At 72.8% G+C, this 56,790-nt stretch carries 50 protein-coding genes and 1 other RNA gene (2 of these 51 only partly in view); 37 read left to right on the plus strand and 14 right to left on the minus strand.

Annotated elements, in window-relative coordinates; translation table 11 throughout:
- Window positions 1–2,129, plus strand: partial view of a glycosyltransferase family 8 protein gene (locus ACH45N_RS07570; RefSeq protein WP_397392664.1) — the 3' portion only. 616 nt of this gene lie to the left of the window's left edge; only the last 2,129 of its 2,745 coding nucleotides appear in the window; its start codon lies beyond the left edge, outside the window; it ends in the stop codon at window positions 2,127–2,129.
- Between the two features lie 1,920 nt (window positions 2,130–4,049).
- On the opposite strand, the gene ACH45N_RS07575 is transcribed toward ACH45N_RS07570, so the two are convergent.
- The 4 genes from ACH45N_RS07575 to ACH45N_RS07590 are packed head-to-tail and all read right to left on the minus strand — an operon-like array spanning window position 4,050 to window position 8,003.
- Window positions 4,050–5,609 (minus strand): glycosyltransferase, encoded by a 1,560-nt coding sequence (locus ACH45N_RS07575; protein ID WP_397392666.1) that lies wholly within the window; start codon window positions 5,607–5,609, stop codon window positions 4,050–4,052.
- Window positions 5,606–5,845 carry an acyl-CoA carboxylase epsilon subunit gene (locus ACH45N_RS07580; protein ID WP_397392668.1) on the minus strand — a complete coding sequence of 80 codons (240 nt, stop codon included), beginning with the start codon at window positions 5,843–5,845 and terminating at the stop codon, window positions 5,606–5,608. Before ACH45N_RS07580 ends, ACH45N_RS07575 begins: the two co-directional genes overlap by 4 nt.
- Window positions 5,842–6,366 carry a hypothetical protein gene (locus tag ACH45N_RS07585; RefSeq protein ID WP_397392670.1) on the minus strand — a complete coding sequence of 175 codons (525 nt, stop codon included), beginning with the start codon at window positions 6,364–6,366 and terminating at the stop codon, window positions 5,842–5,844. The genes ACH45N_RS07580 and ACH45N_RS07585 overlap by 4 nt, the downstream gene beginning before the upstream one ends.
- Before the next feature lie 38 nt (window positions 6,367–6,404).
- Window positions 6,405–8,003, minus strand: coding sequence for an acyl-CoA carboxylase subunit beta (locus tag ACH45N_RS07590; protein ID WP_397392672.1), 1,599 nt, complete (start codon window positions 8,001–8,003; stop codon window positions 6,405–6,407).
- A 120-nt stretch (window positions 8,004–8,123) separates the two neighbouring features.
- On the opposite strand from ACH45N_RS07590, the gene ACH45N_RS07595 reads away from it, so the two are divergent.
- The 3 genes from ACH45N_RS07595 to ACH45N_RS07605 all read left to right on the plus strand — a co-directional run bounded on the left by ACH45N_RS07595 (window position 8,124) and on the right by ACH45N_RS07605 (window position 10,550).
- On the plus strand, window positions 8,124–8,972 hold the full coding sequence (locus ACH45N_RS07595; protein ID WP_397392674.1) for a biotin--[acetyl-CoA-carboxylase] ligase: 849 nt from the start codon (window positions 8,124–8,126) through the stop codon (window positions 8,970–8,972).
- Between the two features lie 162 nt (window positions 8,973–9,134).
- Window positions 9,135–9,431, plus strand: coding sequence for a hypothetical protein (locus ACH45N_RS07600; protein WP_397392676.1), 297 nt, complete (start codon window positions 9,135–9,137; stop codon window positions 9,429–9,431).
- A 51-nt stretch (window positions 9,432–9,482) separates the two neighbouring features.
- Window positions 9,483–10,550, plus strand: a complete 1,068-nt coding sequence (locus ACH45N_RS07605; protein WP_397392678.1) for an adenylate/guanylate cyclase domain-containing protein — start codon at window positions 9,483–9,485, stop codon at window positions 10,548–10,550.
- A gap of 41 nt (window positions 10,551–10,591) precedes the next feature.
- Here ACH45N_RS07605 and ACH45N_RS07610 read toward each other — a convergent pair whose 3' ends face one another.
- Complete coding sequence (locus tag ACH45N_RS07610; RefSeq protein ID WP_397392680.1) at window positions 10,592–11,389, minus strand: crotonase/enoyl-CoA hydratase family protein; 798 nt, start codon at window positions 11,387–11,389, stop codon at window positions 10,592–10,594.
- Window positions 11,390–11,463: 74 nt separating this feature from the next.
- A complete protein-coding gene (locus ACH45N_RS07615) occupies window positions 11,464–13,161 on the minus strand; it encodes a lysyl oxidase family protein (protein WP_397392682.1) in 1,698 nt (565 codons plus the stop codon).
- Window positions 13,162–13,380: 219 nt separating this feature from the next.
- On the opposite strand from ACH45N_RS07615, the gene ACH45N_RS07620 reads away from it, so the two are divergent.
- From ACH45N_RS07620 to ACH45N_RS07630, 3 genes are all read left to right on the plus strand, one after another.
- The gene (locus ACH45N_RS07620; protein WP_397392684.1) at window positions 13,381–14,052 is read left to right on the plus strand and encodes an HAD family hydrolase; all 672 of its coding nucleotides are present in this window, start codon (window positions 13,381–13,383) and stop codon (window positions 14,050–14,052) included.
- Between the two features lie 76 nt (window positions 14,053–14,128).
- Window positions 14,129–14,776 carry an RNA polymerase sigma factor gene (locus ACH45N_RS07625; RefSeq protein ID WP_397392686.1) on the plus strand — a complete coding sequence of 216 codons (648 nt, stop codon included), beginning with the start codon at window positions 14,129–14,131 and terminating at the stop codon, window positions 14,774–14,776.
- A complete protein-coding gene (locus ACH45N_RS07630; protein ID WP_397392688.1) occupies window positions 14,773–15,771 on the plus strand; it encodes a hypothetical protein in 999 nt (332 codons plus the stop codon). The genes ACH45N_RS07625 and ACH45N_RS07630 overlap by 4 nt, the downstream gene beginning before the upstream one ends.
- A gap of 150 nt (window positions 15,772–15,921) precedes the next feature.
- On the opposite strand, the gene ACH45N_RS07635 is transcribed toward ACH45N_RS07630, so the two are convergent.
- Entirely contained in the window at window positions 15,922–16,677 is a 756-nt protein-coding gene (locus ACH45N_RS07635; RefSeq protein WP_397392690.1) for an SOS response-associated peptidase, read from the minus strand.
- A gap of 130 nt (window positions 16,678–16,807) precedes the next feature.
- Between ACH45N_RS07635 and ACH45N_RS07640 the strand changes: the two genes are divergently transcribed.
- The 4 genes from ACH45N_RS07640 (at window position 16,808) to ACH45N_RS07655 (ending at window position 23,231) form a co-directional block, all read left to right on the plus strand.
- Window positions 16,808–18,064: a multidrug effflux MFS transporter gene (locus tag ACH45N_RS07640; RefSeq protein WP_397392692.1), complete on the plus strand. Its 1,257-nt coding sequence runs from the start codon at window positions 16,808–16,810 to the stop codon at window positions 18,062–18,064.
- Between the two features lie 111 nt (window positions 18,065–18,175).
- Window positions 18,176–20,422: an esterase-like activity of phytase family protein gene (locus tag ACH45N_RS07645; RefSeq protein WP_397392694.1), complete on the plus strand. Its 2,247-nt coding sequence runs from the start codon at window positions 18,176–18,178 to the stop codon at window positions 20,420–20,422.
- 53 nt (window positions 20,423–20,475) lie between these two features.
- The gene (locus tag ACH45N_RS07650) at window positions 20,476–21,723 is read left to right on the plus strand and encodes an LCP family protein (RefSeq protein WP_397392696.1); all 1,248 of its coding nucleotides are present in this window, start codon (window positions 20,476–20,478) and stop codon (window positions 21,721–21,723) included.
- Between the two features lie 191 nt (window positions 21,724–21,914).
- Window positions 21,915–23,231 carry an LCP family protein gene (locus ACH45N_RS07655; RefSeq protein ID WP_397392698.1) on the plus strand — a complete coding sequence of 439 codons (1,317 nt, stop codon included), beginning with the start codon at window positions 21,915–21,917 and terminating at the stop codon, window positions 23,229–23,231.
- A gap of 40 nt (window positions 23,232–23,271) precedes the next feature.
- Here the strand turns inward: ACH45N_RS07655 and ACH45N_RS07660 are convergent, their stop codons facing one another.
- On the minus strand, window positions 23,272–23,877 hold the full coding sequence (locus tag ACH45N_RS07660) for a LysE/ArgO family amino acid transporter (RefSeq protein WP_397392700.1): 606 nt from the start codon (window positions 23,875–23,877) through the stop codon (window positions 23,272–23,274).
- 97 nt (window positions 23,878–23,974) lie between these two features.
- The gene (locus ACH45N_RS07665; RefSeq protein ID WP_397392702.1) at window positions 23,975–24,901 is read right to left on the minus strand and encodes a LysR family transcriptional regulator ArgP; all 927 of its coding nucleotides are present in this window, start codon (window positions 24,899–24,901) and stop codon (window positions 23,975–23,977) included.
- 90 nt (window positions 24,902–24,991) lie between these two features.
- Between ACH45N_RS07665 and ACH45N_RS07670 the strand changes: the two genes are divergently transcribed.
- Window positions 24,992–25,609, plus strand: a complete 618-nt coding sequence (locus ACH45N_RS07670) for a LysE/ArgO family amino acid transporter (RefSeq protein WP_397392704.1) — start codon at window positions 24,992–24,994, stop codon at window positions 25,607–25,609.
- On the opposite strand, the gene ACH45N_RS07675 is transcribed toward ACH45N_RS07670, so the two are convergent.
- Window positions 25,606–26,889, minus strand: coding sequence for an aminotransferase class I/II-fold pyridoxal phosphate-dependent enzyme (locus tag ACH45N_RS07675; RefSeq protein ID WP_397392706.1), 1,284 nt, complete (start codon window positions 26,887–26,889; stop codon window positions 25,606–25,608). The two genes, ACH45N_RS07670 and ACH45N_RS07675, sit on opposite strands and share 4 nt — an antisense overlap.
- A 180-nt stretch (window positions 26,890–27,069) precedes the next feature.
- Between ACH45N_RS07675 and ACH45N_RS07680 the strand changes: the two genes are divergently transcribed.
- The 6 genes from ACH45N_RS07680 (at window position 27,070) to ACH45N_RS07705 (ending at window position 31,431) form a co-directional block, all read left to right on the plus strand.
- Complete coding sequence (locus ACH45N_RS07680; RefSeq protein ID WP_397392708.1) at window positions 27,070–28,464, plus strand: CpaF family protein; 1,395 nt, start codon at window positions 27,070–27,072, stop codon at window positions 28,462–28,464.
- The gene (locus ACH45N_RS07685) at window positions 28,464–29,321 is read left to right on the plus strand and encodes a type II secretion system F family protein (RefSeq protein WP_397392710.1); all 858 of its coding nucleotides are present in this window, start codon (window positions 28,464–28,466) and stop codon (window positions 29,319–29,321) included. Before ACH45N_RS07680 ends, ACH45N_RS07685 begins: the two co-directional genes overlap by 1 nt.
- Complete coding sequence (locus ACH45N_RS07690) at window positions 29,318–30,235, plus strand: type II secretion system F family protein (protein ID WP_397392712.1); 918 nt, start codon at window positions 29,318–29,320, stop codon at window positions 30,233–30,235. Before ACH45N_RS07685 ends, ACH45N_RS07690 begins: the two co-directional genes overlap by 4 nt.
- Window positions 30,236–30,275: 40 nt before the next feature.
- Window positions 30,276–30,482, plus strand: a complete 207-nt coding sequence (locus ACH45N_RS07695; protein ID WP_397392714.1) for a hypothetical protein — start codon at window positions 30,276–30,278, stop codon at window positions 30,480–30,482.
- Window positions 30,479–30,859, plus strand: coding sequence for a TadE/TadG family type IV pilus assembly protein (locus ACH45N_RS07700; protein WP_397392716.1), 381 nt, complete (start codon window positions 30,479–30,481; stop codon window positions 30,857–30,859). Before ACH45N_RS07695 ends, ACH45N_RS07700 begins: the two co-directional genes overlap by 4 nt.
- A 164-nt stretch (window positions 30,860–31,023) precedes the next feature.
- Window positions 31,024–31,431: a pilus assembly protein gene (locus ACH45N_RS07705; protein ID WP_397392718.1), complete on the plus strand. Its 408-nt coding sequence runs from the start codon at window positions 31,024–31,026 to the stop codon at window positions 31,429–31,431.
- Between the two features lie 118 nt (window positions 31,432–31,549).
- Here ACH45N_RS07705 and ACH45N_RS07710 read toward each other — a convergent pair whose 3' ends face one another.
- On the minus strand, window positions 31,550–32,872 hold the full coding sequence (locus ACH45N_RS07710; protein ID WP_397392720.1) for an endo-1,4-beta-xylanase: 1,323 nt from the start codon (window positions 32,870–32,872) through the stop codon (window positions 31,550–31,552).
- A 359-nt stretch (window positions 32,873–33,231) separates the two neighbouring features.
- Between ACH45N_RS07710 and ACH45N_RS07715 the strand changes: the two genes are divergently transcribed.
- The 3 genes from ACH45N_RS07715 (at window position 33,232) to prfB (ending at window position 35,296) form a co-directional block, all read left to right on the plus strand.
- Window positions 33,232–33,642, plus strand: coding sequence for a hypothetical protein (locus ACH45N_RS07715; RefSeq protein ID WP_397392722.1), 411 nt, complete (start codon window positions 33,232–33,234; stop codon window positions 33,640–33,642).
- 38 nt (window positions 33,643–33,680) lie between these two features.
- Window positions 33,681–34,118: an ankyrin repeat domain-containing protein gene (locus ACH45N_RS07720; protein ID WP_397392724.1), complete on the plus strand. Its 438-nt coding sequence runs from the start codon at window positions 33,681–33,683 to the stop codon at window positions 34,116–34,118.
- A 68-nt stretch (window positions 34,119–34,186) separates the two neighbouring features.
- On the plus strand, window positions 34,187–35,296 hold the full coding sequence (gene prfB / locus ACH45N_RS07725) for a peptide chain release factor 2 (RefSeq protein ID WP_285102872.1): 1,110 nt from the start codon (window positions 34,187–34,189) through the stop codon (window positions 35,294–35,296).
- 40 nt (window positions 35,297–35,336) lie between these two features.
- On the opposite strand, the gene ACH45N_RS07730 is transcribed toward prfB, so the two are convergent.
- The gene (locus ACH45N_RS07730; RefSeq protein WP_397392726.1) at window positions 35,337–36,380 is read right to left on the minus strand and encodes an NAD(P)-dependent alcohol dehydrogenase; all 1,044 of its coding nucleotides are present in this window, start codon (window positions 36,378–36,380) and stop codon (window positions 35,337–35,339) included.
- Window positions 36,381–36,578: 198 nt separating this feature from the next.
- Between ACH45N_RS07730 and ftsE the strand changes: the two genes are divergently transcribed.
- From ftsE to ssrA, 5 genes are all read left to right on the plus strand, one after another.
- Entirely contained in the window at window positions 36,579–37,355 is a 777-nt protein-coding gene (gene ftsE / locus ACH45N_RS07735; RefSeq protein WP_397392728.1) for a cell division ATP-binding protein FtsE, read from the plus strand.
- Between the two features lie 2 nt (window positions 37,356–37,357).
- Window positions 37,358–38,269 (plus strand): permease-like cell division protein FtsX, encoded by a 912-nt coding sequence (ftsX, locus tag ACH45N_RS07740; RefSeq protein WP_397392730.1) that lies wholly within the window; start codon window positions 37,358–37,360, stop codon window positions 38,267–38,269.
- Window positions 38,269–39,627 (plus strand): peptidoglycan DD-metalloendopeptidase family protein, encoded by a 1,359-nt coding sequence (locus ACH45N_RS07745; RefSeq protein ID WP_397392732.1) that lies wholly within the window; start codon window positions 38,269–38,271, stop codon window positions 39,625–39,627. Before ftsX ends, ACH45N_RS07745 begins: the two co-directional genes overlap by 1 nt.
- Window positions 39,628–39,716: 89 nt before the next feature.
- On the plus strand, window positions 39,717–40,199 hold the full coding sequence (gene smpB, locus ACH45N_RS07750; protein WP_377227948.1) for an SsrA-binding protein SmpB: 483 nt from the start codon (window positions 39,717–39,719) through the stop codon (window positions 40,197–40,199).
- A gap of 89 nt (window positions 40,200–40,288) precedes the next feature.
- Window positions 40,289–40,657, plus strand: a transfer-messenger RNA (tmRNA) gene (gene ssrA, locus ACH45N_RS07755).
- A gap of 113 nt (window positions 40,658–40,770) precedes the next feature.
- On the opposite strand, the gene ACH45N_RS07760 is transcribed toward ssrA, so the two are convergent.
- Complete coding sequence (locus tag ACH45N_RS07760) at window positions 40,771–41,253, minus strand: hypothetical protein (protein ID WP_397392734.1); 483 nt, start codon at window positions 41,251–41,253, stop codon at window positions 40,771–40,773.
- A 533-nt stretch (window positions 41,254–41,786) separates the two neighbouring features.
- Here ACH45N_RS07760 and ACH45N_RS07765 point away from each other — a divergent pair.
- The 5 genes from ACH45N_RS07765 (at window position 41,787) to ACH45N_RS07785 (ending at window position 49,129) form a co-directional block, all read left to right on the plus strand.
- Window positions 41,787–43,667, plus strand: a complete 1,881-nt coding sequence (locus ACH45N_RS07765) for a propionyl-CoA synthetase (RefSeq protein WP_397392736.1) — start codon at window positions 41,787–41,789, stop codon at window positions 43,665–43,667.
- A gap of 133 nt (window positions 43,668–43,800) precedes the next feature.
- Window positions 43,801–45,747 (plus strand): beta-N-acetylhexosaminidase, encoded by a 1,947-nt coding sequence (locus tag ACH45N_RS07770; RefSeq protein WP_397392738.1) that lies wholly within the window; start codon window positions 43,801–43,803, stop codon window positions 45,745–45,747.
- A complete protein-coding gene (locus ACH45N_RS07775) occupies window positions 45,744–47,306 on the plus strand; it encodes an amidohydrolase family protein (RefSeq protein ID WP_397392740.1) in 1,563 nt (520 codons plus the stop codon). Before ACH45N_RS07770 ends, ACH45N_RS07775 begins: the two co-directional genes overlap by 4 nt.
- 141 nt (window positions 47,307–47,447) lie before the next feature.
- A complete protein-coding gene (locus ACH45N_RS07780; RefSeq protein ID WP_397392742.1) occupies window positions 47,448–48,695 on the plus strand; it encodes an alanine racemase in 1,248 nt (415 codons plus the stop codon).
- Window positions 48,696–48,724: 29 nt separating this feature from the next.
- A complete protein-coding gene (locus ACH45N_RS07785) occupies window positions 48,725–49,129 on the plus strand; it encodes a RidA family protein (RefSeq protein WP_397392744.1) in 405 nt (134 codons plus the stop codon).
- A gap of 101 nt (window positions 49,130–49,230) precedes the next feature.
- On the opposite strand, the gene ACH45N_RS07790 is transcribed toward ACH45N_RS07785, so the two are convergent.
- On the minus strand, window positions 49,231–50,205 hold the full coding sequence (locus ACH45N_RS07790) for a DUF4349 domain-containing protein (protein WP_397392746.1): 975 nt from the start codon (window positions 50,203–50,205) through the stop codon (window positions 49,231–49,233).
- 308 nt (window positions 50,206–50,513) lie between these two features.
- Between ACH45N_RS07790 and ACH45N_RS07795 the strand changes: the two genes are divergently transcribed.
- The 6 genes from ACH45N_RS07795 to nagB all read left to right on the plus strand — a co-directional run.
- Window positions 50,514–51,668 carry an ROK family protein gene (locus ACH45N_RS07795; RefSeq protein WP_397392748.1) on the plus strand — a complete coding sequence of 385 codons (1,155 nt, stop codon included), beginning with the start codon at window positions 50,514–50,516 and terminating at the stop codon, window positions 51,666–51,668.
- Window positions 51,669–51,758: 90 nt separating this feature from the next.
- Window positions 51,759–53,051 carry an extracellular solute-binding protein gene (locus ACH45N_RS07800; RefSeq protein ID WP_397392750.1) on the plus strand — a complete coding sequence of 431 codons (1,293 nt, stop codon included), beginning with the start codon at window positions 51,759–51,761 and terminating at the stop codon, window positions 53,049–53,051.
- Window positions 53,052–53,187: 136 nt separating this feature from the next.
- Window positions 53,188–54,138: a carbohydrate ABC transporter permease gene (locus ACH45N_RS07805; protein WP_397392752.1), complete on the plus strand. Its 951-nt coding sequence runs from the start codon at window positions 53,188–53,190 to the stop codon at window positions 54,136–54,138.
- On the plus strand, window positions 54,135–54,989 hold the full coding sequence (locus ACH45N_RS07810) for a carbohydrate ABC transporter permease (RefSeq protein WP_397392754.1): 855 nt from the start codon (window positions 54,135–54,137) through the stop codon (window positions 54,987–54,989). Before ACH45N_RS07805 ends, ACH45N_RS07810 begins: the two co-directional genes overlap by 4 nt.
- A 65-nt stretch (window positions 54,990–55,054) precedes the next feature.
- A complete protein-coding gene (locus ACH45N_RS07815) occupies window positions 55,055–56,056 on the plus strand; it encodes an ROK family protein (protein ID WP_397392756.1) in 1,002 nt (333 codons plus the stop codon).
- Window positions 56,056–56,790, plus strand: the 5' portion of a protein-coding gene (gene nagB / locus ACH45N_RS07820) for a glucosamine-6-phosphate deaminase (RefSeq protein ID WP_397392758.1). 45 nt of this gene lie beyond the right edge of the window; 735 of the gene's 780 nt are visible here — the first part of the coding sequence; its start codon is at window positions 56,056–56,058; its stop codon lies off the right edge, out of view. Before ACH45N_RS07815 ends, nagB begins: the two co-directional genes overlap by 1 nt.

The following is a 56,790-nucleotide window of genomic DNA, read 5'->3' on the forward strand; positions in this document are numbered from 1 at the left end:
AGGTCGTCAAGTGGATCGACCAGGGCGTGGTGCAGGGCGCCAAGCCCCTGTACAACATGGCGTCCATCTTCTTCGCCGTGAAGGAGTACACGGCCGCCTCCCGTGCGATCGACGCGGCCCGCGAGGCCGGCGACGCCGACGAGGCGCTGACCCGCCGCATCGAGCTGCTGGCCGACTTCACGTCGCGCGCGATCACGCCGCAGACCGCCACGGTCCCGGAGGGGCGCGTGTCGTTCGGCGTCATCGACTACAAGCAGCCGGACGAGGGCACGACGTCGTCCAACGTGGGCGACTACGTCCAGACCATCGCGAGCCTCGGCCACCTGGTCCGCCACGCGAACCTGCGCCTGCACGGCGACGACGAGCTCGTCGGCGTGGTCTCCGAGCTCCAGGGCCGGGTGCGCCCCGAGCTGCAGATCGACGGCCCGGGCGCCGACGTCCAGCTCATGGCCCTCAACCGTGACTCGTCGAGCTACGACGCCGTCCCGGAGAACACCTGGGCCATCGCCTTCGGCTGGTACATGCAGGACATCTTCGGGCTGGCCTACGACTTCCCGTTCAACCCGAACGTGAACCCGCTGTTCATCTCGTTCCACGTGAACCGCCCGAACATGCTCACGCCCGAGGCGATCGAGTACCTCAAGGCGCACGGCCCGATCGGCTGCCGTGACTGGAACACGGTCTACCTGCTGCTCGCCCGTGGCGTGCCGGCCTTCTTCTCGGGCTGCCTCACCACGACGATCAGCACGGTGTTCCCGGACGCCGCCACGCCGGTCCCGGTCGGCGGCCCCACCGCCTACGTGGACACCCCGGCGCCGACGGACGACGCCATCCAGATCACGCAGGTGCACGAGGACGTCCGCTGGACCTCGATGGGCCCGAACGTCCGCGAGGCGCTGGGGCTCCTGGAGAGCTACCGCACGGAGTTCGGCCAGGTCGTCACCTCGCGCCTGCACTGCTACCTGCCGTCCTGGTCGATCGGCGCGAACGTGCAGTTCACCCCGAAGAACCGCGCCGACGTGCGGTTCGCCGGCCTGCTCGACGCCGACGAGAACGACCTGAACGAGATGCGTGAGCGCATCCGTCGCCTGCTCGCGCCGGCGATGGCCCTCGTGCTCCAGGGTGCGTCGCGCGAGGAGGTCTACGCCGAGTGGCGCAAGACCGTCGCGCCCGAGGTCGCCCTGGCCGAGGAGCGGTTCGCCGCCCCGATCATGAAGCTGACCGCGTCCTTCGACGTCGACGAGGCGTGCCGGACGGCGCGCGCGTCGCGCGTGCTGACGCCGGCCACCGCGCCGCGCACCGGTGAGGTCGTCAACGTGGCGGTCGCGCTGGACGGCAACCTCAAGCAGGAGATGGAGATCGTCATCGGCGGTCTGGTCCAGCACTCGGACCGCCCCCTGCACGTCGTCGCCCTCACGCGCGACCACACCACGGAGGACCACGACCGGCTCGCCGGCCTGTTCCCCGAGGTCAGCTTCGAGTGGATCGCGTGCGACGACATCGACTACGGGCCGGTGCTCGGCATGCTCAAGCACATCACGGTCTCCACGATGGACCGCCTGCTGCTGCCGGAGCTGCTCCCGGACCTCGACCGCGTGGTCTACCACGACATCGACGCGCTGACCGTCAAGGACATCGCGACGCTGCACGACATCGAGCTCGACGGTTCCCCGCTCGCCGCCCGCCCGTCCGTCGGGCACGGCGTGCGCAGCGGCCTCGGCAACATCCTGAAGCAGGGCCGCCGCCTGACGGAGGAGCCCGTGGTCGCCAACGAGTTCTTCCGCGCGATGTACCAGCGGCACCCGAACGACTTCGACGGCTTCAACGCGGGCATCCTGCTCATGGACCTCGCGCAGATGCGGTCGGAGGGCTTCACCGCCGACTACGTGGCGTACGTGGAGACCTACGGTCTCAACGACCAGGAGATCCTGAACTGCTACGCCGGTTCCCGGTACCGCAAGATCGCGCCGGCCTGGAACAACTGGCCGACGCAGGAGACGGTGACCGACCCGAGCATCGTCCACTGGGCGGGCTGGCTCAAGCCCTGGAACCAGGAGCTGTACGTCAAGTACCGCGAGCTCTGGGACAAGGGCAGCGCGTTCGTCGAGGCGCGGCGCGCGGCGGCCTGACCTGATGACCAGGAGCCCGGACGGGGTACCGCACCGCGAGGTGCGGCACCCCGTCCGGGCTCCTCGCGTCCCCGGGGGCGACGCCGACCTGCGGGCGGCGAAGCGCCGGGCACGCGACCTCGTGGCGGCGGGGGCGCCCGCGTCCGAGGTGGACGACGCCTACGGCCAGGTGCTGCTCCTCGACCCGACGAGCGCCCAGGCCTGGGCCGAGTGGCGCGACGCCCCCCGCGGGGCCGACGACGTGCCGCTCCCGGAACGGCTCTCCGCGCTCCAGGCGCGCACGTCGCGGCCGCTCCCCGTGGTGCTCCTCGCCCTGCTCGGCGGGCCGACGGCGGACGAGGCGCGCCGCGAGCACGCCGCGCACCTCGCGACGTTCCTCGAGTCCGACGACGCCGTGGCGTGCGCCCGCGTCTGGGCGGCCTACTCGGGCCTCCGTCCGCTGCCCGAGGCCGACGCCGCACGCGTCGGGGCGTTGCAGCCCGCGGTGATCAAGCTGTACTTCGCGGCCACGCGGCCCCGGGTGCTGACCTTCGAGGAGGCGGCCGAGGCGGGGGAGCAGCTGTCCGCCGACGCGGTCGCGTGGTGGCAGGACGAGTTCCTCAGCCCGGACGTCCCGCGGGCGCACGACCGGGAGTTCGTCACGCCGGCGCAGCGGCGGATTCACGAGGCGGCCGACCCGTACCTGGGCCACCAGTCGCGGGCGGTCCGGGAGCGGCGGCTGGTGCTCCGCGACCCGGTGAGCGGCGCCGAGTGCGCGCCGTTCGACACGGTGGTGACGGTCGGCAAGGCCGTCTACTCCTTCGGGGACACCGAGCACGCCATGCTCGTGAGCGTGCTGGGCGGTTTCAAGGCCGCTTACCTGTTCCTTCCTGCCCGGAGCCTCGTGCTGAATCTCGGCGCGTTCACCGGGGCGGTGCTCGCGCCGCGCAAGATCACCAACCTGTCGGCGGACCTGCTCCGCCGGGTCGTGGCCCGGCGCGACCAGTACGACCGCGCGGTCGCCACCCGCCCGGACCCGCGCGCGCGACGTCAGGTGGTGCTCCAGATGACGGTCGCGGAGAACTTCGCGCACCACGTCTGGAACTTCTACCCGGGTGTCGAGCGGCTGATCGACCACGGGCTGGCCGGCAACGTGGCCGAGGTGCGCACGGCGGGGTCCGGCTTCTTCGGGACGTTCGAGGAGCTGTTCCCGGAGTTCTCGGCGGCCCGCGTCGTCGACGAACCGCGCCGGTCCCTGCGCGATCCCTATCCCTTCTCCCGCGAGCACCTGGTGGTCTCGGTCGGCGGGTACTTCATCCGGCGTTCCCTCGTGGACCGCATCCGGCGGCGGATGGCCCGGGCCGAGCCGGCGCCCGGGTACCCGCAGCCGCCGCCGGTCAGGGACGGGCCGGTGGTCTGGATCGGGCTGCGTGTGCGCAGCCGCGCGTGGGCGGACCAGGAGCGCGAGGCCGCCCGGTTCGTCGACGCGCTGCACCGGCGCTATCCGCGGGCGCTGGTGCTCCTGGACGGCTACTCGTACCCGGTCGGCACCGACCTCGTCTCGGACCGGTGGCGCGTCAGCATCGAGGAGCTGCACGCGGTGGCGCGCGCGATCCGGGGCGACGTCCGGCGTCCGGACCAGGTGGTCGACCTGGTCGGCAGCACGCTGCGGGAGGCCGTGCTGTGGGCCGAGGCCACCGACGTGTATGTCGCGCCGAACGGCACCAGCCAGCACAAGGTGGGCTGGTTCAGTGACGCCCCGGGCGTGGTCTACGCGCCGCCGAGCCTCGGCGACGTCCCGCCGGAACTACGGCCGGGCGCGCGCGAGGCGGAGGGGCGGCCGGTGCCCGTGACCCTGCTGGGCGAGCCGGTGGGTGAGGGCGAGCGCCGTCGGCACGACGACGTCCGCCCCCACCTGGACAACCTCCGGATCGACCGGCGTCAGCTGCTGGCGACGGTGTGCGAGCTGCTCGACTCGCGGCTCGCCACCTGGCCGAGCAGGTCCCGCCAGGCGTCCCTGTACCGGCGCGGCGAGAAGCTCTTCGTGACGCGCTTCGCCTCGCGGCCGAGCCGGCGGGCCAGCCGGTCGTCCTGGAGCACCTGAACCAGGCGGTCGGCCAGTGCCTGCACGTCGTCCCGGGCCACCAGGAACCCGTTCTCGCCGTCGCGGATCACCTCGGCCGGGCCGTAGTTGCAGTCGTACGCCACGAACGGCGTGCCGACCGACATGGCCTCGGTGAGGGTGAGCGGCAGCCCCTCGTAGAAGGACGTCATGGCCGCGACCCGGGAGCCGGCGAAGGCGTGCAGGGCCTGGGACGTCGCGCCGTGGAACCGCACGGTGGTGCCGAGGTCCAGGCCGAGCTCGGTGGCGAGCTTCTTGAGGGACTCCTCCTCGACGCCGTGCCCGTACACGTCGAGGTGCGCGCCCGGGACGCGCTCGTGCACCAGCACGAACGCCCGCAGCAGGTGGTCGAGCTGCTTCTGCGGTGCGAGCCGGCCCACGAACACCACGGAGTCGCCGTCCCGCCGCACGCCGCGGACGCGGGGCTTGGGTGCGGCGTGCCGCAGCACGTGCAGCGGCAGCCCCGGGTACCGCTGCAGGAGGTCGGTGCGCTGCCGTTCGGTGAGGCAGACCATGGCGTCCACGTTGGTCGTGTCCGAGAAGAAGCCGGTCCAGTGCGGTTTGGTGGGCGCCGCGGCGTCGTAGGGCGCCGCAAGGTGCGAGTTGTGCAGCACCGACACGCCCCGCAGGTGCGGGTGGCGCATGAGGCGCAGGCTCCGCTGCCACACGTTCTCGCCGTCGGCGAAGACCACGAGGTGGCGCGCGGAGGCGAAGGTGGTGTCGAGCCAGCGGGCGATCGCCCCCGCGTAGTCCCCGACCTCGTCCTCGCGCAGGCGCAGGTGGGCCTCGCCGGCGCCGACGTGCCCGTCGACCTCGGCCTCCAGCCAGACGGCGCGTCCGTCGACGACGAGCTCGCGCCGGCGGCCGCCGCCCGGCGGGAGGTGGTCGATCGCGACGAGCGCCCCGTGCGCGAAGTGCCACAGCGACTCGCGCGTGCCGTCCTCGCGCAGCACGACGAGCTGGCGCGTGACGTCGGCGTCCGGGTCGAGCAGCTCGATGGTGCGCAGCTTGTCGTCCACCAGGGTGCGCACCTGGCGCACGTCGCCCACGGTCCGCCGACGGCGCTTCACGCCCGGCCCGTCGGCGATGCGGGGCACCGAGACGGGCTCGACCTCGCGCGCCCGCGCCCGGTCGACGGCGTCGGGTCCGTCGCGCCACAGGACCAGCAGGCGCACGTCGGGCCGCAGGAGGCCGTGCGAGCGGACCCAGTCGCCGTCGTCGTCCAGCAGGCCCGTCACCACGAGGGTGGTGCGGTACCCGAGGCCGGCGTAGAGGTTGGCGCGGGCCAGGACGGCGCGGGTGCCACCCGCGATGCGCTGGCCGAGCGAACGGACGAACAGGACGACGTCGGTGTCCCCGGGGCGGGGAGCGCTGGTCATGAGCGGAGGCTCCAACGCCATGCGTCGGCGTTGTGCCGTCCGGAGCGCCCGCCGAAGTTCTTGGCGGTCGCGGCACCGTTCCCGCGCAGCACGCGCGCGTGGTTGGTCCACTCGTCGAGCGGCGCGGCGTCGTCGGGCTCCGTGCCGGCCGCCGCGACCGCGGCGAGGCCGGCGACCAGGGCGGCCACCTCGACGTCGTCGGGCTCACCGCGGACCACCCGGACCTCGGGGCTCACTCGTCGTCCTCCTCGTAGAAGCCGAAGCCGGGGGCCTCGCCGCGCGAGGCCGCCCACTCGGCGATGTCGTAGCCGCCCTCGGTGAGCTGCGTCGCGACGGACTCGCCGGCAGCGTCGAGCAGGTCGATCACGCCGTCCAGCGAGGCGTCCCCGCCCCGCGCGCCCACGACGAAGCCGAGGTAGAACGACTCGCCCTCCTCCGGCGCCTCGGACTCGAGGATCTCGTCCTCCTCGCCCTCGTGCTCCGGCTCCCACACCGACGAGGTGAGGTCGGGGTGCATGCCCAGCGCGCCGTGCAGCACGTCGAACAGCGCGGCGTTCAGGTGCCCCACCTTCGACTCGAGGGCCAGCACGCGCGGGTCCTCGTCGGCCTCGGCGGCGCCGAACTCGGCGCGTACGCCCACGGCGGTCCCCACGTAGTCGTGCAGCGCGGCCGCCAGGGCATCGACGGCGCGGTGCATCGGCTCCGTGTCGACGCGGCCCATCGGCGCCGGGCCGTGGGTGGCGTCTTCGTGGCTCATGCGGTCTCCTCCAGGTCTGGACCGGCTCGACATCCCGCTCAGAGCGGGATGTTGCCGTGCTTCTTCGGAGGAAGCGTAGATCGCTTGGTGCGCAGCGCGCGCAGGGCACGCACGACCTGCACCCGGGTCTCGGACGGGCGGATGACCGCGTCGACGTAACCGCGCTCGGCGGCGTCCCAGGGGTTGACGATGGCGTCCTCGTACTCGGCGGTCAGCCGGGCCCGCTCGGCCTCGACGTCGCCGCCCGCCTCCTGGACCGTCTTCAGCGCGCCGCGCTGCAGGATGTTCACCGCGCCGCTCGCGCCCATGACGGCGATCTGGGCGGTCGGCCACGCCAGGTTGACGTCGGCGCCGAGCTGCTTGGAGCCCATCACGATGTACGCGCCGCCGTACGCCTTGCGGGTGATGATCGTGACCAGCGGCACCGTGGCCTCGGCGTACGCGTAGATCAGCTTGGCGCCACGGCGGATGATGCCCTGGTGCTCCTGCCCCACACCGGGCAGGAAGCCCGGCACGTCCACGAACGTCAGCACGGGGATGTTGAACGCGTCGCAGGTGCGCACGAACCGCGCGGCCTTCTCGGCGGCGTCGATGTCGAGCGTGCCCGCCATGGACTGCGGCTGGTTGGCGATGATGCCGACCGACTGGCCCTCCACGTGCCCGAACCCGATCAGCACGTTCGTGGCGAACATCGGCTGGACCTCCAGGAACGACTCCGGGTCCAGCACCGCCTCGATGGCGTCCCGCATGTCGTACGGCTGGTTGTCGCTGTCCGGGATCAGCGTGTCGAGCGCCTCGTCCTCGGCCGTGACCTCCAGCACCGTCTCGTCCTCGGGCGGGAACGCCGGGGCGTCCGACAGGTTGTTCTGCGGCAGGTAGCTCACGAGGTGGCGCACGTAGTCGAGGGCGTCGTCCTCGTCGCTGCCCATGTAGTGCGCCACGCCCGACCTCGAGTTGTGCGTGCGGGCGCCACCCAGCGTCTCGAAATCGACGTCCTCGCCCGTCACGGTGCGGATCACGTCCGGGCCGGTGATGAACATGTTGGAGGTCTGGTCGGCCATGACGATGAAGTCGGTCAGGGCGGGGGAGTACACCGCACCGCCCGCGCTCGGGCCGAGGATCAGGGAGATCTGCGGGATCACGCCCGACGCCGCGACGTTGCGCCGGAACATCTCCGCGAACTGCGTCAGGGCCGCGACGCCCTCCTGGATGCGTGCGCCGCCGCCGTCGCTGATGCCGATGAGCGGCACGCCCGTGCGCAGCGCGAGGTCCTGCACCTTGGTGATCTTCTGGCCGTGCACCTCGCCGAGGCTCCCGCCGAACACCGTGAAGTCCTGGGAGAAGATGCACACCTGGCGGCCGTCGATCGTGCCGTAGCCGGTCACGACGCCGTCGCCCGCGATGCGCTTCTTGTCCAGGCCGAAGTTGCGGCTGCGGTGCTTGGCCAGTGCGTCCAGCTCGGTGAAGCTGCCCTCGTCCAGCAGCGCGTCGATGCGCTCGCGGGCGGTCTTCTTGCCCCGCTTGTGCTGCTTCTCCTGGGCCGTCACCTCCGGCTCGTCGATGGCGGCTGCCCGGCGTGCGTCGAGGTCGTCGAGCTTGGCGCGCGTGCCGGCGAGGGTCGTCGTGGAGTCGTTCACATCTCCGAGCGTAGTTGTCGGATGCCTCCCGCTCGATGCGGGAGCGTCCAGCGGGTCGCGCCGCCGACTTGTGGGGTTCCTCCAAGGGCGGTCGTGCGGCCCAGGAGAGAGGATGAGGACGTGCGCCCCTCCCTGTTTCTCGACCGGCTCTCCGTCCCCGGGTTCGCCCGGGTCGAGGTGGTCGAGACCTCGCCCTCCACCAACGCCGAGCTCGTCGCCGCCGTCCGGGCCGACCCGGCCGCCTGGCCCGCGCCGTCGGCCCTGGTCGCGGAGGAGCAGACCGCCGGCCGCGGACGCGCCGGACGGTCCTGGGAGACGCCGCCGCGCGCCGGTCTGACCGTCTCCGTGCTGCTCCGGCCCCGTGTCCCCGCGGAGAGCCTGGGCTGGCTCCCGCTCCTCGCGGGCCTCGCGGTGGTCCGCGCGGTGTCCGACGGCGGGGTCGTCGCCGCCGTGAAGTGGCCCAACGACGTGCTGCTGCCCGCCGCCGACACCGTCGCCGGGCTGGGCCTGTACCGCAAGGTCGCCGGGATCCTGGCCGAGGTGGTGCCCGAGACGCCGGACGCCTCGCGGGCCGTGCCGGGCGCCGCCCCCGCCGTCGTGCTCGGGATCGGCCTCAACGTGTCGCAGTCCGCCGAGGAGCTCCCCGTGCCGACGGCGACGTCGCTGGCGATCGCGGGCCATCCCCGGCCCGACCGCACCGACGTGCTGGTGCGGATGCTCGGCGAGGTGCACGCCGTCGTCCGGCGCTGGGAGGACGCGGACGGCGACGTCGTCGCCGCCGGCCTGCTGGCGGAGTACACGGCCGTGTCCGCGACGCTGGGCACCCGCGTGCGGGCCGAGCTCGCCGGGGACGCGGGTGTGGTGGAGGGAGAGGCCGTGGGTCTCGACGCCACGGGCGCGCTGACGATCCGCACGGACGCGGGCGAGGAGCGCACGGTCACCGCGGGCGACGTCTGGCACCTGCGGTGACGCCGTCTCCTGCCCGTGCGGCGGCGCGGGGCGGTCCGGGTGAACTCGCGCGCGGCGCCGGGTGAACTCGACGGCAGCCCCTGCCACTGAGCCCCTGACCTGCGGTAATCTCCGCCACAAGCGACGACGGGCAGCACGGGCGGGTGACGGTCAGGAGACGCCATGGAGGCAGGACGAGCCACGGTCGGGGTGGCCAAGGGAATCGTGTGCGCCGCGGCGGTGGTCGCGGTCTACCTGATCAGCACGGTCCGGCTGGACCGGGGGATCGTCCAGAGCGAGGGGACGCCGACGGCGGGCCTCGTCGCGGCCGGGATCTCCTGGCTGCTGGTGGTCTGGGTACTGCTCTACCGGGACGACGGCGTCCCGGGGGTGCGGCTGGGCCTGTGGAACGTGGTGACCGTGGTCGGCATGCTCCTGGTGCTCGCGGGGATCCCCCTCGTGCTGACGTTCTGGGGCTGAGCGGCACGGATGCATGCGGGTGCATGAGGTGCGCCCGCCTACAGTGGTGACGTGCTCCACAACTCCGAGACGTCCCCCACGAACCACGAGACCCCCGGCGCCGACACCGCGGCCCGGCTCGACGAGACCCTGCTGGGCGGCGCCCGCCGCTACACCCTGTCGCAGGTCGTGGAGCTCACCGGGCTCGACAAGCAGTTCGTGACCCGCTACTGGCGCTGGATCGGCCTGCCCGTCACGCACCCCACCGAGACCTGGTTCACCGACGCCGACGTGGAGGCGCTCAAGGACGCGGCCGGCCTCTTCGAGGCGGAGCAGATGGACGAGCGCGCCCAGATGACCTTCATCCGGTCCGTGGGCCACACGACCGAGCGGCTCGCGCTGTGGCAGGTCGAGGCCCTCGTCGAGCACCTCGCCCGGCGGTACGAGCTGGACGAGACGTCGGCCCGGCTGCTCGCGTTGGACAAGCTCCCGGAGATGTCCGAGATGCTGAGCCGCCAGCTCGAGCACGCCTGGCGGCGTCAGCTCGCGGCGCTCACGGGCCGCACGGCCATCGAGTTCGCCGGGGCGCGCGGCGACGAGAGCAACGACGGCCACCAGCTCCCGCTGCTGCGGGCGGTCGGGTTCGCCGACATCGTCTCGTTCACCAAGCGCACGGCGGGGCTCGGCTCGGAGGAGCTGGCGGAGTTCGTGCAGCGGTTCGAGGCCGGCGCGCGGGACGTCATCGTGAACGCGGGCGGCCGCGTGGTGAAGACCATCGGCGACGCCGTCCTGTTCGTCACCGACGACGTCGCCACCGGGGCGGAGGTGGCCCTCGGCCTGGCCGAGACCTCCGGGGCGCAGCTCGGCACCGCCGCGCCCGGCGACCCCGAGATCCCCGTGCGCGTCGGGTTCGTCTGGGGGCGGGTGCTGTCGCGGTTCGGCGACATCTTCGGCCCCACGGTGAACCTCGCGTCGCGCCTGACCGAGCAGTCCGACCCGTCGACCGTGCTGGTCGACAAGGAGACCGCCGCGCTGCTCGCCACGAGCTCGCGCTACGCGCTCACCGCGCAGCCCGAGCGCGACGTCCCGGGCATCGGCCCGCTGGCGCCGGTGCGACTGCAGCGGGCGTACCAGGGCTGACGCGGGGTCGGTCCGGCGGGGTCGGCGGCGCGCGCCCCTACTCAGCCCTCCCGGCCACCCCGCATCCGCTGCAGCGCCCGCATCGCGCCGGGCAGCAGCCGGAGCTGCTCGCGGCGCTCGGCCGCGAACGTGCGGCGGTCGCCCGACGACCAGCGCCGGTCGAAGAGCCGCTTGGCCGCCGCGACGGCCTCGGGCCGCCGCTCCGCGATGCGGCCGGCGAGCGCGAACGCCTCGTCCAGGGGCGTGTCGGTCACGGTGCCGGCCAGGCCGAGCCGTCCGGCGTCGGCCCCCGTGAACTCCTCGGCGGTGAAGGTGAGGCGTTTCGCCGTCTCGATGCCCACGAGCTGCGTCAGCGCGCGGATCCCGGACATGTCGGGGACCAGGCCGCGCTCGACCTCCTTGACCGACCAACGGGCGTCGGGCGTGGTCAGGCGCAGGTCGGCGGCCAGCGCGATCTGCACGCCCGCCCCGATGACGTGCCCGTGCACGGCCGCGATCACCGGGACCGGCAGGCGGCGCCAGGTCCAGCAGGCCTCCTGGAACAGGTTGGTGCCGCGCGGCGTCGGCACGAAGGCCCGGGCGACCGCCGCCGGGTTCCGCGCCGCCGAGCCGAGGTCGAGCCCCGCGCAGAACGAGCGGCCGTTGCCGGAGACGACGACCGCACGCAGCCCGGGTTCGCGCCCCAGGCGGCGTGCGGTGGCCCTCAGCTCGCCCAGCATGCCCAGCGACAGCGCGTTGAGCTTGTCGGGCCGGTCGAGACGGACGTCGGCGATCCCGTCCGCGAGGGTGCAGGAGACACCGCTCCCGGACGGGATGCCGGTCGTGCTGCTGGCGTTCATGACGCGCAGCCTACGGTTCGGCGCACGAGCCGGGTGCTCGCACACGACCTCCGTGCTGGTTCAGGACCTCCGCGCTAGTTGACGACCTCCGTGTCGACGCCCTCGTACGGCGGCACCGTCACGGTGCGCTTGCCGGGCTTGCCGCCCAGCACGACGGTGCGGTAGCTGACGTTGTTGTCCGTCGTCAGCTCGTGCAGGGCGCCGTTCGGGTTCACGGTGATCTTGATCTGGTAGGTCCCGTTCTTGACACCCGCCAGGTTGAACGCCTGTGTCTGGGTCTGGTTGTAGGTGTCGCCCCAGCCGACGGGCAGGACCTCGCGCAGCCACAGCGCGGACCGGTCGCCGCAGGTGCTGTCGAGGCCGGTGGCCTCGGGCCGCCAGGTCGCGCCGGGCACCGACAGGTCGACGGCGTTGGTGGGCGCGAGGCACCACGACTGCTTGCCGCTCGTGGTCACCAGGGAGCCGTCGGGCTTGACCAGCTCGTAGCTCGCGAAGTCGAGGAAGTGCCAGTGGTCGTGCTCGGGGGCGGCGTGGTACTTCATCTTGCCGGTCTTGGTGCTGCCCACCTCCTTGCCGTCCCGGTAGAAGAACTGGTAGGCGTCCATGACCTCGGCGGCGCCCTTGCGGTAGCCCTCGACCACGAGAGGCGCCGGGCCGGCGTTCCACTCGTTGGCGTTGAAGGTGAGGCGGTCGGTCCCGGAGGCGCGCTCGATGCCGATCTGCCATGCCGGCAGGGAGAGCAGGTCGGGGAGCGTGTCCTCGGCCGGGGCCTTGTTCGACGGCTTGGTCCCCGGCTGGCCGAGCGCGGGGTGGTCGCCGCCGTGCTCCTGGCTCCCGCCCTGGAGGGTGAAGAGGTTCGCGCGGTGCGAGGAACCGGCGCCGTCGCCGGTGCCGTGGCTGCCGTGGGCGCCACTGGCCATCGCCCGGACCTGGTCGGCGTGGGTGGATGCGGCGTCACCCTCGGCCAGCGTGCTGAAGCCCTCGGAGGGCGCCCCGAGGAGCGCGTCCCCGACCTCGCCGCAGTCCACGACGCTGCACTCGTCGATCACCTTGACGCGCTGGGACACCGAGCGGCCCGCGGCGGGGAGGCCCAGGAAGTCCGCGACGGGGTCGCTGATGGTCACGGTCATCCGGAGGTTCTTGCGCGTGGTCTTCAGCTCGAAGTACGTGTCGAGCTTGGTCGCCCAGCCCTGCTCGATGCCGGAGACGCTGGACTTGGTGAACCAGTCGCCGCCGCAGAACATGGGGTAGATCGGCTCGGTGTTGCCCGTCGGCTCGACGCGCTGGCGCTCCATGCCGCTGAGGCACAGGCTGCGCGACTTCTTGACCAGCACCTTGCCGGTCGAGTCCGTGACCTGGACCGTGAGGCCCTTCTTGAAGCCGCCCAGCCCGTCGACGATCGCGGCGGGGGCCTTCGTGGTGGTGCGCTCGTCGCCGCGGATCACCGTCTTGGTGAGTGTTGCGCGGGCGGAGGGCTTGGCCTTCTTGGCCCAGAACTCGTAGCCCTCGCCGTAGGCGGCCATCCAGACGCCGGAGTCGAAGTACACCCAGCCGTCGTAGTTGTAGGCCTCGACGGTGCTCGCCGCCGGGGCGAAGCGCAGGCCGCGCTGCGCGCCGGTGGGCGCGGCGTCCGCCGGTGCCGCCGCGATCGGTGCGGCGGAGGCGGTGGCGTTGGTCGCGCCGCCCTCGCCGAGCAGGCCGAGGGCCAGCACGACGGCGACGCCCATGGTGAGCAGGCGCGGCGACGGCCGGGACAAACGTAGTGCGGTCATGGATCCCCCAGATCGGTGAGGACAGGAACCTGTCACCGCTAGGGACGCACGAGAGACCCGGTTCGTTGGCGGGCGCGCCGAATTCACCCGGTGAATGTTGTCCGGGCAGGTCAGACGGCACGCAGCGCACCCGGCCGGCGCCCGGGCCGGCTGGGCCGGGGCCGCCTCCTCGCCGGGGTGACGGGCGGGCCACGGACCGACGTGTGACACGATGCGAGCGTGCTGAAAGTCGTTCTCTTCGATCTCGACGACACACTCGTGGACCAGGAGGGCGCCTCTCGGACGGCGCTCCTGGACTGGCTGCCCGAGCTGGGTCTGGACCACGACGACCCCGAGGAGCTGGTCACGGCGTGGGGCGGCATCGCCGAGGAGGCCTACGCCCGGTACCAGCGGCGCGAGATCACCTTCCAGGAGCAGCGGCGCGTCCGCGTGCGCGAGTTCCTGGGGGCGGACGCCACCGACGACGAGGCCGACGAGCTGTTCTCCGGCTACCTGTCGCGCTACGAGCAGGCCTGGACGGCGTTCGACGACGCCGTCCCGGCCCTGCGCCGGGTGCGGGACGCCGGCCTCGTCGCCGCGCTGCTCACCAACGGCGACTCCGCCCACCAGCGACTCAAGCTCGACCGCACGGGTCTGGCCGCGCACGTCGACGTCGTCGTCGCCTCGGACGACCTGCCCGCGGGCAAGCCGGACCCGCGTGCCTACGCGGCGACCTGCGAGGTGCTCGGGGCGGTGCCGGGCGACGTGCTGATGGTGGGCAACGACGTCGAGAAGGACTACCAGGGCCCGCTCGACGCCGGGCTCGCCGCGGTGCTGCTGGACCGGTACGACCGGTACCCGGAGGTCGAGGCCCGCATCCGGACCCTCGACGAGATGCCGCCGGCAGCCTGATCGCGGACCGCCTGTAACGCCGGGCCGGCGTCCGGACATGACCGTCTCGTCACCGCTAGCCCAACGAGAGGTCCACATGTCGGCCCCAGAAGCTCCGCCACCCGATCGCGAGGCCCGGTTCACGGCGCTCTTCGAGTCCACCCACCGCGCGCTGCTCGCCTACGCCGTGCGCCGCGTGGCCGAGCCGGCAGACGCCGCCGACGTCGTGGCCGAGACCTTCCTGGTCGCCTGGCGGCGCATCGACGACGTCCCGGGCGGCGCGGACGCCCGGCCCTGGATGTTCGGGGTCGCGCGCCGGGTGCTCGCCAACGCGCGGCGCGGCGACCGCCGTCGGCTCGCGCTCGCGGACCGGCTGCGCGCCCACCTCGCCGACGTCGTCGACGCGCCGTCCGGTCCGGGCACCGATGTCGAGCGGGCCCTCGCGCGGCTCTCCGGTGACGACCAGGAGCTGCTGCGCCTGGTGGCGTGGGAGGGGCTCGGCCGCGAGGAGATCGCTGTGGTCCTGGGCATCTCGCGGACCGCGGTGCGGGTCCGGCTGCACCGCGCCCGCCGCCGGCTCGCCGACGAGCTGGCCGCGGTGGCCGCGGCGGACGAGGACGTCGCCGTGCCCCGGGCACTGCCGACGGGCGACGGCGACCGGACGGCCGTGAAACGTTCCGTCCCGGACGGACAGGTGATGAGCAGGTGGGCAGGAGCCCACCACGGGACCGAGGAGGCACGATGACGGACGCGATGAAGCAGCTCAAGGCTGCGGACCCGGTGGGCCGGGCCGACCTCGACGCCGTGGAGCCGGTGGCGCTCGCCACCCTGCGTGAGGAGATCATCATGACCGGAACCCAGCTCGACGCCGCCGAGGCGGAACGCACGGCGGCCGCGGCAGGACCGTCCCGCGCCAGCACGCGGAAGCTCGGCCGCCGGGGGGCGGTCGTCGTCGGGCTCGCCGCCGTGCTCGCCGGGGGCGGGGTCGCCTACGCGGCGATCCAGGCCTTCGTCGCGCAGGACACGGCGGGCCTGACCTGCATGGCCACCTGGAACGACAGCGCTCTCGAAGGGCAGGGTGTCGACGCCGGCGGCCCGTGGCTCACGGGCGACGCGGTGGCCGACTGCACGACGATGCTGGCCGAGGCCGGCCTGCCGCCCGTCGCCGACCCCGTCGTGTTCGAGCACGACGGCTGGGTCTACGTGACCCCGGCCGACCAGGCGCCCGACTGGGCCGAACCCATCGACACCGGGAGCGGACCCGCGGCGGACGCGGCCGTCATCGAGCTGCGGCAGAGCCTCGGCGACCGGGTCGACGGCGGCTCCGGCGCCTGCCGCACCATCGATGAGGCGGTCGTCTGGGCACAGTCCGAGCTTGACCGGCTCGGGCTGGAGGGCTGGACGATCGAGACGGAGGACGCGAACGACCCGACCCGGGCGTGCTCGACGGTGTCCGCGGAGGAGACCGGCAAGGTGCTGGTCTGGGCTGACGCCGATCCGGACGACGTCTACGGCGTTCCGGAGCTCGACCCGATGGTGAGTGCGCTCCGCGAGGTCGCCGCAAGCGAGTGCCCGACGATCGAGCAGCTGAGCTCGGTCGTCGACGAGGAGCTCGCGTCGCTCGGCCACCACTGGCCGACGACCACGGTCGAGGACGACGCGGCGCGGTGTGCCCGGGTGGACATGGTCGTGGGCGGCAGCGTCCAGGTCACGGTGTACGGGCCGCCGACGGCGGGCTGAGCGGCGGGCACGGCCGCCCGCCGAGTTCGGCAGGTGGCATCGAGGTCGGCACAGCCCTGTGCCGACCTCGATGCCACCTGCCGAACTCAGGGCCTGATGGCCCCAGGGCAATTGGCCAACAGCTTGTTGGCCGGACTCGGCGAGCGGCTGTCAGACCCGGACCGGCTCCGGGTCCCTCGGGTCCGGGTCCTCCTCGATCAGCGACGGGCCGTCGTTCTGCACCGAGCCGACGGCGTCGCCGACCGGAAGGGTGGTCAGCGGTGCGTTGTCCAGCTGCAGCAGCTTGGACGCGTCGCCGACCGCGGGGTCGAGCCACTCGTCCCAGGCGCTGGGCGGCAGCACGAACGGCATGCGGTCGTGGATCGGGGCCATGCTCTTGGACGCCGGCCGGGTGATCACCGTGGTGGAGACGAGCCATCGGTCGGGGTCGGTCTCGCTCGCCGCCGGGTTGCGCCAGAACTCGTACAGCCCCGCGAACGCCGCGACGTCCGCCTCGGCGGGGTGGATCCAGTACGGCTGCTTCGGGACCTTCTTCGAGCCCGTCGCGGGCGGCGCCAGCTTGCGCCACTCGTAGTAGCCGTCGGCCAGCACGATGCAGCGCCGCACCTTGAAGGGCTTGGCGAACGCCGGCTTGTCCAGCAGCGACTCGGACCGCGCGTTGATCATGCGCGCGCCGCCGCTCGGATCCTTGGACCAGGACGGCACGAGCCCCCAGCGGGCGAGCCGCACGGACCGCGTCACCTCGTCGGAGCCCTTGGCCGCCCGCTCGACGACGATCCGCACGGGGTCCGTCGGCGCCACGTTCCAGGACGGCGGCAGCAGCCGCGCGTCCTCGGCGATCTCGGCGATCGCGAGCTCGTCGGCGAGGTCCTGGGTCTGGGTGAAGGAGGCGAAGCGTCCGCACATGGGACCAGCATGCCCCGAGCCACTGACACTCGCGGGAGCACGGCTCCCGGTGGTGAACCGCCGGCGAACACCTGACCGGAGAGCGAGATCACTCTTCTCATCGTCGTATCGATTCGATAGCATCGGACCCATGCCAACCTCTGCGCCGTCGGGCGTCTCCCCAGTCGTGCCCGCGCGCCGAGCGTCGTCCCGGTCCACCGTCAAGTGGGTCCTCATGCTCGGGGCCCTGTCGGCCCTGCCCGCCTTCACCGTCGACATGTACCTGCCGGCCCTGCCGCAGGTCGCCCTGGACCTGGGGTCCACCGAGGCGCTCGCACAGCTCACGGTGTCCTGCATGCTCATCGGCGGTGGTGTGGGCCAGCTCGTCATCGGGCCGCTCTCCGACCGGTTCGGCCGCCGCGCCCCGCTCCTGGTCGGCCTTGCGCTGCACGTCGTCATCTCACTGCTGTGCGCCGTGGTCACGAGCATGCCGCTGCTGATCGGCCTCCGCCTCGCCCAGGGCTTCTTCAACGCCGCGGCCGGCGTGGCCTCGGTCGCCATCGTGCGCGACCGCTTCGTGGGTGCCGAGGCCGCCCGCATCCTGTCCCGCCTCATGCTGGTGATCGGCGTGGCGCCGATGTTCGCGCCCACGCTGGGCACCTTCGTGCTCGCGCACGGTCCCTGGCGCTGGGTGTTCGTGGTGCTGGCCGTGATGGGCGCCGCGCTGGCCGTCGTGGTGCTCCGGGTGATGCCCGAGACCCACCCGCCGGTCAAGCGGCTCACCGGCGGCGTCCGCACCGTCGCCGGCGGCTACGTCAAGCTGCTCAAGGACCGGCACTTCATGGCCCTCGCGGTGATCCCGGGCCTGGGCTTCGGTGTGCTGATGAGCTACGTGGTGGGCTCGCCCATCATCTTCCAGCAGGAGTACGGGCTGAGCGAGGGGCAGTTCGCCCTGCTGTTCGCGATCAACGGCGTGGGGCTGGTCCTGTCGGCCCAGGTCAACGCGGCGCTCGTGCGCAAGGTCGCCCCGGTCCGGCTGCTCCGGTTCGGGGTGGTCGCCCAGGCGATCCTCGTCGTCGTGCTGCTCGTGGTGGTCCTGACCGGGGCCGGCGGGCTGATCGGCCTGCTGGTCGCCCTGTGGTGCGTGCTCGCGTTCCAGGGGCTCGTCCCGGCCAACGCGTCCGCACTGGCGCTGTCCCGGCACGGCGAGATCGCCGGCACCGCGGCGGCGATGATCGGCGCCGTCCAGTCCCTGATCGCCGGCTCGGTGAGCTCGCTCGGCGGGTTCCTCGGCGGGGACGCCGCGGCCATGGCCCTGGTGATGCTCGCCGCGGTGACGCTGGCGATCATCGTCCTGGCGACCGCCACCCCGGCGTTCCGCCGCGGCGGCTGGCACATGCCGGTCTGAGCCCCTCCTGCGCGCTGCGGCACTCTCGGGCGCTGAGCCCCGGCCGAGAGTTCACCGGGAGGTAGCGCCAGGTTCACCGGGATGTGGGGTGCGCCCACTTGGCTCGGCCGCATGAGCACACCCCTGCGTACCCGCGCCACGCGCGTGGTGGCCGCCGCGGCGACGGCATCGTTGCTGCTGCCGGCGGCCTCCGCCGTCGCCGGCCCTCGGCCCGTCCCCGCCTCCGAGCACCATGGCGGGACCCACCTCGCCGCGTCCCTGGCAGGCCGCGCCACACTGTCCGCCGACTACCTGGCGGACGGCCCGCCGTCGGGCGCCGCCGCGAGCCCGGGCAACGGGCGCCAGGGCCCCTGGGACGGCCAGGTGATCCCCGGCTTCTCCGCGATGGTCGACAACCACGACGGCACCTTCTGGGCCCAGCCCGACAACGGCTTCGGCGCCAAGGGCAACTCCGCCGACTTCCTGCTGCGCAACTACCTGGTGCGCCCCCAGTGGGACACCAACCGCCGCGGCTCGGGCGACGGCGAGATCGAGGTGCTCGACCTCATCGGGTACAACGACCGCAACGACGTGCTCGACGTCGACATCGTCAACGAGGACACCGAGGAGCGGCTGCTCACGGGTGCCGACTTCGACATCGAGTCCCTGGTGCGCGCCGCCGACGGCACGTTCTGGGTGGGCGAGGAGTTCGGCCCGTTCCTGCTGCACTTCGACGCCGACGGCACCCTGCTGGAGGCCCCGTACGCGTTCCCGGACGGTAAGTCGCCCGGCAACCCGTACCTGGAGCCCGGTGAGACGCCCAACGTGGGCAGCAGCCGCGGCTTCGAGGCCATGGCGGGCATCGGCCGCTACCTCTACCCGGTGGTCGAGGGCGCCCTGGCGAACGACACCGACCCGCGCCGCCGCTGGATCTACCAGTTCGACACCCGCCGCGGCGAGTACACGGGCAAGCGCTGGGCCTACCAGACCGACCAGCCCGCCGACGTCATCGGCGACGCCTACGCGACCGGCCGCGACACGATGCTGCTCATCGAGCGCGACGACTTCGAGGGCGACCAGGCGGTCACCAAGCGCGTCTACGAGATCGACCTGGGCACGACGGACCGCGACGGGTTCGTGCGCAAGGAGCTCGTGGTGGACGCCCTGCGGATCGACAACCCGCGCGGCATCGACGCAGGGGAGGGCTACGGCCTGGGCGACACGTTCGCCCTGCCCGTGCAGTCCTTCGAGACCGTCCTGTTCGTCGACAAGGACACGCTGCTGATCGGCAACGACAACAACTACCCGGGCAACGACGCGCGCGTCACCGGCACCCCGGACGACACCGAGATGGCCCTGGTGGACCTCAGGAAGAAGCGCGTCACGGACGACGGCGTCACCGTCGTCGGGCACCGCGGCGCCTCCGGCTACCGGCCGGAGCACACGCTCGCCGCCTACGAGACCGCCATCAACCAGTGCGCCGACTACATCGAGCCCGACGTGGTCCCCACCAAGGACGGCGTGCTCGTCGCCCGGCACGAGAACGAGATCAGCGGCACCACCGACGTCGCCGCGCACGCCGAGTTCGCCGGTCGCCGCACGACGAAGACGATCGACGGCACCCGGATCACCGGCTGGTTCACCGAGGACTTCACGCTCGCCGAGCTGCGCACCCTGCGCGCCAAGGAGCGTCTGCCGCAGGTCCGGCCGCGGAACACCGCCTTCGACGGGCTGTACCTGATCCCGACGCTCGACGAGGTGCTCGACCTGGCCCGCAACAGCCGCACCTGCGACGGCGCGCCCGTCGGCGTCTACCCGGAGACCAAGCACCCCACCTACTTCGACTCGGTGGGCCTCTCCCTGGAGGAGCCGCTGGTGGCCGAGCTGCGCCGCAACGGGTTCGACGACGAGGACGCACCGGTGATCGTGCAGTCCTTCGAGGTCGGCAACCTGCGGGAGCTCGACGAGCTCACCGACGTCCCCCTGGGTCAGCTCGTCAGCAGCAGCGGTGCGCCCTACGACCTGGTGGCCGCCGGCGACCCGCGCACCTACGCGGACCTCGTCACCCGCCAGGGGCTCCGCGAGATCGCGACGTACGCCGACGGCATCGGCGCCGAGAAGAACGTGCTGATCCCGCGCAACGCCGACGGCACCCTCGGCGCGCCGAGCAGCGTGATCCGTGACGCCCACCGCGCGGGCCTCGAGGTGCACACCTGGACGTTCCGCCAGGAGAACCAGTTCCTGCCGGCGGAGTTCCGCTCGTCGGCCGACCCGAACGCCGTCGGCGACCTCGTCGGCGAGATCCGCGTCTTCCTGGACGCCGGACTGGACGGGTTCTTCTCGGACAACCCGGACCTCGGCGCCGCCGCGGTCAGGTGATCTCCGGGTGACTTAACAGGCCCCGTGCCGGGGTACGTGCTTATGCTCCGCATGTGCCCCGGCACCTCCGTCACCAGCGCAGTCATCGCGCCGCGCGCGCCGCGGCGCTCGTCGTCGTCGGCGCGCTCGCCCTCGTCGCGGCGGGTGGCGCCGCCGCCTACCTCGACCTGAAGCAGCAGATCGGCGTCAGCGACGTCTCAGGTCTCGTCAAGGGCCCGACGCCGTCCGTGGACCCCGACGACCCGTTCACCGGGCGCAGCCTGAACATCCTCGTGCTGGGCACCGACCTGCGGGGCGGCGAGAACACCGAGATCGCCGGTGCGGGCGACGGCGGCATGCGGTCGGACACCACCATGCTGGTGCACATCTCCGGCGACCGGTCCCGCATCGAGGTGGTCTCGATCCCGCGTGACTCGCTGGTCGACATCCCGTCGTGCAAGCTGCCCGAGGGCGGCGAGTCCGGCGCCACCTACGGCATGTTCAACAGCGCGTTCACCATCGGCGGCGGCGCGGCCGAGGACCTCACCTACGCCGCCGCCTGCACCATCTCGACCGTGCAGACCCTCACGGGCGTGCCCGTCACCAACCACATGGTCGTGAAGATGGACGGCGTGGTCGACGTCGTCGACGCCCTCGGCGGGGTGCGCATGTGCCTGCCCGAGCCGCTCGTCCAGAACCCGGCGTACGGCCGGTTCGAGCTGCCCGCCGGTGAGCAGACCCTCGACGGCCGCCAGTCGATCGGGTTCCTCCGGGCGCGGCACGGCACCGGCCTGGGCCTGGAGCAGGGCAGCGACCTGACCCGCATCGACCGCCAGCAGGCGTTCGTCGACGCGCTGGTGCGCCAGATCCTGGCCCAGAACATCGTGACCAACTCGCCCAAGCTGTACCGCACCATCGAGGCGGTGCTGCGCGCCATCTCGGCCGACCCCGGCCTGGCCGACCCGGCGGCGCTCGCGGGCCTGGCGTTCAGCATCCGGGACATCGACCCGGCCGAGATCGTGTTCACCGAGCTGCCGGTGGTCGCCGCGCCGACGGACCCCAACCGGGTGGTCTGGACCGAGGACGCCACGGCGATCTGGGAGCGCCTCGCGGCCGACGAGCCGCCGCCCGGGCACGAGAGCGCGGAGCCGGGGTCCGGCGGGGCGTCGGACAAGCCGTCGGGCGGTGCCACGGGCGAGGCGACGGACGGGTCCACCCGCGGAACCACGGGGCCCGGGTCGGACGACGGCACCACCGTGCCGTCGGACACCCCCGACCCGTCGCCCTCGCCCTCGCTGCTGCCTGGGGTCTGCGCGGACTGACCTGAGGGTCGTATCCCTGACGCGGCCTGGATGCTGCCTGAGAACGGCGCGACTTATTTACACGATTGTTGCACTGAGGCCCTAGTCTCCGATGCGTGGCGAGTGACTTCTGGACGGCAGTGCGACCTGTCGGCGAGATAATTCCCGGGGTTCCCCGACATGCGCGCACGGGTGATCGTCAGCCGCGCCACGTGCGCAGCTGGCGCAAGGCGCTCGTGTTCCGCAGCGTCACGATGGGCGTGGTCGGGGTGATGGCCTTCGGTTCCGCGGCGGCCGCGACGGCCTACCACAACGCGATCTCGCAGATCGAGGTCCAGGACCTCGACGGCCTCGTGACCGAGGTGGTCGAGCCGAAGGACCCGTCCGACCCGTTCAAGGACCAGCCCGTCAACCTGCTCCTCATGGGCACGGACATCCGGGACGGGACGAACGCCGACATCGGCGGCACCGTCTCCGGCATGCGCTCGGACACCACGATGCTGGTGCACATCTCGGCCGACCGGCAGTGGATCGAGATCGTGTCGCTGCCCCGCGACACGTTCGTGGACATCCCGTCCTGCAAGCTGCCCGACGGGAGCCAGTCGCAGCCGTACCGCGACAAGTTCAACGCCTCGTTCACCGTCGGCAGCGGCGGCACGGACATGAAGTACGCGGCCGCGTGCACGATCAACACGGTCAACGCGATCACCGGCGTGACGGTGACGAACCACGCCGTGGTCAAGATGAACGGCGTGATCGACGTCGTCGACGCGATCGGCGGCGTGAAGATGTGCCTGCCCGAGGCGCTGCACGGCAACCCGAAGTCCGCCCGCATCGACCTGCCCGCGGGCGAGAACCTGCTCGACGGCAAGACGGCGATCCAGTTCCTCCGCGTGCGCAAGGGCACGGGCATGGGCCTGGAGATGGGCAGCGACCTGACGCGCATCGAGCGTCAGCAGGCGTTCATCAACGCGACGTTCCGGCAGATCCTGTCCGCCGAGACGCTTGCGGACCCGACCAAGACGTTCCGCCTGATCAACGCGGCCCTCGGGTCGCTGAGCGCCGACCCGGCGATCGCCAACCCGGGCAGCGTGGCCGGGCTCGCGTGGTCGCTGCGCGAGATCGAGAAGCGCAACATCATCATGACCAAGATCCCGGTTTACGACACGGAGGAGGGCGGTGTCGGCGGGCTCGGCTGGGGTCCGGAGGCCGCGGAGATCTTCGCCCGTCTGGCCGCCGACCAGCCGCCGGAGGAGGTCGTGCTGGACACGGCGGAGCCGGCCCCCTCGGGCAGTGCGAGCGGTGCGGCGCAGGGCGGCGACACGGCCGGTGACGCTGGTGGTGACACCGCCGGTGGTGGCACCGAGGAGGGCGCGGACGCCGGCGGTGACGCGGGGAGCACGGAGGGCGGCGACGCCGGGACGGGTGACACCGCCGAGCCCGGGGCCGGCGACGGCACCGCTTCCGAGCCGGCCACCCCGAAGCCGAGCCCGAGCCCGGAGGTGCTGCTCGACGGCGTCTGCGCCTGACGCGTCAGCCTGACGCGTCAGCCGGTCGTTCGTCCTGGGCTCAGGCGCCCAGGACGAGCGTGGCCGCGACGACCACCATGGTCACCGCGACCACGCTGTCCAGGACGCGCCAGGCGCCCGGCTTCTCCAGCAGCGGCGCGAGGTAGCGGGCCCCGTAGCCCAGCGCGACGAACCACGCCGTGCTGGCCAGGCAGGCGCCGAGCCCGAACCACCAGCGGTCGTCGCCGTGCGTGGCCGCCAGGCCGCCCACGAGCACCACGGTGTCGAGGTAGACGTGGGGGTTGAGCCAGGTCAGTGCGAGGGTGGTCGCGACGGCGGCGCCCATGGTCCGCGACGTCATGCTGTGCCGCCCCATGACGACCTGCTGGCCCTTCCAGGCACGGCGGGCGGCCATGCCCCCGTAGGCCAGCACGACGACGGCGCCCGCCCACCGCGCGACCTCGACCACCATGGGTGCGCTCTGGATCAGGGTGCCGAGCCCGCCGACCCCGGCCGAGATGAGCACGAAGTCGCTGACGGCGCAGATGCCGGCGACGAGGCCTACGTGCTCCCGCCGCAGGCCCTGGCGGAGGACGAAGATGTTCTGCGCACCGACGGCGACGATGAGGGAGAGGCCGAAGGCCATCCCGGCGAGCGCTGAGAGCATGCCTGAACCGTAGGAAGTCGGACACGGGATGTCCGGTTCATGATTCGGAAGTGCGGTAGGACTGGAACAGGGTTAATGATGGGGGTACGTCCAGATTTCACGCCGGCAGCAGCTTGCGCGTTGCTTCTTTTCGCAGCGCCGCCGTGACCCGGTCCAGCACCGCGGAGCGGAGCTTCCACTGCTGCAGGAGGAGCGGGATGTCCAGCACGTAGCCGGGCTCCAGCGGCGTGATGCCGCCGCCCGTGCCGGCGTGCAGGCCGCCGATGGCGGGCACCTCGAGCAGCATGCCCCAGCCCAGGCCCAGGCGGATGGTGTCCTCGTACTCGACGGTGCTCGGCACGTGGAACCGCGGCGGCCGGGCGTGCGGCGCGCGGGCGCGCAGGTAGACGTCCTGCAGGTCGTCGGTCCGGTCGAAGACGACGACGGGCGCGGCGGCAAGGGCCTCCGGCGTCGGGCCCTGGGGGAACCAGCGCTCCGCGAAGGCGCGCGTGCAGGCCGGGCGGTAGCGCATGATCCCGAGCGGGGTGCTGCGGCAGCCCTGCACCTGCGCGGTCTGCGAGGTGACCGCCGCCATGACCACGCCCTCGCGCAGCAGGTCGGCGGTGCGGCTGTCGTCGGCCCGGTGGAGGTCGAAGGTGATGCCCTCGACCTGGGCGAGGGCGGGCAGCACCCAGGTGGCCAGGGAGTCGGCGCTCACGGCCAGGGGCACCGTGACGAGGCGGCCGGGCATGCCGTCGTCCGCGTCCTCGGGCGGATCGTCGGCGCCGTACGCACCGAGCTCCGCGGCGACCTCCGCGCCGAGCAGCTCGGTCTGCCGCGCGAGGCGTAGCAGCGCCTGGCCCGACGGCGTGGCGACGACCGGCCGGGCGCGCCGCACGAGCACGCTGCCCGCCGCGTTCTCCAGCGCGCGGATGCGCTGGCTCACCGCCGACGGGGTCACGTGCAGGGCGCGCGCCGCGGCGTCGAACGAGCCCTCGGCGACCACGGCGGCCAGGGCTTCGAGCTGGCGGGAGTCCCATCGCATGGGGCCAGTCTGGCGCATCTTCAGTTCTGCTTACGCGGCCTGAGAAACATGAACTGGTCTTCACGTAGGTCGGCTGCCTAGCGTGGAGGCATGCTCGCCCTGCTCGCCGGACTCGGATTCGGCCTCTCGCTCATCGTCGCCATCGGAGCCCAGAACGCCTTCGTGCTGCGCCAGGGGCTGCGCCGCGAGCACGTGGGCGTCGTGGCGGCGATCTGCGCGGCGTCCGACGTCGCGCTCTACGCCGCCGGTGCCGCGGGGTTCGGTCCGCTGGTCGAGCGCTGGCCGGACGCCGTGGTCGTGGTGCGCTGGCTGGGCGCCGCCGTCGTGGTCGGGTACGGGGCCATGGCGGCCTGGCGGGCGGTCAAGGGCGACACGACGCTCGCCGCGGCCGACGACGGCTCCCTCGGCGACAGCCCCGGCCGCCGCCTGCGCCCCGTGGTCCTGACGGCGCTCGCGCTCACGTGGCTCAACCCGCACGTGTACCTCGACACCGTGGTGCTGCAGGGTTCGGTCGCCGCCACCTACGGCGACACCCGCTGGTGGTTCACCGCGGGCGCGATGGTCTCCAGCGTCGCGTGGTTCGCCGCCCTCGGGTACGGCGCGCGACTGCTCGCCCCGGTGCTCCGCCGTCCGAACGCGTGGCGCGTGCTCGACGGCGTGATCGCGCTGATCATGCTGGCCGTGGCGATCTCGCTGGTCACGGGCTAGCTGAGGGGCACTCCCAGGCCCGCGAGACGCGTCGCGGCGTCGCGCAGCACCTCCTCGCGCTTCACGAACGTGAACCGCACGTGGTTCGCCAGGGCCCGCGCCGTCGGGGAGCCCGCGCGGCAGAACGCCGACGCCGGGATCGCCACGACCCCCGCCAGCTCGGGCAGACGGCGGCACAGCTCGACGCCGTCGCGCAGACCCAGTCGCGCGAGCACCGCCGACGCGTCGGCCATCACGAAGTACGTGCCCGCCGGGCGCGTCACCACGAAGCCGGCGGCCTCCAGGCCAGCGCACAGGAGGTCCCGGCGGTCGGCCAGCGAGGCGGCCAGCGCGCGCGGCGTGTCGTCGTCGGCCAGGGCCTGCGCGATCGCGGGCTGGAAGGGCGCGCCCGAGGTGTACGTCAGGTACTGCTTGACCGTCCGCACGGCCGTGACCAGGTCGGCCGGCCCGTGCACCCAGCCCACCTTCCAGCCCGTGAACGAGAACGTCTTGCCCGACGACGAGATGGTCAGCGTGCGCCCGGCCATGCCCTGCAGCGTCGCGACCGGCACGTGCTCCGCGCCGAACGTCAGGTGCTCGTAGACCTCGTCGGTCACCACGATCGCGTCGTACTCCCGGGCGACCGCCGCGACAGCCTCCAGCTCGTCCCGCGTGAGCACCGTCCCGGTCGGGTTGTGCGGCGAGTTGAGCAGGATCATCCGCAGGCGGTCGGTGGCCACGGCCCGCAGGGCCTCGACGTCGAGCCGGAACCCGTCCGGCCCCGGGACCAGCGGGGCGGTGACGTGCGTGGCGCCCGACATGCCGATCGCCGCCGCGTGCGAGTCGTAGAACGGCTCCAGCGTCAGCACCTCGTCGCCCGGCCGGGTCAGGGCCAGGACGGCGGCCGTGAGCGCCTCGGTGGCACCCGTGGTGACCAGCACCTCGGTGTCGGGATCGACGTCGAGCCCGTAGTGCCGCTTCTGGTGCTCGGCGACGGCCTGGCGCAGCTCCGGCACGCCGTCACCGGGTGCGTACTGGTTGCGGCCGGCCTCGATCGCCTTGATCGCCGCCTGCTTGACGTACTCCGGGCCGTCGACGTCGGGGAACCCCTGGCCGAGGTTGATCGCCCCCGTCCGGACCGCCAGCGCCGACATCTCGGCGAAGATCGTGACGGCGACGCTGCCGTCCTCGGCCAGCAGCCCGGCGGCGCTCGCGGTGGCCTGCCAGCGGTCCGTGCCGCGGGCGGACCCGCTGCCGGAGTCGCGCGCGGGGTCGTGGCTGGAGGAAGGATGGGCGCTCATGGGCTAGACGATATCCACCGCTCGTCCACCGCGGGTTCATCTCCGGGCATCTCCGACAACCCGCTTTACCTGCACCTTTGTGGACAACTCTGTGGATTAGGTGGATAACTCCGGCTTCTGGGGAAAGTTATCCACAGGGTGGCCTGCGGAGATGAACGTTTGGATCTAGCGTTGCCGCTCATGGGCGATGAGGGGGCGCGGATCCTCGAGCACGAGGTCCGCGAGCTGGTGCGGCGCAGGGGGCTGGACCCGATCGGTGATCGGGAGGGGCTGTCGAGCCTCGTCACGGACGCGGTGGGCGACTACGCGACACGGGCGAGCGTCGGCGTGGTGCCGCCGCTCGACGATCCCGACGCCGCGGCGCGCACGGTGACGGACGCCGTGGGTGGGTTCGGGCCGTTGCAGCCCTACCTCGACGACCCCGAGATCGAGGAGGTCTGGCTCAACTCTCCGACCCACGTCTACGTCGCGCGGCGCGGGGTGTCCGAGCTGACCAGCACGGTCCTGACCGACGAGCAGGTGCGCGACCTCGTGGAGCGGATGCTCAAGACGTCCGGGCGCCGGCTCGACCTGTCCAGCCCGTTCGTGGACGCCCGGTTGCCCGGTGGGGAGCGGCTCCACGTCGTCATCCCCGACATCACGCGATCGGCCTGGGCCGTGAACATCCGCAAGCACGTGGTCCGCGCTCGCTCGCTGGCGGACATGGTGCGGCTCGGTTCGCTGACGGCGCAGGCCGCGACGTTCCTCGACGCCGCGGTGCGGGCCGGGCTCAACGTGCTCGTCTCGGGCCAGACCCAGGCGGGCAAGACCACGATGCTCAATGCGCTGGCCGGTTCGATCCCGGGTTCCGAGCGGGTCATCTCGGCCGAGGAGGTCTGGGAGCTGCGCCTCCCGGTCCGCGACCACGTGGCGCTGCAGACCCGCCCCGCCAACCTCGAGGGCACCGGCGAGGTGCCCCTGCGGCGCCTGGTCAAGGAGGCCCTGCGGATGCGCCCGGACCGGCTGGTGATCGGCGAGGTCCGGGAGGCGGAGGCGTTCGACCTGCTCATCGCCCTGAACAGCGGCGTGCCCGGCATGTGCACGCTGCACGCCAACACGGCGCGGGAGGCCGTCGCGAAGATGACCACGCTCCCGCTGCTCGCGGGGGAGAACGTGTCCGACCGGTTCGTGGTGCCCACCGTCGCCTCCGCCGTGGACCTCGTGGTGCACCTCGGCCTGACCCGGGCCGCGGACGGCGTGGTGCGTCGCCAGGTCCGCGAGATCGTCGCGGTGACGGGCCGGGTCGAGGAGGGGCGCATCGAGACCGCCGGGATCTTCGCCCGGGACGCCGACGGGGACCTGCGCCGCGGCGACGGCATGCCGCCGGGCGAGGACCGGTTCGAGCGTGCCGGGTTCGACGTGCGGGCGCTGCTCGCCGACCCGCGCGCGCTGTCGTCGGACGCGGGGACACGCCCCGCGCGGAGTGCTGCCACCGGTCCGTGGGCCGGCGCGGGCGGTGCGGGTGTGGGCGCGCGTGCCGCGGTGGGTGGTCGCCCGGGCGCCCGGGCCGGCGCCAGCCCCTGGGCGACCCGCTGATGGGCGTGGTGGTGGGCCTGCTCCTGGGCGCCGGACTGTTCTGCGTGTGGTGGTCATTCTGGGCCCCGACGCCGCGCCCCGCGGGCCGGGTGACCTGGCAGATGCGTACCCGGGACCTGCTGACCCAGGCCGGGGCGCCGTCCGTGACGCCCGCGATGCTCGTCGGCTCGTGCGTGGCGCTCGGCGTCGTGACCCTGCTCGTGGCGCTCGCCCTGACCCGCTCTCCGGCGATCGCCGCCTGCTTCGCGCTGCTCGCCGCGCCGGGCCCCGTGGTGCTGGTCCGCGCCCGGGCACGCCACCGCCGTCGGGCGCTGCGGGAGGTGTGGCCCGAGGTCGTGGACCACCTCGCCTCCGGCGTGCGCGCCGGGCTGTCGCTGCCCGAGGCCGTGGCCCAGCTCGCGCACCGGGGTCCGGCCGAGCTGCGCGAGCCCTTCGGCCGCTTCGCCCAGGACTACCGCGCCGGCGGCCGGTTCGGCGATGCCCTGGACGCGCTCAAGGAGCGCCTCGCCGACCCGGTGGCCGACCGCATCGTGGAGGCCCTGCGCCTCACCCGCGAGGTCGGCGGCCAGGACCTGGGCCGCCTGCTGCGCACCCTGAGCGGTTTTCTCCGTGAGGACGCCGCGACCCGGGGCGAGCTGGAGGCGCGGCAGAGCTGGACGGTCAACGGCGCGCGCGTCGCTGTCGCCGGGCCGTGGGTCGTCCTCGCCCTGCTGTCCACACGGCCGGAGACGGCGCGCGCCTACGACTCGCCCGCGGGCGTCACCGTGCTCGTCACCGGCGGTCTCTGCGCCCTGGTCGCCTACCGGCTGATGCTGCGGATCGGACGCCTGCCCGCGGAGCGCAGGGTGCTGCGGTGACGGGCTGGGCGGCGGGAGCACTCGTGGGGCTCGGTGTCGCGCTGGGGGTGCTGATCGTGCTCTCGCGCCTGCGGGCCAGGGCCGTCAGCCTCGACGAGCGGCTCGCCCCCTACCTGCGTCCGCGCGACGCGACCTCGACGCTGCTGCGCGAGGCCAGCCGCACCTCGGCGGTGGTCCGGCTCCTCGGACTGCACGACGTCGGCGCGCGCCTCGAACGCTTCGGCGCACCCCGGGAGGAGATCCGTCGCCGCCTCGACCGCGCCGGGTCCGCGGAGACCGTCGACCACTTCCGCGCCCGCCAGGTGGTCTGGACGGTCGCGGGCCTCGCGGTGGGTCTCGGCCTCGCGCTGCTGCTCGCGGCGACGCGCGGCGCGGGCATCGTCCCGCTGGTGGCGCTCGTGGTGGTCGCGGGCGGTTGCGGCTACGTCACGTGCGACCAGGCCCTCACGCTCCGGGTACGACGCCGCGAGGAGCGGCTGCTCGCCGAGCTGCCCACGATCGCGGAGCTGCTCGCCCTCGCGGTGGCGGCGGGGGAGAGCCCGCCGGCCGCGCTCGAACGGGTGGCGTCCACGGCCCGCGGCGAGCTGGCCGGCGAGATCCGGCGCATGGTCGCCGAGGTGCGCGCGGGCGCACCCGTGACGGCCGCCCTCACCGCACTCGCGGAGCGGTCCGGCCTGCCACCCCTGTCCCGGTTCGCCGAGGGCGTGGTGGTCGCGCTGGAGCGCGGCACCCCGCTGGCGGACGTGCTGCGCGCCCAGGCCCGCGACGTCCGCGAGGCCGGCCGCCGCTCCCTCCTGGAGGCGGGCGGCCGCAAGGAGATCCTGATGATGGTCCCGGTCGTGTTCCTCGTGCTGCCGGTCACCGTCGTCTTCGCTGTTTTCCCCAGCCTGGCCACCCTCCGGATCGGGCTCTGACATGACCTCGCCACGAGGTCTGCCGACGAAAGGAAACGCTGTGCGCGACGACCGAGGGACCAGGAGCCCGACCGATGCCATCACCGAGGCTGCCGAGAACGTGGAGGCCGAACGGGGCGACGTGCCGGGGTGGGTGCTCGTCACCCTGATGACCGCCGGACTCGTGGTGGCGCTCTGGGCCGTGGCGGGACCGCTGCTCGAGAACGCCTTCCGCCAGGCGATCAGCAGCGTGACGGGCCAGGGGTGAGCACGGGCCGGCGCGAGCACGGTTCCGCGGCGGTCGAGTTCCTGCTGGTGTCAGTGCTGGTCCTGGGCCTCCTGCTCGGGGTGGTCCAGGTGGCGCTCGCCGTCCACGTGCGGTCGCTCGCGATCGACGCTGCCGCCGAGGGCGCCCGTGTGGCGGCCCGCGCGGACCGGACCCCGGCTGACGGTGTCGCCCGCACGCGCGCGCTCCTGGCAGGAGCCCTGACCGGCGACTACGCCCGCGACGTCACCGCCGGCAGCACCACGCGCGGCGGCCTGGAGGTGACCGAGGTGACGGTCCGCACCCCGCTGCCCGTGGTCGGCCTGCTGGGGCCGGGCGGCACGCTCACGGTGCGCGGCCACGCGCTGGAGGAGGAGTGAGTCAGCCGCGCAGCAGGGCGCGGGGAAACGTTCCCGCAGCCGAGGAGGTAACGCTGAGCACGCAGTGCTACGTCTCCGTTACCTCCTCCGCTGCGGTGACTGTGCCCCGGGGCTCAGGGCGGCGCCCGAGCCGTGCGGGTCGCGGGAGCGAGGAGGGCTCGGCGATGGTCGAGTTCCTCGGGGTCGCGCTGATCCTGCTGATCCCGCTGGTCTACCTCGTGGTGACGCTCGGCCGCGTGCAGGCCGGCGCGTTCGCCGCCGAGGGCGCGGCCACGGGTGCGGTTCGCGCGCTCGTCACGGCGGAGTCGACGGCGGTCGGCACCGCCCGGGCCGACGCCGCCGTCCGCATCGCCCTGACCGACCAGGGCTTCGCGGGCGGTGAGGGTGCGCTCACCCTGCGGTGCTCGCAGTCCCCGTGCCTGACGCCCGGCGGTTCCGTGGCCGCCGTCGTCCGCGTGGAGGTACCCCTGCCCCTGCTGCCCGACGCCGTGCGGGGCTGGGTGCCGTTGTCCGTCCCCGTCGAGGCGGCGCGCACGGGCACGGTCGACGAGTACGCGGCGGTCCGGCCCTGAGGAGTGTCCGGCGGTGGCCGAGCGCGGCGACGGTCCGCACCCCTCCGTGGGGTGCGGACCGCCATCGTGCTGCCCGACCGAGCGGCCTCGCGCCGGCGACCGGGCCGGGCTCGGTCCGTCAGGTGGTCGAGCAGGTCGCGGTGGGCAGGTTCGTGTTGCCGTTCTTGTAGAGCGTGATCCCGAACGAGTTCCCGTTCCCGTTCGGTGTGGCCGTCAGCGTGCCGGAGCTTCCGGAGACCGTGGCGTTCCAGGAGTTCTGCAGGCTCTGGCTGCCCTGGAGCTGGATCGAGACGCGCCAGGTCGAGCTGCCGGAGACCGCGAGCGAGACGTTGAACCGGTCGGACCACTCCTCGGCGCGGGTGACGGTGACGGTGCAACCGTCGCCGGGCTGCGGGTTACCGGTGCCGCCCGCGTTCAGCGCGTCCAGCGTGTAGTTGTAGGCGAGCTTCTTGTTGCCGTTGCCGTCGAAGAGGAGCGGGGTGTCGCCGGACCGCCACGAGTCGGAGTCCCGCACGCCCCAGACGCTGATGCCGGTGCAGCGCGAGACGGCGAGGCACGCCTGGACGATCCCGCGGTACTGCTCGGCCTGCGAGGTGCCGGAGCCCGCGATGTCGAGCTCGGTGATCTGGACGTCGACGCCGAGCGCCGCGAAGTTGCCCAGGGTGGTGTGGTAGTTGCTCGGGACCGGGTTCCCGCTGTTGAAGTGGGCCTGGAAGCCGACGCAGTCGATCGGCACGCCGCGGGACTTGAAGTCGCGGACCATGTTGTACACGGCCTGGGTCTTGGCGTGGCTCCAGTTGTCCGTGTTGTAGTCGTTGTAGCAGAGCTTGGCGTTCGGGTCGGCGGCCCGGGCGGCGCGGAACGCGGCCTCGATCCAGTCGTTACCGGTGCGCTGCAGGTTCGAGTCGCGGCGGGCGCCCGAGGAGCCGTCGGCGAACGCCTCGTTCACCACGTCCCAGGAGTGGATCTGGCCGCGGTAGTGGGTCGCGACCTGGGTCACGTGGTTGAGCATCGCGGACCGCAGCGCGGAGCCGCTCATGTTCTGCATCCAGCCCGGCTGCTGCGAGTGCCAGGCCAGCGTGTGCCCCCGGACCTGCTTGCCGTTGCTCCGCGCCCAGCTCACGATGCGGTCGCCGTTGGTGTAGTTGAACTGGTTCTGGTTCGGCTCGGTGGCGTCGAGCTTCATCTCGTTCTCGGCGGTGACCATGTTGAACTCGCGGTTCGCGATGGTGGTGTAGGCCGTGTCCGAGAGCTTGTTCGCCGCGATCGCGGTACCGAAGTACCGGCCGGACTCCGCGGCGGCCGCCTGCAGGGTGCTGCCGGCGGCCTGGGCCGAGGTGACGGCCACGCCGGTGCTGAGCACCACGGCGGCCAGCGTGGCGAGCGAGACCGCCCGCAGCGTGCGCCGGTGGCGCGATGGGGTGAGCGTTCGGGTCATCATCGTCGATCCCCTTCGTTCAGGACGTGCCGTCGTTGGCCCGTCGGGACGTGGAAAAGGATTTCTATGCCTCCCACCAGGTGTCAAGGGTTTCGCTAAACGTTTTCGAAGATCGGACGAATCTAAACGTTTAGGTCGCGCCCCGCGGGCGGGTCAGGGTGGCGGACCACCGTTCCGCGACTTGTCCACAGGCCCGCCGAGCCGTGTCCACCCCTCCGGCGAACAATGGACGGATGCCCCTCGCCGACCTCACCGACGTCCGTCCGGCTGTCCCTCCGGACGCTCGCCCGGCTGTCCCTCCGGACGCTCGCCCGGACGCGCGCCCGGACGCCTCTGACGGGTCGCGCGAGAGCGGTCGCATCATGTTGCTCACCTCGGCCTTCGTCGCGTTCGCGCTCATGCTGGTCGCGGTGGTCGCCTCCGCGAGCGCGGTGCACCTGGACCGCAAGGCCCTCTACGACGTGGCGGACCTCGCCGCGGCCGACGCGGCGGACGCGATGTCCCCGGACTCGTTCTACGCGGGCGCGGGCGCGCCCGCCGACGGCGCCCCGCTCACCCTGTCCGACGCCGACGTGCGCGCCGCCGTCGAGCGCTACCTCGCCGCGCACCCGCCCGGCCTGCCGGTGGCGGTGACCGGGGCGTCGTCGCCGGACGGGCGGTCCGCGCGGGTGACGCTCGCGGCCGTGTCCCGTCCACCCCTGCTGCGCTGGTTCACGGGCGCGTTCGGCGGCGGGATCGGCCTGTCGGCGTCGTCGACGGCCCGGGCCTGGTGAGCGCGGCCGACGGCACCGGGCCGGGTTAGGTTGTGGCCATGAGCGAGCACGGCCACGACCAGCACGGCCACGACCAGCACGGCACGAGCGACCAGCACGGCACCGACCAGGGCGGCACGCGCCTCGAGCCCGAGCAGGTCTTCGACCTGGCCCGCCAGGGCGCGGACGTGCTGCTCGACCTGGTGGACGCCGGCCTGCCGGTCGAGCTGGCCGACGACGCCGGCAACACCCTGCTCATGCTCGCCGCCTACCACGGGCACGCGGACCTCACGGCGGGTCTCGCCGAGCGCGGCGCGGACGTGAACCGGCGCAACGCCAACAACCAGGCCCCGCTCGCGGGCGCCGTCTTCAAGAACGAGGCCGCCGTGATCCGGGTGCTGGTCGAGCACGGCGCGGACCCCGACGCGGGCACGCCCAGCGCCCGCGCGACCGCGCAGATGTTCGGCCGTGAGCTGCCCGAACCGGGAGCTCGCTGAGCCCGACCCGGGCCGGCGCGAGGTTTTCCGGCGTCGGGCACCGGGATGCGCGGGTAACCTTGAACATCGTGGCCACCAACGACTTTCCCGCTGAGATCAAGGCGCTCCGCACGACCCTCGAGTCCATCGAGGCCGTGAGCGACCCCACCGCGCTCGAGGCGAAGATCGCCGAGCTGTCGGAGCAGGCGTCGGCGCCCAACCTGTGGGACGACCCGGAGGAGGGCCAGAAGGTCACCTCCGCGCTCTCGGCCGCGCAGGCCGAGCTGAGCCGGGTCGAGAAGCTCGGCGCGCGCATCGACGACGTGGAGACACTCGTCGAGCTCGGCCAGGAGATGGACGACGCCGACTCGCTCACCGAGGCCGAGGAGGAGGTCGCCAAGATCCGCAAGGACCTCGCGGCACTCGAGGTGCGCACCCTGCTGAACGGCGAGTACGACTCGCGCGAGGCGGTCGTGACGATCCGTGCGGGGGCCGGCGGCGTGGACGCCGCCGACTTCGCCGAGATGCTGATGCGCATGTACCTGCGCTGGGCCGAGCGGCACGGCTACCCCACCAAGGTGGGCGACACGTCCTACGCCGAGGAGGCGGGCCTCAAGTCCGCGACCTTCGAGGTCAACGTGCCCTACGCCTTCGGCAACCTGTCCGTCGAGGCCGGCACGCACCGTCTGGTCCGCATCTCGCCGTTCGACAACCAGGGCCGCCGGCAGACGTCGTTCGCCGCCGTCGAGGTGATCCCGCTCATCGAGCAGACCGACCACATCGACATCCCGGACTCCGAGCTCAAGATCGACGTGTACCGCTCCTCGGGCCCGGGTGGTCAGTCGGTCAACACGACGGACTCCGCCGTGCGCATGACGCACATCCCCACGGGCGTCGTCGTCGCGATGCAGAACGAGAAGTCGCAGATCCAGAACCGCGCCGCCGCGTACCGCGTGCTCCAGTCGCGTCTCCTGCTGCTCCGCAAGGCGGAGGAGGCCGCGAAGAAGAAGGAGATGGCCGGCGACATCAAGGCCAGCTGGGGCGACCAGATGCGGTCCTACGTGCTGCAGCCGTACCAGATGGTCAAGGACCTGCGCACCGAGCACGAGTCGGGCAACCCGCAGGCCGTGTTCGACGGCGCCATCGACGACTTCATCGAGGCCGGCATCCGCTGGCGCCGCGGCGGCTCCGGGAGCTGACGGCGGACGGCGGGCGGCCCTGGCGGCCACCCCCGCCCGGTCACGCGTGCGGCACGATGACGGCGCGCCCGGAGAGCTGTCCGGACTCCAGCTTGCGGTACGCCTCGTCGTACTGGTCGAGGGTGTACCGCTCGATGTCGGGCACGATCTGCCCCGCCCGGTACATCGCGACCACCTCGTAGAGCTCCTCGACGGTGCCCCAGTAGGTGTTGGTGATCTCGGCCTCGTACGGGTTGGTGAAGAAGCTCCACTCGGTCACGCCGCCCGCGATGCCGACCACGGTGAGCCGCCCCTGCTGGGCCAGGCACGCCTGCGCCGTCCTGATCGTAGGCGCTGCGCCCACCAGGTCGAAGACCGCGTCGACGCCGCGTCCGCCGGTCAGCTCGCGGATCGCCCCGACCTGGTCCGGCCCGCCGGGCACGGTGACGGCGCCGTTGGCCGCCGCGCGGTCCATGGCGTCCTGCTTCATGTCGGTGGCGATCACGGTGGCACCGGTCAGCGCCGAGAGGATCTGCACGGCCACCTGGCCGAGCCCGCCCAGGCCCACGACCAGCGCGAACTTTCCGCCGCCCGCCAGCTTCGGCAGCGAGAGCTTGATCGCGTGGTACGGCGTGAGGCCGGCGTCGGCCAGGGGAGCGGCCGCGACCGGGTCGGCGTCGCCCAGCGGCACCAGGTTGCGCGCGGGCGCCACCATGTACTCCGCCATGCCGCCGTCGCGCCCGATCCCCGTCGCCGCCCACGGCATGGTCGCGGCGTTCTCGCAGTAGGTGTCCTGCCCGCGCGAGCAGGCCTTGCAGTGCCCGCAGCCGTTGGGCCCGTAGACGAGGAAGGCGTCGCCCTTCGTGAACCCGGTGACTCCTGGCCCCAGCTCCTCGATCCAGCCGGACGCCTCGTGCCCCAGCACGAACGGCGGCGCCGACGCCCCGGGCTGCCCCTCCGCGAACTCCTTGTAGAGCGCCACGTCGGAGTGGCACGCCCCGGACCCGGCGATCTTCAGCAGCACCTCGCCCGGTCCCGGGCTGGGTCGCTCCACCTCCCTGAGGCTCGGGAAGGTCTGGAACTTCTCGAACACGACAGCACGCATCAGCTCACGCTCCTGTTGCCGGGGGCCGGTTTCTCCATAAGAACTCATCCGGTGCGTTCCGGCGCGGGGTAACGGCGCGGCAAAATGCCGCTTGCGCGCGTTTTGGCCAGATATGGCGGCGGACGCCGCGCAACGGGGTGGGTGTCCTCGGCGTGTCTGCCCGACACGCCACCCGATCTCCGACCTAGGGTCGGGCTCGTGATCAGGTTCGAGAACGTGTCGAAGGTCTACGCGCGCGGCGCACGGCCTGCCCTCGACCAGGTCTCCGTGGACGTCGAGCGCGGTGAGTTCGTCTTCCTCGTGGGGGCCTCCGGCTCGGGCAAGTCGACCTTCCTGTCGCTCGTGCTGCGCGAGCAGCGGCCCACACGAGGCCGCGTCTACGTCGCGGGGCGGGACGTCGCGAACCTCTCCGGCTGGCGCGTGCCGACGCTGCGCCGCCAGCTCGGCGTGGTGTTCCAGGACTTCCGGCTGCTGCAGAACAAGACCGTCCACGAGAACGTGGCCTTCGCCCTGCAGGTGATCGGCAAGCCGCGGCACGTCATCCGCGACACCGTGCCCGAGGTGCTGGACATGGTCGGCCTGTCGGGCAAGGGCAAGCGGATGCCCACCGAGCTCTCCGGCGGTGAGCAGCAGCGCGCCGCGATCGCGCGCGCCATCGTCAACCGGCCGCAGATCCTCCTGGCCGACGAGCCCACGGGCAACCTGGACCCCACCACCTCGCTCGGCATCATGCGCCTGCTGGACCGCATCAACCGCACCGGGACCACGGTCGTCATGGCCACGCACGACGACGAGATCGTCAACGAGATGCGCCGCCGCGTCGTCGAGCTGTCGGACGGCGTCGTCGTCCGCGACGAGGCGCGCGGCGGCTACGGCGAGCGCGAGGCGATCCTGCCCGACGTCGGCGCCTCACCCGTGCTCGACGCCCCCGGCAGCGGGACGCGTGCGCCGGCCCAGACGGTGCGGGGGTCCTGAGCGTGCGCTTCCAGTTCGTGCTCGGCGAGGTCTTCAGCGGCCTGCGCCGGAACACCACCATGGTCGTGGCCGTGGTGCTCGTGACGTTCGTGTCCCTGACGTTCGTCGGCGCGGCCGCCCTGCTGCAGGCGCAGATCGGCAAGCTCAAGGACGACTGGTACGACCTCGTCGAGGTCTCCGTCTTCCTCTGCCCGGAGGGTTCGGTGTCGCCCACGTGCGCCACGGGCGAGGCCACCGACGACCAGATCGACGCCGTGCGCCAGGTCATCGACACCGAGCTCTCCTCGCAGGTCAGCAAGGTCTACTTCGAGTCGAAGCAGCAGGCGTTCGAGGCCTTCAGCGAGCGCTACCCCGACGGCTACCAGGGCACGCAGCTCACCGCCGACGACATGCAGGCGTCCCTGCGCCTCAAGCTGACCGACGCCGAGCAGTTCGCCGTCGTGAGCGACGTCCTGTCCGGGCGGGACGGCGTCGAGATCGTCGAGGACCAGCGGGCCGTCTTCGAGCCGCTGTTCCGCACGCTCAACGTCGCCACCCTGCTCGCGGCCGGCCTGGCCGGCGTCATGCTCCTCGCGGCGGTCCTGCTGATCACCACGACCATCCGGCTGAGCGCCGTCTCCCGGCGCAAGGAGACGGAGATCATGCGCCTGGTGGGCGCGTCCAACCTGTTCATCCAGCTCCCGTTCCTGCTGGAGGGGGCGCTGGCGGCCGTGCTCGGCTCCCTGCTCGCCGGCGGCGGGCTGTGGCTCGCCGTGCGGTTCATGGTCAGCGACTGGCTCGAACGGTCGGTCGACTGGGTCGCCTACGTGTCGGAGGTCGACGTGTTCCGCGTCGCGCCGCTGCTCGTGGTCATGGCGGTCGCGCTGGCCGCCCTCTCGTCCTTCTTCACCCTGAACCGGTACACGAGGATCTGATGTCCACTCCCCGAAACCCTCGCTCCAGGGTCCCCGGCCGCGGCACCGTCGCCGCGGCGCTGGCCGTCCTGCTCCTGCTGGGCGGCTCCACCGCCGTCCAGGCCGACGACCTGGACGACCGCCGCGCCGCCGCGGAGCGCCAGCAGGCCGCCAAGGAGAAGGAGCGCGAGAGCCTGGAGGCCGAGCTGGAGCACACGGACTCGCAGCTCGCGGACGCCGTGCTGGAGCTGAACCAGGTCGAGGGCCGGCTGCCGGTGGCGGAGGCCGAGCTCGCCGTGGCCGAGGCCGAGCTGCAGCGGGCAGAGCGGGAGGCCGCGATCCTGGCCCAGCGGCTGGCCGACGCCCAGCTCGAGGAGGCGCAGGTCACCCAGCTGCTCCAGGACGGTTCCGGCAAGGTCGACGACGCCCGCGACGACATCGCGCAGATGGCCCGCGAGGAGTTCCGGGGGTCCGGCAGCACGTCGACGCTCGGGCTGGTGACCGGCGCCCAGAGCACCGAGGAGTTCATCGACGGGTACTCGGTGTCGTCGTCCGCGGCCCGGATCCGGGCGCGCACGCTCGCCGAGCTGCAGGACGCCGAGGCGACCGCCCGCAACCTGCAGGCGCGGCTGACGGCCATCCGGGAGGTCGTCACCGAGCTCAAGCGGCTCGCGGACGAGAACGTGGAGTCCAAGGAGGCGGCCAAGCAGGCCGCGGTGGAGCGCAAGGCGGAGATCGAGCGCCTGATCGACCAGCAGCAGCGGCTCAAGAACCGCATCGAGCACCGCAAGGACGCCGCGCTGGCGAGCATGCAGGCGAACGAGCAGGAGCTGGGCTCCATCGAGGCCGACCTGAAGTCCATCATCCGCAAGCAGCAGGCGCGGGACGAGCGGCTGGCCCAGCAGCGGCAGGAGGAACAGGGCTCGTCTGGAGGCGGCGGCGGTTCCTCGTCCGGCGGTGGCGGCGGCGCCGGCACCATGACGTTCCTCAGCTACCCGACGGCGAACCCGTTCGTCACCTCGTCGTACGGCATGCGGTTCCACCCGGTGCTGAACTACTCCCGCCTGCACGCCGGCACCGACTTCCGGGCCTACTGCGGCACGCCGATCCTGGCCGCCGCCGACGGCACCGTGCTCTACGCGCGGACCTTGGCGGGGCTGGGCAACCAGGTGCTGATCGACCACGGCTACACGTCGAGCGGCACCAGCGTGATGACGAGCTCGAACCACCTCACGTCCTTCGCCGTCTCGGCGGGGCAGCGCGTCTCGCGGGGGCAGCTCATCGGCTACTCGGGCACCACGGGCACGTCCACCGCCTGCCACCTGCACTTCGAGCTGTACATCAACGGTTCCACGGTGGACCCGATGACCTGGCTCTAAAAGCCTGGCCGGGGTGGACCGGGCGCGTAAACTGGGACGTCGCGCCACCCGCAGCGGGTGTCTCGCGCCCGCAACCCCGGAGGGAGACCATGGCCAAGAAGAACGTCGACGACCCGCGCAAGATCGTGGCGAACAACAAGAAGGCCCGTCATGACTACGTGATCGAGGACGTCTTCGAGGCCGGACTGGTGCTCTCGGGCACCGAGGTCAAGGCGCTGCGGATGGGGCGCGCGTCCCTCACGGACGGTTACGCCGCCATCGACCGCGGCGAGGCGTGGCTCGAGAACGTGCACATCCCCGCGTACTTCCAGGGCACGTGGAACAACCACGCGCCGCGGCGCCGGCGCAAGCTGCTGCTGCACCGCGAGGAGATCGCGCGCCTGGAGTCGAAGTCGCGGGAGAAGGGACACACCCTCATCCCGCTGTCGCTGTACTTCCTGGACGGCCGCGCCAAGGTCGAGATCGCGCTCGCGCGAGGCAAGAAGGAGTACGACAAGCGCCAGACCCTGCGCGAGCAGCAGGACATGCGGGAGGCCCGGCGGGCGATCCGGCACAAGGAGATGCTCGGCTGAGGAAATAACGTTCCCTGCCCGGGTGTTGATCACCTAGACTGGGAACACTCCACGGGCGAGAGCTCGGGGAGCTGGTTGAAAAATCCATAGGGGCTGATCGGTTTCGACGGTGGTCGTGCTTCGAGGAGAAGCGGGCCGAGGATGCAGGCTTATCTCGTAAACGATGCCTGTAAACCAATAGTTGCCGATAACTCGCGCAACGACTTCGCCCTCGCCGCCTGAGCGAGCCCGAAGTCCGTGGGCCCGGAGTCTGCTTTCGCTCCGGTAGTCCGCGTCATCTAGAAAGCCACTGCTCGTAGCTCTCGTCATCGGGGCCACGGGAACACTTAGATGACTGGGCCTGTCCGCGAACGTGTCTGCGCGAGCGCGGGGGCCGAGAAAATCCATAGCAGACTGCGCCCGGAGAAGTCCTCGTTAACCGATACCGGACCCGGGTTCGATTCCCGGCAGCTCCACTCGATAGCCCTGTGGTCGAAGGCCTCGCCGATGTTCCGGCGAGGCCTTCGTCGTGCCCGGGGTCCGTGCACCCCCTGCCCGACGTCGGTGCCCGGTTCTCGACGCCGTGGCTCGCCTACCCGACGTCCTGCAGCGCCGACAGCACCGCGACCGTGTCGGCGCCGTACGTGTCGTCGGCGTAGCGCTGGATGCTGCCGTCGTCGTAGACGACCGTCACCCAGACGTAGCCGTTCTCGACCCAGCCGGTGAGGCCGCCGAGGTCGTCGAACACCTCGTTCTGCAGCTCGTCGGCGTCGGACCCCGCTCCGGCCGCCCCGGCGTCGTCCGGTGCGAGCCGGGGGTCGTCGGGCGACGCGGACGGCTCGGCCGGGGCGGCGCCGGCCTCGGTGAGGTCGAAGGTCTCGCCGTCCCAGGTGCCCTCGACCGTGTACGTGCCCCAGGTGGTGCCCTGCGCGGACTCCTCCGCGTCGACGGCGTCCCAGTCCCACCCGACGATCTCGGGTCCGCCGCACTGGGGCGGGTACGACTCGGCCACGCCGCCCAGGCAGAGCTCGGGCGGGTCGTCGCCCTCCTGGAGCACGGTCGCGACGGCGGTCACGGCGCCCGGCGCTGCGGGCGTGGGCGGCGCGGCCGTCGCCGTGTCGGGGGGCTGGTCTCCGTCCGATGCGGCCCCCGCGGGGCTGCTGGTACCTCCCGGGCCGGCGAGGCCGGCGCACGCGCCGAGGAGCAGAACCCCGGCCAGCCCGGTACCGAGGACACGGAGCGCCGGGACACGGCGGGGCGGTGGGACACGGAGCGGTGGGACACGGAGCGCTGGGACACGGAGCGCTGGGACACGGCGGGGCAGTGGGACACGGCGGGGCAGTGGGACACGGAGCGGTGCGCGAAGCGGGCTCATACCCGGCATGTGTCGCGAGGACGACGACGCTTGCGCGCGGGCCGCCGGTCGGAAGTGCGCTTCTACCCCGCGATCCGGCCCGGAACCAGCTGGATTCCGGGCCGGATGGCGGGGCAGAAGCGCACTTCGCCCGGGCGCCCCCGACCGGCCCGCCCACTCGACGATCCCGCACCTCCGGGGCACACTGGCAGCGGCGCGGACACCGGGGTTCGCGGCGGAGAGCTGGAGGGCCCATGGCCGACTACGCGGACGTCTACCGACGCAGCCTCGCCGACCCCGAGGGCTTCTGGGGCGAGCAGGCGGCTCTCGTCTCGTGGTTCCACCGGCCCACCCGGGTGCTCGACGGCGACGACGCGCCCTTCTACCGCTGGTTCCCCGACGGGCGGCTCAACACCTGCTACAACGCGCTCGACCGGCACGTCATCGCGGGCCGCGGCGACCAGACCGCGCTCATCTACGACAGCCCGGTCACCGGCGACTCCGACACGATCAGCTACGCCACCCTGCTGCAGGACGTCGCGGCGTTCGCCGGCGCCCTCCGCGACCTCGGTGTCGAACAGGGCGACCGCGTGGTGATCTACATGCCGATGGTGCCGGAGGCGGTCGTCGCGATGCTCGCCTGCGCCCGCCTGGGCGCGGTGCACTCGGTGGTGTTCGGCGGGTTCGCCGCGAACGAGCTGGCCGTGCGGATCGACGACGCGCAGCCCAAGGTCGTCGTGTCGGCGTCCTGCGGTATCGAGCCGAGCCGGGTCGTGGAGTACAAGCCGCTGCTGGACCGGGCGCTGGAGCTGGCCGACCACCAGCCGGCGTCGTGCGTGATCCTGCAACGCCCGCAGGCCGTCGCGACGCTCGTCGAGGGCCGGGACCTGGACTGGGCCACCGCGATGCACGCCGGGCGCACCAACCCCGCGCCGTGCGCGGAGGTCGCGGCGACGGACCCGCTCTACATCCTGTACACGTCGGGCACCACGGGCCGGCCCAAGGGGATCGTGCGCGACAACGGCGGGCACGCCGTCGCGCTGGCCTGGTCGATGCGCAACGTCTACGACATCGAGGCCGGCCAGGTCTGGTGGACGGCGTCCGACGTCGGCTGGGTGGTCGGCCACTCCTACATCGTCTACGGGCCCCTGATCGCGGGCGCGACCACCGTGCTCTACGAGGGCAAACCGGTCGGCACGCCGGACGCCGGCGCGTTCTGGCGCGTGGTCGCCGAGTACGGCGTCGAGGCGCTGTTCACCGCCCCGACCGCGATCCGCGCGATCAAGAAGGAGGACCCGGAGGGGATCCTCGTGGCCGCCCACGACACGACCTCGCTGCGGCACCTGTTCCTGGCGGGGGAGCGGCTGGACCCCGGCACCTACGAGTGGGCGGGCCGGATCCTCGGCGTGCCCGTCGTCGACCACTGGTGGCAGACGGAGACCGGGTGGGCCGTCGTCGCCAACCTGCGCGGGCTCGAACCGATGCCCACCCGGCCGGGCTCGCCGTCGGTGCCCGTGCCGGGCTTCGACGTGCAGGTGCTGCTGCCGGACGGCTCGGTCGCGGGACCGAACCAGGAGGGGAGCCTCGCGCTCCGGCTGCCCCTGCCGCCCGGGACCCTGCCCACGCTGTGGCGCGACGACGCGCGGTACGTGTCGTCGTACCTCGCCGCCTTCGACGGCTACTACCTGTCCGGCGACGGCGGCTACGTGGACGACGACGGCTACGTCTACGTGATGGGCCGCACGGACGACGTCATCAACGTCGCGGGCCACCGCCTGTCGACCGGCGCGATCGAGGGGGTGCTGGCGGGCCATCCCGCCGTCGCCGAGTGCGCGGTGATCGGGGTCGCCGACGCGCTCAAGGGGCAGGTGCCGCGCGGGCTCGTGGTGCTCAAGGCCGGCGTCGACCCCGAGGGCGTCGCGGCCGAGCTGGTCGCCGCGGTGCGCGACCAGATCGGGCCGGTCGCCGCGTTCAAGGACGTCGAGATCGTCGCCGGACTGCCCAAGACCCGATCGGGCAAGATCCTGCGGCGCACCATGCGCCAGCTCGCCGACGGCGAGCACCCCGCGGTGCCGTCGACGATCGAGGACGCGGCGGTCCTCAGCGCGCTGGAGCCGATCCTCCGCCGCGACTAGCACGGGCGTGCGGCCACGGCCGATGCTGTCGAACGTAGGGTTGGTCGCTTCATGAGCGCTCGTGCGGCGACCAACCCTACGTTCGACGCCGGCTGCCGCGTTCGGGAAGGGCTGCCGCGCTAGGGTGTGCGGCGTGCACCCGCCCGGAGATCCTGGCCTCGTTCCCCTGCCTGCGTCGACGCAGGTGCCGGGCGGGTCGGCGCTGCTCCGGGACGGCGCGCGCGTCCTGACCGACCCGGCCCTGCGGCCGGCCGCGCGCTGGTGGCGGCGGGTCACGGAGGAGGCCTTCGGGATCGACCTGGTGCCGGTGACCGGGTCCTCCGGTGACGGCGCGGACGGCGGTGCGGACGGCGGTGCGGACGGCGGTGCGGACGGCGGTGCGGACGGCGGTGCGGAGCCCGGCGCGGACCCCGGCGCGGACGGCGGTCCTGCCGGACGGCCCGCCGACGTCGTCCTCGCCCTCGCGGCCGAGCTGCCCACCGGGGGCTACCGGATCGCGGTGACCGGGGCGCCGTCCGGTGCTGCCGTCCGCGTCGACGCCGCGGACCTCGCCGGCGCGCACGCCGCCACGCAGACCCTGCGCCAGCTCGCCGGACCCGCGGCGTTCCGGCGGGCGCCCGCGGACTACCGGGGCACGGGCGGCGGGACGCCGGGACCTGTCCTCCCGGTCGTCCGGATCGAGGACCACCCGCGGTTCGCCTGGCGCGGCGTGCTGCTCGACGTCGCCCGCCACTTCCTGCCGAAGCACGACGTGCTGCGGTTCGTCGACCTCGCGGCCGCCCACCGGCTCAACGTGCTCCAGCTCCACCTCACGGACGACCAGGGCTGGCGCGTGCAGATCGACCGGTACCCGGAGCTGACACGCACCGGGGCGTGGCGGCGCGAGTCCACCGTCGGCACCTGGCGCACGGGCTCCCGCGACGGCCGGCCGCACGGCGGCTTCTACACGCAGGACGACCTGCGTGAGATCGTGGCCCACGCCCGCGACCGGGGCATCACCGTGGTGCCCGAGATCGACGTGCCCGGCCACGTCGAGGCCGCCGTCGCCGCCTATCCCGAGCTCGGCACCCGCAAGGACCGCAGCGGCGTGCGCACCACCTGGGGCATCAGCCAGGACGTGCTCGACCCGTCCGAGGGTTCGCTCGCGTTCTTCCGGCACGTGCTGGACGAGGTGCTGGACGTCTTCGACTCGCCCTGGATCGGCCTCGGCGGCGACGAGGTGCCGCCGACGCTCTGGCGCGAGTCGCCGCGGATCGTCGAGCGCGCCCGGGCGCTCGGCCTGTTCGGGCCGGACGGCGCGGTCGACGTCGGCCTGTTGCACGGCTGGTTCGTCGCCCGGCTCGCGGAGCACGTGTCGGCCGCCGGCCGTCGCGCCGTCGTCTGGGACGAGGCCGTCTCGCCCATGCTCCCGCGCGACGTGATCGTCACGTCCTGGCGCGGGTACGCCCAGGGCGCGGCAGCGCTCGCGGCGGGGTACGACGTCGTCATGGCGCCCGAGCAGGCCGTCTACCTGGACCACCGGGCCGGCGACCACCCGGCGGAACCCATCCCGGTCGGCTTCCTGCGCACGATCGAGGACGTCTACTCGTTCGACCCCCTCCCACCCGCGCTGAGTGCTGGCTATCTGTCGGGCGACCGGGCCTCGGACCAACAAACAGCCAGCACTCGACGAGAAGAGGGGCGGTTGCTCGGGGCGCAGGCCCAGGTGTGGACCGAGCACCTCGACAGCGCGCGGCGGGTCGACTACGCGACCTACCCCCGGCTGGCCGCGTTCGCCGAGGTCGTCTGGTCGCCGCGCGGCGACCGGGAGCCGGGCTCGGCGGCGTCGAAGGAGTTCCTGGAGCGGCTGGAGCGGCACCACCTGCCGCGCCTCGACGCGTACGGCGTCGAGTACCGGCCGCTCGCCGGGCCGCACCCCTGGCAGACCCGGCCCGGCGTCCAGGGCTACCCGCGGGACCTCGCGGCCGAGACCGCCGTCGGCGGCTGGGCCGGGCTCGGCGGCTGGCGGGAGGACGGCGGCGTCGAGAACCTGCCGGAGCGGACCCCCTCGGACGAGCCGAGCCCGGAGGGCGACGCGTGACCGGGACGGTGTACGTCCGCGGCGCCCGCCTGCCCCAGCCCGACGGGACCCTGTCCGAACCCCTGGACCTGCACGTCGTGCGTGGCCGCGTCGCGACGATCACCCGCGCGGGCACCCGGGACGACGACGGGCCCGGTCCCCGGACCCTCGACGCGGACGGCCGCGTCGCCCTGCCCGGCTTCGTGGACGCGCACACCCACGCCGAGGCCGCCGTCTTCGAGCCGGACGTGCAGCTCGCGATGCTCCGCCAGGGCATCACCACGGTCGTGACGGGCCAGGACGGCGTGTCCTTCGCGCCGTCCGACCCCGCGACCTACGCCTGGGCGAGCACATACTTCGCCGCGATCGACGGCGACCACCCCGTGTTCGCGGGCGGGTCCGTGGGCGACCTCCTGACGACCTACCACCGCACCGTCCCCGTGAACGTCGCGTACCTCGCGCCCCACGGCACGATCCGGTACCGGGTGCTGGGGGCGGCACAGCGGCCGGCGTCGGACGACGAGATCGCGGCGATGGTGCGCCTGCTGGAGCAGGCGCTGGACGACGGCGCCTGCGGCCTGTCGACGGGCCTGGAGTACGTGCCCGCCGCGTACGCCGACGAGCGGGAGCTGATCGCGCTCGCCCAGGTGGTGGCCGCGCGCGGGCTGCCGCACGTCAGCCACATGCGAGGCTACGAGGACAAGGGCGTCGCGGGCCTGGACGAGCTGCTGCGGATCGCCCGCGCGTCCGGCGCCGCCACCCACGTGTCGCACCTGCACGGCCCCGCGCGGGACCTGCTGGACCACATCGGGGCGGCGCGCGCCGCGGGCCACGACCTGACCTACGACTCCTACCCCTACCTGCGCGGCTGCTCCATCCTGTCGATGGTCTCGCTGCCGACCTGGCTCCCCGTGGCCGACGCCGCCGCGACCGTCGCCGCCCTGCGCGACCCCGCCCTGGCCGGGCGCCTGAACGAGCACTTCGCCGGCCTCACCGACCTCTGGCCGCGCATCACCTTCGCGTCCGTGCCCGGCATGGAGTGGGCGGAGGGGAGGACCCTGCCCGACGTCGCCGCCCGGCTCGGGCGTTCGGCCCCCGACACCGTGGTCGAGATCCTCACGACCACGGAGCTGCGCGCGAGCTGCGTGTTCGCGCAGCCGCCGACGAACTCGCCCGAGTCGGTCCGCACGCTCGCCGGGTACGAGGGCCACCTCGCCGGCTCCGACGCGATCTACTGGGGCGGCCGGCCGCACCCCCGCGGCTGGGGCGCGTTCGCGCGGTTCCTCGACGAGCACGTGCGTCGCGGCTCGTGGAGCTGGTGGGACGCTGCCGAGCACCTGTCGGCCCGCGCGGCGCGGCGGTTCGGCCTCGCCGGCCGCGGCCGGCTCGCGCCCGGGGCCGTGGCGGACCTCGTGCTCGTGGACCCCGGCCGCGTCCAGGACGAGGCGACGTACGAGCTCCCGCGCACCCCGGCCATCGGCGTCGACGACGTGCTGGTGGCCGGGGTGCCCGTGCTCGCCGGCGGGTCGCTCACGGGCGCGACGCCGGGGCACGGCCTGCGGCCCGCCGCGGGGGAGTGACAACCATCCCCTTCGAGGCCCGGCTTTCTCCGCTTTCAGGGGCTTGAAGGCGGAGAAAGCCGGGCCTCGAAGGGGATCGGTGAGCAGCCCGGCGCACGGACCTGGTCGTCGCGACCTCGGCGCGCACGGCAAGATGGGGGCGTGCTGCGCATCGACGACCCCTCGTTCTCCTGGCCCCTGCTGACCCTCGACGAGCCGGCGCTCGACCACAACATCGCCACCGTCGCGGGCGCCTTCGCCGCCGCGGGCGTGGAGCACGCCCCGCACGTCAAGACCCACATGTCCCGCCAGATCTGGGAGCGGCAGGTCGCCGCCGGGGCGTGGGGCGCCACCGTCGCCACGCCCGCGCAGCTCCGCACCGCGCTCGGCTGGGGCCTCCCCGGCGCCGGACGCCGCGCGTTCCTCGCGAACGAGCTGGTGGACCCCCGCGAGATCGCCTGGCTGCGCACCGCCCTGACCGACGGCACCGCCGACGAGGTCTGGGTCTACGTCGACTCCGCGCGCGGCGTCGACCTGCTCGCCGCCGGGTTCGCGGGCGCCGCCCCCGAGGCCGTGGCTCGGCTCGGGGTGCTCGTCGAGCTCGGCGTCCCGGGCGGCCGTACCGGCGTGCGCACCGTGGCCGACGCCGTGGCGCTCGCGCGCCGCGTGCACGACGCCGGGCTGCGTCTGGTCGGCGTCGCCGGCTACGAGGGCCCCGTGGCCGGCGGGACCAGCGCCGAGGAACTGGCCGCCGTCGGCCGCTGGTGCGATGGGCTGCGGGACGCCGGGGCTCAGGTCGCGGACCTCGTCGACGGGCCCCTGGTGCTCAGCGCGGGCGGCAGCGCGTTCGCCGACGTCGTGACCCGGCGGCTCGGCGAGCCCCTCACGGCCGCGGACGGCGGGGGCGTGCCCACCCGGGTCGTGCTCCGGTCCGGCGCCTACGTGACCCACGACCACGGCCACTACCTGCGCACCGACCCGTGGACCCGCCTGGGCGCCGAGCCGCTCCGCCCCGCGATCACGGTCTGGGCCTCGGTGCTGTCCGCACCCGAGCCCGGGCTCGTCATCTGCGGGATGGGCCGCCGCGACGTCTCGTTCGACATCGACCTGCCGACGCCGCTGGTCGTGCGCCCGGCCGACGCCGACGGCCGGCTCGGCGACGCCCGCGAGCTGACCGGCGTGATCGTGACCGCGCTCAACGACCAGCACGCCTACCTGTCCCTCGACCCCGCAGCGGACGGCGCGGCCGACGTCGGGGTGGCAGACGTCGGGGTGGCAGACGGCGCGCTCCGGCCCGGCGACGTGGTCGGGTTCGGCATCTCGCACCCGTGCACCACGCTCGACAAGTACCGCACCGCCCTGGTGACCCGCGGCGACGAGGTCGCCGAGCAGGTCACGCTGAGCTTCTGACCGCACCACCGAACCGCAAGGAGAACCACATGACCGCGAAGACCGCCCTCTCCACCCCGGACGCCCCGGCGCCCGCGCACACCTTCCACCAGGGCGTGCGCAAGGGGCCGTTCGTGCAGGTCTCGGGGCAGGGCCCCATGGACCCGGCGACGAACACGTACGTGCACCTGGGCGACGTGGCCGCGCAGACCACCCGCACGCTCGAGAACGTCCGGGCGGTCGTCGAGGCCGCCGGCGCGACGTTCGACGACGTCGTGATGCTGCGGGTCTACCTCACCCAGCGCGAGGACTTCGGAAAGATGAACGAGGCCTACGGCGAGTTCGTGACCAAGCACTGCCCCGGCGGCGTGCTGCCGAGCCGCACCACCGTGTTCACCGGGCTGCCGCACGAGGAGATGCTCGTGGAGATCGACGCGCTCGCGGTCACCGACTGACCCGGCACGGACCACGGCCCTGACTCGACGAAAGCAGTTCGCCGGGTCAGGGCCGTGGTGCGTCGGCGGGGCGGGGAGGGATGGGCGGGGCGTGTGGGCGGTCAGTCCGCCGGGGCGGGCTCCGGGTCGGCGGCCGGCGGCGTCGGGCCCGTGGACCGGGCCCGGGCGACCTGCCGGCGTACGCCGATCACCGCCAGCAGGACCAGGCCGGCCAGCAGCAGCCACGGCGTGATCGCGCCGAGCACGAGGACCACCACGTTGAACGTGCTCACCAGGGCGCTCCACCCCGCGGACAGGCCGCCGACGAAGCCGCCTGGCCTGGCCTGCGCCGCCGGCGTGCCCTCCGCGACGATCTCGACGTGCAGGGTGGACATCGCCACCTCGTCCGAGAGCCGGTTCCGCTCGGACACCCGCGAGTCCAGCTCGGCCTGACGCGTGGCCAGCTCGGCCTCGATCTCGATGAGGTCGGCGGTGCGGTCGGCGTCGGCCATGAGCTCGCGCAGGCGGTCGGTCGAGGTGCGGAGCGCCTCGATGCGGGCGTCGAGGTCCTGCGCGGTGCCGGTCACGTCCACCGTCTCGACGTGGCGGTCGCGCACGTCACCGAGCTCGTCGAGCGCGTCCAGCGTGGCCGAGACGCGGTCGGCGGGGATGCGGAGCGTCATCGACGCGCTGCCCAGCTCGTCGTCGGTCTCGGCCCGCTCGTCCCGGGCCTCGACGCGGCCGCCCGCGTCCTCGACCAGGTCGGCGATCTGCTCGGCCGCGCCGAACGGGTCGTCCACCACGAGCGTCGCGTTGCCGGTGGTGATGAGCTCGCGGTCGACGGCCTCCTCGCGGGCCTCGGCGACGCCGATGGCGCCGGCGGCCGCGTCGTTCGCTGCGTCGGGCGCCGTCATCTCGCTGCGTGCGGCGCCGCCGTCGGTCGCCGCCTCCGAGCCGCTGGAGCCCCCTGCTCCTCCGCCCGAGCATGCTGCCAGGGACACGGCGAGCGTGCCCCCGACGATCGTTGCCAACAGTGCGTGGACAAGTCGGCGCGCGGGTGGGCCCGCGTCCCCCAGGGCAGACCGGTTGCGCATCATGGGACGAGCGTAGGAGGCCGACGGTGCCGGAACCCGCCTCACCTGAGAACTGTGATCCCTTTGTGAACTTGTGGCCCTGGTGACCCGATTTTTCATCGGTTTTGCACGGTTCTTGATCACGTTCCGGTCACGCCGTGCTCCTCGAGCCCGCGTGCGGCAGGCTCGCTTTCGTCAGGCACGTGAAGTAATCCGTCCACGTCGAACAGGGTGCGTCCCACGCCAGGAGCAGCGTGACCCAAGTAACAGTCTTGTTACGGGTCATACCGGGCAATGGACAGGGACTCTGTTAAGGAGGTCTACTAACAAACATGGCGACGGCGACAGAACGCAGCGGCACCGGGCGAGGGCTCGGGGCACGGCTGCGCGCGACGTCCAAGGTGCTCCCCGAGCACGCCAGGGCGCACAACCGGTCCCTGGTGCTGCAGCACCTCTTCCACGAGGGGCCCACCTCCCGGGCCGACCTCGCACGAGCGACCTCGCTCACCCGCGTCACGATCTCCGACCTGGTCTCGGTGCTCATCACCGAGGGCCTGGTCGAGGAGCTCGGCACGCGGCCCGGCCAGCGCGTGGGCAAGCCCGCGATCCTGGTGGGCCTGCGCACGGACGCCTACCAGATCGTGGCGGTCGACCTCACCGAGCACGGCCACATGCGCGGCGCGGTGCTCAGCCTCACCGGCGAGATCATGGTGCGCCGCCAGCTCGACATCGACGGGCGCACGGGTGACGAGCTGGTCGACCTGCTCACGCGGTTCGTGCGCCGGCTCGTCGCCGCGGCGAGCCACCCGGTGATCGGCGTCGGCGTCGGCTCGCCCGGCATCATCACCCTGGACGGGCGCGTCGTCGAGGCGCCGAACCGCGGGTGGTACGACGTGCCGCTGGCGGAGATCCTGGGCGAGCGCCTGGGCCTGCCCGTGCACGTCGCGAACGACGCGAACACCGCGGCGCTCGGCGAGTTCACCTACGGCGGGGCGACCGGCAGCATGCTCGTGGTCACCCTGGGCGCGGGCGTCGGCGCGGGCGTGGTGGTCGACGGCGTGCGGGTGCACGGCCAGCGCGACGCCGCCGGCGAGATCGGCCACGTGACCGTGGTCGACGACGGCGAGCCGTGCGCGTGCGGCCGGGTGGGCTGCCTCGAGACGGTGCTGTCCGTGCCGGCGCTGCGGCGCGCGGTCGCGGACAAGAGCCCAGAAGATTCCGACGCCGCCCTGGCGTCGGCCGGCCGGGTGCTGGGCGTGACCCTCGCCCCGGTCGTCAGCGCGCTCAACCTCACGGAGGTGCTGCTGAGCGGTCCGCGCGACCTGCTCGACGGCCCCCTGCGCGAGGCTGCGCTGGACACCATCCGACAGCGGACCATGCCGGCCATCAACACCGGCCTGCAGCTGCGGATGGCCGCACTCGACGAGGACGTGGTGCTGGCGGGCGCCGCCGTCCTCGTGCTTTCCGCCCAGCTGGGGGTCTCGTGAGCATCAGTGCGCACGCGTGGGCGGTGGGCATCCCATCGAGCTTTCCCTTTGTTCCGCGACACACGGTCGTATCCCGGGAGGAACCCACACGTGAACAAGAACCGTCTCGTCGGCGCTGCGGCGTCGGCGATCACCCTGACGCTCGCGCTCAGCGCCTGCGGTAACGCCGGCGGTGCCGCCGCCCCCGAGGAGACCGGCCCCGGCGAGGTCCGGGTCTGGCTCGTCGGTACCGACACGCCCCCCGAGGCGCGCGACTACCTGAAGAAGACCTTCGAGGAGGAGAACCCGGGCAGCACCCTCACGATCGAGGAGCAGGCCTGGGACGGCCTCGTCGACAAGTACACGACGGCGCTGGCCGGCTCGGACGCCCCCGACGTGGTGGAGATCGGCAACACCCAGGCCGCCGCGTTCACCTCGAACGGCTACTTCCGTGAGATCACCGCGGACGAGTTCGAGAACCTGGGCGGCTCCGACCTGCTCCCGGGCTTCGTCGAGGCCGGTGACTGGGACGGCAAGCACTACGCCCTGCCGTACTACTCGGGCTCGCGCGTGGTCTTCTACTCCGAGCAGGTCCTGGGCGACACCAAGGTGCCGACCACGCTCGACGAGTACGTCGAGACCGCCGTCGACCTGAAGACGGACGACCTCTCGGGTGTGTACTGGCCCGGTCAGGACTGGTACAACGCGCTGCCCTTCATCTGGGAGAACGGCGGCTACGTCGCCGAGCAGGCCGAGGACGGCACGTGGGACGCCGGCTTCTCCTCCGAGGGCGGCCTCGCCGGCCTGGAGCAGATCCAGACCATCATGACCAAGGGCAACAACGCACCGTCCGACGCACAGGAGACCGACCTGCAGGTGCCGTTCTGCGAGGGCAAGGTCGCCTTCCTCTCGGCGCCGAGCTGGATCCAGTGGTCCATCAACGCGCCCGAGAAGCCCGAGGACCCGGACGGCGTGCCCGGTTGCGCCTCCACCTACGGCTCCGACCTCCAGGGCCTGGCCCTGCCGGGCAAGGACGGCGGCGCCGCGCAGGTGTTCGCCGGTGGCTCGAACATCGCCATCGCGCAGAAGTCGGCCCGTCCCGACCTCGCGATGAGCGCCTACGAGATCCTGCTGAGCGACGAGTACCAGTCCATCCTCGCCGGCATCGGCCTGTTCCCGGCCAAGACCTCGCTCTTCGAGAAGGTCGACCAGTCGACCTCGATCGGCAAGGCCGCCGCCGAGGCCGCCGCCAACGCGAAGCTCACGCCGGCCTCCCCGAAGTGGGCCGACGTCGAGTCGCAGAGCCTGCTGCAGACCGCCTTCTCGCGGATCGCCGCCGGCGACGACGTGAAGACGGTGGCCGAGAAGCTGGACGCCGACATCGAGGCGATCCTCAACAGCTGATCGTCGTCAGCACGACTTCCCGTCCCGCCCGGTGACCCAAGGATCCCGGGCGGGACGGGACACCACTGCCCGTCTGACGCCGTCGGCCGCTCCCGCGCGGAGCCCGGCTGCCGTGCGCCTCGCAGGAAGACAGGACATGAGCTCCCAACTTCTCGACCCACCGGTGGCCGCGCCCCACCAAGAGATCCGGCAGAAGAACCGGACCCCCTACCTGCCGTGGCTGATGCTCTCGGCCACGATGATCCTGCTCGGCGTGCTGACGGGCTACCCCGTCCTCCGCCTCGTCGTGATGTCGTTCCAGGAGTACGAGCGCGCCCAGCTCATGGGCATGCCCGCCGAGTGGGTCGGGCTCGACAACTACATGACGATCCTGACCGACGTCGACGGTTTCTGGACCGTCCTGCTGCGCAGCTTCGTGCTCATGGTCGTCCTCGTGGTGATCACGATGGTGCTCGGCATGCTCGTCGCGCTGCTGATGATGCGCGTCGGCAAGGCCCTGCGCCTCCTGGTGTCGGTGGGCCTGCTGCTGGCGTGGGCCATGCCGTCGCTGGCCGCGACCACCGTGTGGGGCTGGATCTTCGACACGCAGTACGGCGTGGTGAACAACGTGCTCACGGCGATCACCGGGGACCGGTGGTTCGGCTACTCCTGGCTGCTCAACCCGTTGTCGTTCTTCACGATCCTCACCTGCATCGTCGTGTGGGGTGCGGTGCCGTTCGTCGCGTTCACGCTGTACGCGGGCCTGACGCAGGTGCCGGAGGAGGTCATGGAGGCGGCGCAGCTCGACGGCGCGAGCGCGTTCCAGCGCTTCCGGCTCATCCAGGTGCCGTACGTGCGCAGCATCATCACCGTGCTCGTGGTGCTCTCCATGATCTGGGACCTGAAGCTGTTCACCCAGGTGTTCGTGCTGCAGGACATCGGCGGCGACCGCGAGCTGACCAACACCATCGGCGTCTACATCTACCAGATGGGCATGGCCCAGGGGCACTACGGCCTGGCGAGCGCGATCGGCGTCGTCTTCGTCGTCGTCATGCTGGCCATCGCCTATCCCTACGTGCGGCGCACGCTGCGGGAGGACGAGCAGTGATCAAGATCCGTAGGCGCCTGGCCGACACCGGGTACGGCGTCGTCGCCGTCATCGTCTTCGCCCTGTCGGCGTTCCCCGTGTACTGGATGGTCAGTACGTCGTTCCTGCCGAACAACCGGATCCGCGGCGAGAACCTGGCGTTCTTCCCGACGCCGGACGTGTTCACCCTGGACAACTACCGCTCGGCGATGTTCGGCCAGGTCCGGGCACCGTTCCCGCCGGCCGTGGCGAACTCCGTCGGCGTCACGTTCCTGACCCTCGTCATCACTCTGGTCGTGGGCTTCGTCGCGGCGCTGGCCCTCACCCGGTTCCAGTTCAAGGGCCGCCGGACGTTCATCGTGCTGATCCTGGTCGTCCAGATGATCCCGGGAGAGGCGATGATCATCTCGATGTTCCGGATCATCGACGGCTGGCAGCTCCTGAACACGATCATCGGCCTGACCATCGTGTACGCCGCCGGTGTGCTGCCGTTCACCGTCTGGACGCTGCGCGGATTCGTGAACGGTGTACCCAAGGAGCTGGAGGAGGCTGCCATGATCGACGGGTGCTCCCGGGTGGGCGCGTTCTGGCGGGTCACGTTCCCGCTGCTCGCGCCGGGCCTGGTGGCCACCGGCGTGTTCGCCTTCATCCAGGCGTGGAACGAGTTCGTCATGGCGCTGGTGATCATGCAGCGGCCCGACGCGATGACCCTCCCGCTCTGGCTGCGGACGTTCGTGCAGGCCACGCAGGCCACCAACTGGGGTGCGGTGATGGCCGCGTCGGTGCTCATCGCCATCCCCGCGGTGATCTTCTTCCTGATCGTGCAGGGTCGGATGACCGGCGGGCTGGTCTCCGGCGCGGTGAAGGGCTGATGGGCGGTAGGCAGAAGTCCAGAGGTGGTCGTTCCGCGGGTGAGTCGAGCAAGCGAAAGGTCGGGATGGGAAAGGTCGGCAAGCGGGAGGGTGGCGCCCGGTCGGTGACCGGGCGCGCGCCCGAGTACACGGTCGGCCTCGACATCGGCGGCACCAAGATTCTCGGTGCGCTCCTCGACCCGGCGGGCGAGGTGGTCGCCACGGTGCGCCGGTCCACGGTGCACGGCGCCGAGGGCCTGGTCGCTGGCGCGGCGCAGGCGGTGCGGGACGTGGTGGAGTCGGGCGGGGTGGAGCTCGCGGCCGTGGTCGGCGTCGGGCTGGGCATCCCCGGCATCGTCGACCACGTGTCCGGCACCGTGAAGCACGCGGTCAACCTGGGGGTGCACGACGACGAGCTGCCGCTCGCCGACCTGCTCTCCCTGGCCCTGGGCGGCGTGCCGGTGGTGGTCGAGAACGACCTCAACGTGGCCGCCGTCGGCGCCGCGCACGTGCTGGAGCGCTCGGAGAGCCCCTCCGGCGGGGCGCCCGAGCACGAGGACCTCGCGTTCCTCGCCCTGGGTACGGGCCTCGCGTCCGGCCTGGTGCTGGACGGCGAGCTGCGCCGCGGCGCGAGCGGCGCGGCCGGCGAGATCGGGCACATCCCGGTGGACCCGCTCGGGCCGGAGTGCCCGTGCGGCCAGCGCGGCTGCCTGGAGCGGTTCGCGTCGGGCAAGGCGCTGGAGGCGGCGTGGCCGTCGCGGTACGGCAAGCCCGCCCCGGTGGAGCTGTTCGAGGCGGCGCGGGCCGGCGACGAGGAGGCGATCGCGGTCAAGGACCGGTTCGCGTCCGCGACGGCGTCCGCCGTGCGCCTCCTGGTGCTGGCCACCGACGTGCGGCACGTCGTGCTCGGCGGCGGCGTGGCACTGCTCGGCACCGAGCTGCTGGACGCGGTGCAGGACGCGCTGCGCGAGCAGGCGAAGGTGTCGTCGTTCCTCGGGTCGCTGAAGCTGGCGGAGCGGGTCAGGCTGGCGCCGACGCACGTTCCGGTCGCGGCGGTGGGCGCCGCGGTGCTGGGGAGGAGGAGCTGATGGAGGTCGTGATCGCGCCGGCGGCCGAGCTGGCGAGGCTGGCGGCGGACGCCGTGGAGGGCCTGCTGCGCGCCAACCCCGAGACGGTGCTGGGGCTGGCCACCGGGTCGTCGCCGCTCGCCGTCTACGACGAGCTCGCCACCCGGCACAAGGAAGGGCTCTCGTTCGCGCGGGCCCGGGCGTTCATGCTCGACGAGTACGTCGGCCTGAGCGCCGACCACCCGGAGCGGTACCGCAACGTGATCGAGAAGGAGTTCGCCTCCCGCGTCGACCTCGCGCCCGGCGCGGTGCAGGGTCCCGACGGCCTGGCCGACGACCTGCCCGCGGCGTGCGCCGCCTACGAGCAGGCGATCGCGGACGCCGGGGGCGTGGACCTGCAGATCCTGGGGATCGGCACCGACGGCCACATCGCGTTCAACGAGCCGGGCTCCTCGCTCGCCTCCCGCACGCGGATCAAGACCCTGACGAAGCAGACCCGCGAGGACAACGCGCGGTTCTTCGGCGGGTCCGTCGAGGACGTGCCGCGGCACTGCCTGACCCAGGGGCTCGCCACGATCATGTCGGCGCGACACCTGGTGCTGCTCGCCACCGGGCGGGCCAAGGCCGAGGCGGTGCACCAGCTCGTGGAGGGCCCCGTGTCGGCGATGTGGCCCGCCACGATCATGCAGCTGCACCCGCACGCGACCGTGCTGGTCGACGACGCGGCCGCCTCTCGGCTCCAGCTCGGCGACTAC

Source organism: Promicromonospora sp. NPDC019610 (assembly GCF_044389365.1).
GTDB lineage: Bacteria > Actinomycetota > Actinomycetes > Actinomycetales > Cellulomonadaceae > Promicromonospora.

Excerpts from the sequence above, each read along its gene's own strand:
- ACH45N_RS07665 (WP_397392702.1), bottom strand. The coding sequence starts at position 24,901 with ATGCGATGGGACTCCCGCCAGCTCGAAGCCCTGGCCGCCGTGGTCGCC.
- ACH45N_RS07585 (WP_397392670.1), bottom strand. The coding sequence starts at position 6,366 with ATGAGCCACGAAGACGCCACCCACGGCCCGGCGCCGATGGGCCGCGTC.
- ACH45N_RS07625 (WP_397392686.1), top strand. The coding sequence starts at position 14,129 with ATGTCGGCCCCAGAAGCTCCGCCACCCGATCGCGAGGCCCGGTTCACG.
- ACH45N_RS07680 (WP_397392708.1), top strand. The coding sequence starts at position 27,070 with ATGGGCGATGAGGGGGCGCGGATCCTCGAGCACGAGGTCCGCGAGCTG.
- ACH45N_RS07685 (WP_397392710.1), top strand. The coding sequence starts at position 28,464 with ATGGGCGTGGTGGTGGGCCTGCTCCTGGGCGCCGGACTGTTCTGCGTG.
- ACH45N_RS07600 (WP_397392676.1), top strand. The coding sequence starts at position 9,135 with ATGGAGGCAGGACGAGCCACGGTCGGGGTGGCCAAGGGAATCGTGTGC.
- ACH45N_RS07610 (WP_397392680.1), bottom strand. The coding sequence starts at position 11,389 with ATGAACGCCAGCAGCACGACCGGCATCCCGTCCGGGAGCGGTGTCTCC.
- ACH45N_RS07715 (WP_397392722.1), top strand. The coding sequence starts at position 33,232 with ATGTTGCTCACCTCGGCCTTCGTCGCGTTCGCGCTCATGCTGGTCGCG.
- smpB (WP_377227948.1), top strand. The coding sequence starts at position 39,717 with ATGGCCAAGAAGAACGTCGACGACCCGCGCAAGATCGTGGCGAACAAC.
- ACH45N_RS07670 (WP_397392704.1), top strand. The coding sequence starts at position 24,992 with ATGCTCGCCCTGCTCGCCGGACTCGGATTCGGCCTCTCGCTCATCGTC.
- ACH45N_RS07785 (WP_397392744.1), top strand. The coding sequence starts at position 48,725 with ATGACCGCGAAGACCGCCCTCTCCACCCCGGACGCCCCGGCGCCCGCG.
- ACH45N_RS07795 (WP_397392748.1), top strand. The coding sequence starts at position 50,514 with ATGGCGACGGCGACAGAACGCAGCGGCACCGGGCGAGGGCTCGGGGCA.
- ACH45N_RS07660 (WP_397392700.1), bottom strand. The coding sequence starts at position 23,877 with ATGCTCTCAGCGCTCGCCGGGATGGCCTTCGGCCTCTCCCTCATCGTC.
- ACH45N_RS07645 (WP_397392694.1), top strand. The coding sequence starts at position 18,176 with ATGAGCACACCCCTGCGTACCCGCGCCACGCGCGTGGTGGCCGCCGCG.
- ACH45N_RS07675 (WP_397392706.1), bottom strand. The coding sequence starts at position 26,889 with ATGAGCGCCCATCCTTCCTCCAGCCACGACCCCGCGCGCGACTCCGGC.
- ACH45N_RS07815 (WP_397392756.1), top strand. The coding sequence starts at position 55,055 with ATGGGAAAGGTCGGCAAGCGGGAGGGTGGCGCCCGGTCGGTGACCGGG.
- ACH45N_RS07615 (WP_397392682.1), bottom strand. The coding sequence starts at position 13,161 with ATGACCGCACTACGTTTGTCCCGGCCGTCGCCGCGCCTGCTCACCATG.
- ACH45N_RS07720 (WP_397392724.1), top strand. The coding sequence starts at position 33,681 with ATGAGCGAGCACGGCCACGACCAGCACGGCCACGACCAGCACGGCACG.
- ACH45N_RS07730 (WP_397392726.1), bottom strand. The coding sequence starts at position 36,380 with ATGCGTGCTGTCGTGTTCGAGAAGTTCCAGACCTTCCCGAGCCTCAGG.
- ACH45N_RS07805 (WP_397392752.1), top strand. The coding sequence starts at position 53,188 with ATGAGCTCCCAACTTCTCGACCCACCGGTGGCCGCGCCCCACCAAGAG.
- ACH45N_RS07705 (WP_397392718.1), top strand. The coding sequence starts at position 31,024 with ATGGTCGAGTTCCTCGGGGTCGCGCTGATCCTGCTGATCCCGCTGGTC.
- ACH45N_RS07640 (WP_397392692.1), top strand. The coding sequence starts at position 16,808 with ATGCCAACCTCTGCGCCGTCGGGCGTCTCCCCAGTCGTGCCCGCGCGC.
- ACH45N_RS07765 (WP_397392736.1), top strand. The coding sequence starts at position 41,787 with ATGGCCGACTACGCGGACGTCTACCGACGCAGCCTCGCCGACCCCGAG.
- ACH45N_RS07630 (WP_397392688.1), top strand. The coding sequence starts at position 14,773 with ATGACGGACGCGATGAAGCAGCTCAAGGCTGCGGACCCGGTGGGCCGG.
- ACH45N_RS07575 (WP_397392666.1), bottom strand. The coding sequence starts at position 5,609 with ATGACCAGCGCTCCCCGCCCCGGGGACACCGACGTCGTCCTGTTCGTC.
- ACH45N_RS07790 (WP_397392746.1), bottom strand. The coding sequence starts at position 50,205 with ATGATGCGCAACCGGTCTGCCCTGGGGGACGCGGGCCCACCCGCGCGC.
- ACH45N_RS07635 (WP_397392690.1), bottom strand. The coding sequence starts at position 16,677 with ATGTGCGGACGCTTCGCCTCCTTCACCCAGACCCAGGACCTCGCCGAC.
- ACH45N_RS07745 (WP_397392732.1), top strand. The coding sequence starts at position 38,269 with ATGTCCACTCCCCGAAACCCTCGCTCCAGGGTCCCCGGCCGCGGCACC.
- ACH45N_RS07710 (WP_397392720.1), bottom strand. The coding sequence starts at position 32,872 with ATGATGACCCGAACGCTCACCCCATCGCGCCACCGGCGCACGCTGCGG.